Source organism: Brasilonema sp. UFV-L1 (assembly GCF_012912105.1).
Classification (GTDB): domain Bacteria; phylum Cyanobacteriota; class Cyanobacteriia; order Cyanobacteriales; family Nostocaceae; genus Brasilonema.
Genome location: NZ_QMEA01000018.1, coordinates 1 through 57,470, shown reverse-complemented (window position 1 = coordinate 57,470; position 57,470 = coordinate 1). Strand labels below are relative to the sequence as shown.

Sequence of the window (57,470 nt, the reverse complement as noted above, 5' to 3'; positions counted from 1 at the left end):
CGGTATTATTTGGAGAGTCCATTGTTGCGACTTCACCTGTTTCAGGATTAGTCATTTTCACTTCAGCATCATCAGAACAACCACAGGTTACACACATACTTCCTCTATTTCTATTTCCTTAATTTTCAGTTCTTCCCCAGCGATTAAATCCAGATGGACGCTACCACATTGACAGCTTCCAAAAGGTTTTTCTAAAGGAATTTCGGCACCGCATTGACGACACTTTGCTAATCCTGGGGTTTCTAAAATATCTAACTTTGCTCCTTCTAAAACAGTGCCTTGAGTACAAATATCAAAACAAAATTGTACTGCTTCTGGCAAAATAGCTGAAAGCTTACCAATTTCTAACAATACTCTTTTGACTTGTGTACCATTGGCATATTCAGCTACAATAGCCACAATATTTTGAGTAATTCCTAATTCATGCATTGAAGTGCTGAGGGAAAGCTTAATCAATCTTCAATGGTAGAGTCAGTTTTCGGAGTGTAACGTACCAGATTTAACAAAATTTTAAATTATTGAACTTTGGACACAAAAGAGGAAATTCGCATAGATTATTATACGCAAAAATCAATTCATTCATCATAAATAATCTCAATGATTTTTCAAACTGAGTCAAACGACTAGAAGCTAAGAAAATTTACAATTAGGGATTTTCTTTACCTATATTTTGATAATATTCTTCTGTTCTGACCGCAAGCGTTTTTAGTACAAAATCGAAATAGATTCGTAATTCCTCAATTGCTCTTTCCTTGAGAAATTCATACTCTGGACTTGATTTAAAATCTTCTTCCGATGCATACGACGCATCCGCTAGTGATGCCTGTTCTGTAAATTTATCAAAGTACACCTTAACTACAACCTCACACCAACCCCAAAGCGAATCTTTCTTTAAGTTATCCAAAATTTTTTGTACTTGTTCAACGTTTTTAATTAATTTATAGTCAGTCGTTTTTTTGATTGCGTAAATCTCAAACCTAAAGCCAGTTGTCATTCAAAACTCCTAATAATTTTATTGGACGTTATAATGCAAACCCACACTTATAGCAATCCTAAATGATTTGTGAGAAAATACTATAGTATTAATTGTGATTAAATATAAGGTGTAATGATTTGGACGGAATTATTATCTAAGTTCATAGAGAACAATCAAGACACGCGGGAAGTTTAACGGGCGATGCAGAAGTTGCCGCTACGCGATCGCCATCAAGATGCTACTCGAAGGATATAAACACGAAGCCATTCAGCTGTCTTCATGGGTTTTTCGTAAGATTCCTAATATTAAGAAATATTTCGCCAACAAAGCCAAAGCACACGCGAACCATTACTTTTTGTTCCAAGTCCAAAAATTAACAAATTCTTGGTAATTGATCGCCAACAAGCATATCGACAATACGTTCTGTACCAAAAGCAGTTTTTAAAAAGACAACACCAGCAGGTGAAGGAATCACTTCACCGATAATACAAGCATCTTTTCCAGCTGGGTGAGATTTCATTGCGGAGACAACAGTGTCAGCATTTTCTTGTCCTACTACAACTACGAACTTACCTTCATTTGCCAGATACAATGGATCTAAACCTAAAAGTTCACAAACACCTTTGACTTCTTCACGCACTGGGATAGATTGCTCATCTAAGCGAATTCCCACACCAGAACCCAGAGCAAATTCATTTAACACTGTGGCTAAACCACCGCGTGTTGCATCCCGCATAGCATGAATATTAGGACAGACATTTAGGATAGTTTCAACTAAACCATTCAACGGCTGACAGTCGCTTTCAATATCAGTATCTAATGCCAATTCTCCACGGGCAATTAAAATTGCTGTACCATGATTGCCCAACTCACCATTAATAATGACTGCATCTCCTGGTTGAATATTGTGGGCAGAAATATTTACTCCTGTTGGAATAACACCAATACCAGAAGTATTAATAAACAATTTATCTGCCGCACCGCGATGGACAACTTTTGTGTCACCAGTCACAACTTTTACACCAGCTTTTTGAGCAGCAGCTTGCATACTTTGGGCAACACGCCGTAAAGTTTCTACAGCAAGTCCTTCTTCTAAAATGACACCGCAGCTAAGATATAACGGTTTGGCACCACTCATTGCTAAATCATTAACCGTACCATTGATGGCTAATGTTCCAATATCACCACCCGGAAAAAATAACGGATCTACAACATAAGAATCTGTTGTAAAAGCAAGTCTGTCTCCCTGTTTTATAAAACTTGCCAAATCAAAACTGGCTTGGTCTTCTAATTGAGACAGAGTATAATTATCAAAATTCTGGACAAAGATATCATCAATTAAATCACGCATTGCTTTGCCACCGCTACCATGCGCGAGGGTGATATGAGTGTCTCGCACTTTCCCTCGATGACGGCGAACTTTTTCGATTTTTTGAAATAAGGAATGCTGTGCTGAGTGAGAATTGGAAAAGTTCATTCTAAATTCTGTTTGATTATTTTAGCGGATTCATCCGTGGAATTGATAATTTTGAATTTTGAATTTTGCGAAAAGTTGCCAGGAGGGTTTCCCTCCGTAGCAAACTTTTCAAGACGAATTTTGAATTCCCCGGAGGGGGTGACCTAATCTAGAACGATTTCCCAGAGTAATTCCCAAAGCCTTAAGGTAATTCCCCATCGCTAACTGAATTGGTTCCCATTTTTCTAGCGCCCCTATCACATCACCGCCAGATTCCTGTAACTCTTGCGCGAGTTCAATAGCATTTGTCACAGCTTTAGAAGTCCCTGCGGCCGTGTGAGGACGAACGACAAATGCAGCATCGCCAATTAAACATACCCGTCCAAAAACCATACGTGGTACAGATAAGTCGTAGATGGGTTGAATAAAGGGTTTCTCTGTCAGTTCAAATAGATATTGAAAAATTTCTGGTAAATATGTCTTTGCTAATACTCTCATCTGTTGGACAACTTCTTGGCGAACCTCTCCTTGAGGCATGAAAAATTTTCGTAGTTGTCCTTGGTGGTTAGTCATGACTGCATTCAACTGTTCGCCATCTGGGACATTAAAGTACCAAAGCCAGTTGAGGCGGCGTTTTCCTTCGTCTAACTCCCCGTTTGGTCCGGGTACCAGATAGCATAAAGCTTGCATGCTTGGTCCGTTAAAGAAGGTGAATTTATCGGCAAAGAATTTTGCAACGTCTGATGAAAGAACATTTTCATCTATTAGTCCTCGCCATGCAACATAGCCTGCATACTGAGGCATAGCATTTAGTATCAGTTGCTGACGTATCGTTGAATCAATACCGTCAGCCCCAATGAGTAAATCACATTTTTCTTCCCGTTCGTCTTCAAAATGCACCACCACGCAGTCGTCATTCTGCTCAAAACCAATGACATTGTTGCCTTGATGATAACGTTCCTCTGGGAAAACTTTCCGCAGTTGACGATACAGGATATCCCAAGAAGTCATGAGTTGAGGTGTTGATTCTTCCCAAATTATGGTTCCATCTCCAGTTATGTATTGTCTCTTCCACGAAGTCACACCCAGTGCTTGTGCTGTCGTAATATTATGTTCTGCAAGAAACCGATTGATTTCCATCTGCACAATCAAACCAGCACCGCGACTTTGCACACCACCAGGGGTAAGCGTTATCTCTTGGTAGGAGGCGCGTTCAAAAATTTCTACATCACAACCGATACAATGCAGCGCTAACCCTGCACATAAACCACCCATTGAACCACCTACAATAAGGACGCGAGGGCGTCGTGAGTTCTGTTGTGGATGTCCGCTTTGACTTGCATGGAGATGCATCTGTAGAGTTTATGTCACTTGGTCAAAGTCTACAGGTTTGACTCTACCATTGAAAGTGACCAACAAAGAACTCAACAACTCAGAAGAATTCTGTCCTGGATAATCTGTTTTTTTACTAAAACAGTATAATATCAATACCAGTCAACTCACCGATGAAGGATAATTCGTAATCACTTCTGTCTATCCATATGGTATTCTCTGTTCCCGTTTGGCTTCCAATTACTATTGATAACTCAGCACCGATAACAATTAATGCTCAGATTGTTGAACAGATTAAATTACTAATCGCTATTGGAGAACTACAGCCAGGTAATACTTTACCAACTGTGACTCAATTAGCCAAACATTTAGGAGTCAATCACAACACGATTGCTGCAGTTTATAACTTTTTAATTGAATCTGGTTATCTGGTAGCAACTAGAGGGAAAGGAACTTTTGTTGCTCACACCCAAGCTGTACAAGATATTATTATCCACAAGGAATTTTACAATCTGCTAAGTCAAGCCTTTAGTGCTGCAGCAACAGTCGGATTATCTCCATCTGAATTCGGTGTGGCTGCATACGCACAAGCTGTGAGATTGAGTCAGCATCAACCATACCCTTTAAAGTTAGTATTTATAGAATGCTTCCAACATGATATAGATGCATATGAAGCCATTCAATTAGAAATAGGACTTCCTGTATTAAGAATCAGCTTGGAAGATTTCAAAGCTCATGAGCCAACAGTTTTGAAGGAATTGTTGACTGCTCATATTATAATTACGACAGCAGAATATCAATCGGAAGTTATTCAATTATCTTCTCCCGAACAGGAAGTCATTACAGTTAATCTCAAGCCAGATATACAACTTCTGACACAGATTTCGTCAAAACCTCGTCACACAAAGATGCTAGTTGTGAGTCGGTCAAAAGCGGATAGTGAAGAAATCAAACGGATGCTGGAGTTGGCTGGTATTTCTCATATAATTTTTCAAACTCTAGATTTAGATAATCTTCAGAAAAATCCTCAATTTTTGTCAGAATTTGATGTTGTTTGCGTTGACAAACGAGTTGAAAAATATGTACGTCAGTGTAGTCCTCAGTCAGAAAAAATAATGGTTTTTCATTTCAGAATAGATTCCAGCAGTATATCGATTTTGAAAGGGAGAATTGCTGCCATTCAGTTGGCTTTATCAACTGGCGAGAAATGTCAATGAGTGACCGGGATAAAAAGTTAAAACAGTTATCAGTTATCAGTTGTCATGTGGAATGATTTTGTGGTTTGATCATCGTGTCTACCACTATACTTCTCTGAATGCAGTACACCTCCAACTGCCCAATTTTCGCGTTCAAATTCATCTATGTGAACTGTTACCCATTCAGGTTTAGTGTTTAAAGTCGAAACAAGTGCGTTGGTGACTGCTTGCGCCAGTTTTCGCTTAAGTTCAATAGAATGATCTTCAGCAATTTGGATAGTGACAAATGGCATATGAATTCCTCTGTATTTTTTTGTTTTCACTGTTGACTTGTGATTTTTTTACGCTTTTATCTTTTCTTTGTCAAGCATCATTTTTTTAGCTAAGTGAGAAAAGCGACCATACTTGTAGTAAGCTGCACAAGCACCTTCAGAAGAAACCATGCAGGTTCCAATCGGTGTTTCTGGAGTACATGCTGTTCCAAATACTTTACACTGCCAAGGCTTCAAAACTCCTTTGAGGATTTCTCCGCATTGACAAGCTTTATGATCAGCAACTTTTTGATTAGGAAGGGGAAATTTTAATTCTGCATCAAATTCGGCATATTCAGGACGAATTTTTAATCCAGAATAAGGAATTTCTCCTAAACCCCGCCACTCAAAACTTTCTCGGTTTTCAAAAACTTGATTCATAGTGGCGATCGCCACTTGATTTCCGATCTTCTCGACTAATCTGTTATATTGATTCTCAACCTGACAACGATTTTCTACAATCTGTTGCAATAGCATCCAAATGGATTGGATAATATCTAAAGGTTCAAAACCAGAAATGACAATAGGTTTTTGATATTGTTGGGAAATAAACTCATAAGGGTCAGTACCAATCACCATACTGACATGACCAGGACCAATAAATCCATCGAGTTGTAAATCAGGATTATCTAAAAGTGCTTTTAAGGCAGGAATCACGAGGACGTGATTAGAAAACATACTGAAATTCTGAATTTTTTCAGATGCTGCTTGCAGAATAGTAAAAGCAGTGCTGGGGGCAGTTGTTTCAAAACCTAAAGCGAAGAAGACAACTTCTTTCTCAGGGTTCTCTTTAGCAATTCGTAGACTATCTAGAGGAGAGTAAACCATACGAATGTCCGCGCCTTGTGCTTTAGCTTGCAACAAGGTTGTTTGGGAACCAGGAACTCGCATGGCATCTCCAAAAGTGGTAAAGATGACGTTAGAATTTAGAGAGATAGAAATAGCATCATCTAATCTTCCTCTTGGCATCACACATACAGGACAACCTGGACCGTGAATTAATTCAATTGCCTCAGGTAAAATTTCTTCAATACCATATTTAAAAATAGAGTGAGTATGACCGCCACACACTTCCATTATTTTTATTGGCTTTATGAGGTGTTGAGATAACTTTTCAATGGCGCGGAATAAAGCATCAGCTTTTTTCGGTTCTCGAAATTCATCAACGTATTTCATATTAAAATTTGAGATTATTTTTGAATTTTATGGACAGCGCTTATACAATTTTGTGCATTCAGAACCCCGACAACTTTTACGAAGTCGGGGTTCTTGCTTTTTCATCAACCCATTGCTACTGCTTCTGCTAATTCTTCCAAGAGTCGCAATGTTTCTATCGCTTCCTTTTCATGAATTCGATTCATGGCAAAGCCAACATGAACTAGCACCCAATCGCCTACACATGATTCAACTGAATGCTGTTCATTAACGATACAAGCAATATTGACTTGACGCTTCACACCACCAACATTGACAACAGCTAACTTTTGTTGAACGTCGGTTATTTCTATAATTTTACCTGGGATTCCTAAACACATTTTATCTTTTCTTTTTTTTATAAACCGCAGAGGCAAGAGAGGACACAGAGGAAGGAGAGAAAGGTGTGTTAATAAGGCAATGAGGAGATTACTCCCAAACCGCCAGAAGAATACCTAATTTAACGAACCGCCAAGACGCCTTAGACGCGCAGCGGCGTGCCGTAGGCTAGGACGCCAAGAAAATCAAAAAGAAGATAGGAAATCTTACACCACCGAAGGGAGTAGTTTTTAACTTTTGACTTTTGCAGCTGCAATCACAGCTTGTCCTAGCGATAAACCACCATCATTAGCTGGAACTAAACTGTGAGTCAGTACATTTATCCCTAATGCTTGTAAGCCTTCAGTAACTTGTTTTAACAGAATACAATTTTGAAAAACTCCTCCTGTGAGGACAACTTGATGAATGTCATTTCTTTGACGCAGGTTATTAACCATTTCTACAATAGAATGAGCTAAACCTGTATGAAATTTCGCAGCGATAACTGCTGGAGGAGTATGCTGCTGTAAGTCATTCAGCAAGGCTTGCCACATTTGCTGTGAATCTATATGATAAATATTATCTGAAACAAGAAAGTTAAAAGAATAATTTAAATATTCTTTATTGTTTAATATTTTTTTTAATAAACTAGTATTAACCAAAGCTTCCATTTCAATGGCTGCTTGTCCTTCATAGCTACATTGTTCTCTACAGATACCAATTGCAGCAGCGACAGCATCAAATAAACGCCCTACTGATGAAGTCAAGGGAGCGTTTATTCCTTTTTCAACAAGCTGATTGAGAAGTTTTAGAGGCTTTTGTTCTAGAAAATCTAAAATTTCTAAATTTCTGTATTTTTGTTTGAAATCTTTCCAGTCAAAGGCAGATATTAACTGGGCGTAGGTATTACGCCAGGGTTCTCTCATTGCTTGTGTTCCACCAATCATTGGTACTGGCTTAAATGTCGCCAATCTCTTAAACTGGCGATAATCTGCTAACAGAAATTCTCCGCCCCATAACGTTCCATCTTCACCGTAACCCAATCCATCTAATGCAATACCTAAAACAGGTGGTGAATTAATATTTATGTCATTTTCTGCCATGCAGGCAGCAATATGAGCATGATGATGTTGGATGTGGAGTAAGGGCACGGCTGTGCCGTGTCCATACTGATTAGCGTGTGCAAGTTCTTTTCCAAGTTTTGTTGAGAGATATTCAGGATGTAAATCAACGGCGATCGCTTCTGGTTGATGCTCAAATAAATTTAAGTAGATATTGAGCGTATCCTGATAAGATTTGAAAGTCGCTGCAGTTTTTAAATCTCCTATATGTTGAGAGAGAATTGCTTTTCCTTCTCGCAATAAACAAAAAGTATTCTTTAGCTGACTACCCATTGCTAGAATGTGAGGAACGCTTTCAAATCCAGGTGGTAAATTGATCGGAACCGGTGCGTATCCTCTAGCACGACGGATTGTTAGGACTTTATCACCAACAACCCTCACCACCGAATCATCAACTCGGTTCACAATCTCCCGATTGTGCAGAAGAAAATAATCAGCAATCTTTTCTAACTTCTCACGCGCCTCGACATTATCAATACATAGCGGTTCATCAGAAAGATTACCACTCGTGAAAACAATCGGGCGATTCATTCGCCTGAGAATGAGGTGGTGTAATGGAGTATAAGGTAACATGAAACCCAAAGTATTTTGCCCAGGTGCAACCGAAGAGGCTATAGGAGGAATTTTGAATTTTGAATTTTGAATTAGATTCTTCTCCACGGTTCGGACGCTACGCGATTTTGAATTTTGCGAAAAGTTGCCAGGAGGGTTTCCCTCCGTAGCAAACTTTTCAAGACGAATTTTGAATTGTATTCTCCCACTTCCCCTTTCTTCTTCATCGTCTCCCCCTTTCGCCTGAATTAACACAACAGGCGCGGCGGAACTTTCCAGCAATTCTTTTTCTTTCGCGTTAGGGGTGCAGTACTCTTCAATAACTGATATGTCTTTTGCCATTAAAGCAAAAGGTTTTTGATTGCGCTGTTTACGATCGCGCAATTTTTGCACAGCACTTTCCTGAGTTGCGTCGCAAGCGAGATGAAATCCACCATTACCTTTAATAGCAACAATCTCGCCTTTTTGTAATAAGGTACAAACGGCGTCAATATCGTCAAGCATAGAAAACATATGGGATGTAATTGGTTTACTATCAGAACGTTCTAACCAAACTTTAGGACCGCAAATGTGACACGCTACGGGTTGGGCGTGAAAACGACGGTTTTCAACATCTTTGTATTCCGTTTCACACTCTGCACACATAGCAAAAGCAGCCATACTTGTGTTGCGGCGATCATAAGGTATGGCGCGAATGATACTTAAGCGGGGACCGCAATGAGTACAGTTCGTGAAGGGATAACGATACCAGCGGCTGAAGGGGTCAAAAATTTCCGCTTTACATTTTGGACAAGTCGCAGCATCAGCAGGAATTTCTGTTTTCACCGCACTACTGATACTGTGAGAAATGACAAAATCACCAAAGCCAGATTTGCCTTCATAACGCTTGCGCGTTACTTCATCAATTCTCGCTAATGGCGGACACTCTTTCTGTAATTTTTGGACAAATTCTTCTATAGATTCTTCACAGCCAGATACCCAAATGAGGACACCTTGACCGTCATTACAAACTTTGCCTTGCAACCCGTATGCTTTTGCAAGTCTATATACAGTGGGGCGGAATCCCACTCCCTGAACGATACCGCGAACCCTGATGATTTCTTCAGTAGACATGAGATTTTAACGAATTACGTAGATGCAAAGGAAAGACAGAACTCAGAACTTAGAATACAGAATGATTTCCTATTTTTAGATCAAGCTTTTGTACAATCCTTTTGGAGACTGTTTACCTGAGAAAACTTCTTCTGTGTTCTAATTCAGGAGTTGCTGTAGAGTGCAAGGGCACAGCCCGTTCTTTCGTAGTTATCTTCCAAACTAAGACTCGATTATTTCCTGAATCTGCTATAACCGCAGTGTTTCCACACACTTTTATTCCATACGACCAATTCAAACTATCTCGTTTCGGTAGACCAAAATCACGATTTTCACCTTTACTTTTAAAGTCTCTTTGTCCAGCAACTGCATGACTTTCGCTTCCGTGCAAAGACAGAATAGATTCTGGCTTTTTCCAGGCTAAAATTCTTGAATTAGCTGTATCTGTAACGAACAACCACTCGTCAGCAGCAGCAACACCATAAGGCATACTCAAACTATTAGCACTAGGAAAATAAACTCCTTGATTCATTTCAACTGAATCAAAGTTTTTCTGTCCTAATACCACTGCACAAGGAGTATTGTTTTCTGTTGGTATACCCTGCCAAATCATCACGCGGTTATTACCCGCATCAGTGACAACTAAATTTTCTCCCCAAACAGTGATATCATGACACCAACGCATACTCGATACTGAAGGAGTACCGCCGCCATTTTCATCGCGGGACATCATATAAGGTTGTCCCAAAACAACATCAGCCGGCTGACCATTTTCTTCAGGTAATTGATGCCAAATTAAAACCCGACGGTTTCCTGTATCAGCAACAAATAGCTTTCCTTGATGATAGAAAACTCCGTAACACCAGTTCAAAGTATTTGCTGCTGCTTGTTGAGTTCCTCTGTTTGGTTCATTGTCAGTGAAATAGGTTTGACCTAATACAAAATCTGCTGGAACATTGCTATCTTCTGGCAAATTTTTCCAAATCAAAACCCGATGATTCCAAGCATCTGCAACTGCTAAACCTTCACCACAAGCACAGATTCCAGTTGGGACACTTAATGTAGTCCTTCCAGGACTACCTTTGGCATTTTGTCCTTCATGGTTAAAGTCTGGTTGTCCAATCACCCAATCAGCAGGTTGACTATCTTGAGTCGGACAATTTCGCCATCCTAATAAACGATGATGTCCTGTGTCTGATACCCACAATGGTCCACTTTCAGATATTAAACAAGCACCACGAGGACCAAACATTTCTCTACTGCTGGGTACAACAGGTGTTACTAGTTGACTCACCTCAAAAGTCTTTCCTAAAATAACTTCTGCACCTTGAGGCAAAAAAGGTAAAAGTTGGGAAACTTTTGCCGCTTCTGTTGCATCTTTTGGTGTGATAGTCATTTTAGTTGCTGTGTTCATGAGTGAATTTTGAATCAAGAAATACTGCTTTGATAAGCCTCAAATATTTCTGAAGGTAAAAGCTTAAGTTAGTTGAAACTTATTAACCAGTTTCCCCGCCTAGAACTAAAGTTCCAGGCTAATAGATTAAGTCCATTAAAATGGACTGAAAATCTGATGAGCAGATATTTAGTCGTATGCGCGAGAACTTACACTATCAGCCAGGGGTTTTTAACACCAATTTTAAAAATGATTGCGACAAATGGATTGACAGAACTCAGACACACAAAGCAATTCCCAATTCCATTATCTAAAATCCAAAATGGTATCATCCTTGGCGGACTCAGTTCAAACAAGTTTTAGCTTTGAGTCTTAAATTTATTTTAAGACTAATAAAGCTCATAACTTATTTTAATTTGAGGTCTTTATGTAGAAATGGCATAACTAGACCAGTCAGAAAGCTAGAGACGACAACTGGTATCCAAAGACTCACTTGAACTTGTGCAAGTAAGAACAATATAAGTACAGTTATGCTAATACCAATTGCAGTTTGCTTGACAAACTGCATCGGATCGCGCAGTAGCTTTCCTTGAAAAAATAGTCTAGCAGTGAACCATCCTATCTCTAACATGATTCCTCCTAGAAATTTCTCAACACATTCAAGATGATTAGCCCTAAGACAACTCCAGGAATGACGCCAGCCGGACCAAAAAATCCACCAAGAAGTGCAGCTAACTGATAGCCTAAATCTTCTTTAGCTAAAATGATTCCGCCAATTGCACCGCCAATCATAGATAAGGCTGTTGCTAGTAAAAACCACACAAATCCTGTCATCAGATTCAAGTCACCAGCCATGAAGCTTGTGAAGAAATCTCTTAAAATAGGATTTGTCAAAAGGTCTGTCATTATCATCTCAAGAATAAAAATTGTTATTTGTTGCTTGTCAGCACTTAACGGGGGGCGTTGCAACCCGTTACGAATGAAATAAACATGTTTTCCCTTACACCCCTACACCCCTGTGTTTCTTGAGAGTGGTTGTTTGTATTTAAAAACCACTAAGCATTACCGATTTCTGTCTCAACTTCTTGCAAAACCTGTGCCACAACTTGCGCTTGTTCTATTTGTCCATGCTGAGTGAAAATTTCCCAAGCTTCTTGATAATAAGCACGCGCTTGCAAGAGATTTTTGAGATTCCCGGCTTCCGGTTTTTCCGGTTCATCCGGTAAGTTCAATAAGGCGTTGGCTTTGTTAGAAATTGTGTTGGCGTATTCCAGAGGCGTATCTTTGGAGTTACGCACTTTTAACGCTTCGTTGTAAGCGGCGATCGCCCGCACAATATTCTCCAAAGGATGAGAACTCGGTAGATATTGCAAAGCATTACCCAGATTATTCTGCAACATCGCATATTCCCTGGGATGGCTGATCAATTCAATATGCTTCAGCGCTTCCTCAAATGTCTGCACTGCTAACCCTTGACGCAAATCTTCTCTTTGTGATGTCAAGGGCGTCGAGAGGTAAGCAATTGCAATATTGTTGTGTAAAATCGCATATTCCTGCGGGTACTTCTGCCAGGTAAAGACTTGCAAAGCTTTCTGATAAGCTTGGATACTATCCGTCATTCGCGCCAAATGAAATGGAACAAGCGACTGCAAGACTAACCCAAAATTCATTTGGGCTTCTGCGATTTCTTCTGGTGAAACAAGTGTCTGTTGCAAAATCGGTAGCGCTTCTTCTAATCGTTCTTTTGCTTCTAACAACAGTTGTTCCCCAATATCAGGAATAGCCTTTAAAGCAACTGCGATTCCTACCTTTGCCCTAGCTTGCCACAACAAGTTATCCTCATCACACAAATCATATGCTTGGTGACATAGCGAAACTGCATTCCATAAATCTTGGGCAGTTTTTGGCTTTTTCTGAAAGCCCTGCGCCATTTCAAGCAGCATCTCGATTTTTTCTTGCGTTGTTGCTGGAGATGAAGCAATAATATCCATTGCCACCTTCACAGCTGAATCTGTCATGCTGGGGGTCATTACCATCTTCCTATCGCAGGTTGGAGAATTGAGTCTTTCAAGTCCGCACACCCTCAAAACGCATATTCCTTGTGTCTTTGGGCTGTACCAACCAAGCTTATTTACGCAGATGATGAGTTGTGTCCCGGTAAATCCCCTCTTGGCAAAATTAGGCGCTTGAGTTCCCTTGAAATCAGAGGCTTGAAGAGAAAAGCGGGTAAGGGCGATGTTAAGCGTTCAGTACTTTTGCTGGAAAACTGATAAATACTCCTTTAATTTACTATGTCTCTTCTCTTTTAATATAGAACACATGACTTGAAAAAAATAGACTTTTTTGTTATTTATTTATATAAGTTTTTTTGAAATTACATTGAGAATTCTCTCAGATTTCAATGACGAAACGATTGTCAAAATCTTGATTTTATGTCATGGATAGTTGATTGACAAAATGAAACCTGATCAGAAATATAATTAAGATTTTAGAACATACAGCAGGAGTCAGAATATGCCCAGAGGGCACGCACAAGGGACAGAAGTAATACCAATTCAAAATTCAAAATTCAAAATTCAAAATGAAGAAAGCCGAGACGAAACTTGGGTTTGGGAATGTGTATGTGTCGCATTCTTTTTTCAAATTGGTGTAAAAAGGGCTTAGAGTCTGGCTTTTTGGTCTAGGCACTGTATTTTACTTCAGTGCAACGCGCTGTAGATATTGGCATCATCTTATCTCTAATTATCAAATAAAAATGTTATTGGTTAACCATTTGCTCAAAAAATGACTAAATTTATATTCAAACAAGTAAAACTTTATGTAAACAATAAACAGTTGAATAAAAAAATACATGATATGACAAATATAGTTGAGGCGCTACAAATCACGTTTCCTGAATCATGCAGAGTCACTGAACTAGGGGGGTCACGGGTGTAAGGGTATAAGGGATGTGATTAGTGGGGGCTTGGGGTCACCACTAGATCAAAGATTTAGTGGGGGCGGGGTCCCCCTCTGTTCCAGGGTAAGGTGTACTAAAAAGAAAATCCCCTCTTCCTCCCTACACCCCTACACCCCTACACCCCTACACCCTTAGTTTTGGTCAACAATAGAAAAAAAGATAGGTGATGACTAACTTACTATGGCTGCAAGGTGGTGCTTGTTCGGGCAACACCATGTCATTTCTTAACGCTGAAGAACCCACGGCTTGCGATTTGGTGACTGACTTTGGTATAAACATCCTTTGGCATCCATCTTTAGGACTGGAAATAGGTACAAACTTGCAGACAAAACTTTGGGAATGTCTTTTGGGCAAGATTTCCTTGGATATTTTGGTCTTTGAAGGCACAGTTGTCAACGCACCCAACGGGACTGGAGAATGGAACCGTTTTGCCTCACGCCCTATGAAAGACTGGTTAAGCGATCTATCCCAAGTTGCTAACTATATAGTCGCAGTGGGAGACTGTGCAAGTTGGGGAGGAATTCCCGCCATGTCACCTAACCCCAGTGAATCTCAAGGATTACAATTTCTCAAACGGAAAGAAGGAGGCTTTTTAGGAAAAGATTTTCGGACAAAATCGGGATTACCCGTGATTAATATTCCTGGATGTCCCGCCCATCCGGATTGGATGACACAGATATTAGTGGCGATCGCCACCAATAGAATTGGCGATATTGTCCTTGACGAGTTGCATCGTCCACAAACCTTCTTCAACACCTATACCCAAACAGGTTGTACCCGCAACATCCACTTTGCTTACAAAGCATCAACAAGCGAATTTGGTCAACGTAAAGGATGCTTGTTCTACGACTTAGGTTGTCGCGGACCAATGACTCGTTCCTCCTGCAACCGCATTTTGTGGAACCGCGTCTCCTCGAAAACCCGCGCTGGAATGCCTTGTTTAGGTTGTACTGAACCTGAATTTCCCTTCTACGACCTCAAGCCAGGAACCGTATTTAAGACGCAAACCATCATGGGGGTTCCCAAAGACTTGCCCACAGGAGTGAACAAGAAAGATTATGCCTTACTTTCAATCGTGGCGAAAGACACAATGCCTCATTGGGCAGAAGATGACTTTTTCACAGTTTAGTCATTAGTCATTACTCCCTTGAGTGGTCTAAGATTACTTATCTTCTTTTTTTCTTCCTTTGTGTCCTATGCGCCAAGGGCGCACGCTACGCTAAAGCGTCTTTGCGGTTCGTTTAAGTATTCTTCTGGCGAGAAGGGAGTAGTCATTAATCATTAGCATTCATTCAAAGCACAAAGCACAAATGACACAGGATAAAAAACAAATGGGAATTCAAACATTAGACATATCCCCAGTCGGGAGAGTAGAAGGCGATTTAGATGTCCGAGTGGAAATAGAAGATGGACACGTCGTCAATGCTTGGACACATGCTGAACTCTTTCGAGGATTTGAAGTTATCCTACGCGGGAAAGACCCCCAAGCAGGATTAATCGTCACACCTCGCGTTTGCGGTATTTGTGGTGCTTCTCACCTGACAAGTGCAGCTTGGGCATTAGATACCGCCTGGGGAACAGAAGTCCCGCGTAATGCAATTTTGGCAAGAAACTTAGGTCAAATTGTCGAATCAATCCAAAGCATACCCCGCTACTTTTATGGTCTATTTGCAATAGATTTGACTAATAAAAAGTATCGGTATAGCCCTTATTATCTAGAAGCTTGCAGACGCTTTGCTGCTTTTACTGGTAAATCTTACGAACTTGGCATCACAATTTCTGCCAAACCTGTAGAAATTTACGCCTTATTTGGTGGTCAATGGCCCCATTCTAGCTACATGGTTCCTGGTGGCGTGATGTGTGCCCCAACTTTAACAGATGTCACCCGCGCGTGGTCAATTCTGGAATATTTCCGCACCAATTGGTTAGAACCTGTGTGGTTAGGTTGTTCTTTAGAACGCTATGAAGAAATCAAGACCTATAATGACTTCATGGTGTGGCTAGATGAAAGCCCAAGTCATGCCAATTCTGACTTAGGTTTTTACTGGCGCATGGGTTTAGATATTGGTTTGGATAAATATGGTGCTGGTGTAGGTCGATATGTCAGTTGGGGATATTTACCTCATGAAGCAAAATACCAGAAGCCAACAATAGAAGGACGAAATTCTGCCTTGATTATGAAGAGTGGAGTTTACGACAGTTTCACCGACACCCACACTCTTATGGATCAGACTTTCGTCCGGGAAAATACAACTCACTCCTGGTATGAGGAACTAACATCAGATATTCACCCTTACGATCGCACAACAAAACCCAGCCAAAATAATGCCAAAGACTTCAAAGGACGGTACTCTTGGTCATCAGCTGTCCGTCACAAAGACTTAGGACGTTTGGAAGCAGGACCACTCGCACGTCAGTTAGTCGCGGGTGGTAAACATGGAGAGTCTTGGCAGCATTTCGACGGGTTTATCCTAGATGCATTCAGGCAAATGGGTGGTGCCAGTATTCATCTACGACAGATTGCACGAGTTCACGAAATTGTCAAGTTATATAGACAAGCAGAACGCTGCTTACGCGAGTTTCGTCTTAATGACCCTTGGTATATCAAACCCAAAGAAAAAGATGGACGCGGTTGGGGTGCAACAGAAGCAGCGCGAGGTTCGTTGTGTCACTGGTTAGAGATTGAGGGCGGTAAGATTAAGAATTACCAAATTATGGCACCTAGTACTTGGAATATTGGACCGCGTGACGCAGAAGGAATACGTGGACCAATTGAAGAGGCTTTAGTCGGGACACCGATTTACGACTCGACTGATCCAGTGGAAGTGGGTCATGTGGCGCGATCGTTTGACTCGTGTCTGGTTTGTACTGTTCACGCCCATGATGCCAAGACAGGTAAAGAGTTGGCACGTTTTCGTACTGCGTAGGTTGTGTACTGTTAATTCATTTGACACTGGCTAAGCCCTATGTTTTTCAGACATAGGGCTTAAGGTTGACAGCTGTTCATGCAACCGTCGTCAATGTAGCGCAACCACATTCACAATTTCCGGACAATACGACTTAATTGCTTGCTCAATTCCTTGAGATAAAGTCAAAGTTGAAGCTGGACAATTACCACAAGCTCCAATTAATTTGACTTCAACTGTATCCGGTGGTTTAATATTCACTAATTCTACATCGCCATTGTGGCTTTTCAAACCTGGACGCACTTCATCAAGCGCTTGCTGAATACGTTGCGCTAGTGGTGGTTTAGGAGGCTTTACGAGTTCGTGATAAAGCAAAACTCCATACACAACTTCGTCTTTAACAGCACTACGTAGAGCTGGCATGGATTCTTGCTTCACAGTTTTAATTAAACGTGTTAATGCTTCTTTATGCAACGTTTCAATAGCTCGTTTTAGACCTACAACGACACCCCTGTGGGTTTCATCCCATTCAGAAATAATTGCCTCATAACGGCTGATTTCTTTGACTAATTCTTCAAGTGTGTCATCGGTCATTGTTCAATTCGCAGGATAGATTCCTTAAAGTTTTACTCAGGACTCAGCACTTGTGACCAATCAATTGTCAATTATCAATTATCAGTTATCAGTTATCAGTTATCAATTATCGATTTGATAATTGTTCATTGCTCATTGCTCGTTGTTCATTGATAACTGTTCATTGTTCATTGTTCATTGATTTTGGCTAAGCTACTTCATTTTGAAGTCTTTTAGGAGAAATGGCATCATTGTACCTGTGACTAAGCTAGAAATTGCAACTGATAATAACAAGGGTAGTTTCACAAATGCCAATAACACTAATAATAGTGAGCCTATGCTAGTACCAATTGCAGTTTGTTGTACAAAATGCACAGGGTCACGTATTAACTTACCTTTGAAAAATAACTGAGCAGAAAACCACCCAAGCTGAAACATAATTCCTCCTAGTTAATTTGTGAGAACCTTCAGTATAACGAGTCCTAAAATCACGACTGGAATGACACCAGCAGGAGCTAATAACCCACCAAGCATGGCGGAAAACTGATAACCAAATTCCTTACCAGCTAACATCATGCCACCAATAGCACCACCAACAACAGATAAAAGAGTTGCTATTACTAGCAATATCAATCCGGTGATGAGATTAATATCACCTACTATTAAGCTTGTCAGTAAATCTGTCATTTTGTGTTCTCCTCAATAGCAAAAACCTAAAAATTTTTCTATAAAAAATTATTGCCTCATTCTCTTGTTCCCAGTCTCTGACTGGGAATACCCATTACGAGGGCTGCTGCCTCCGTTACTCGTAGCAGAGCCGCTTGGATGACATTTCCAGGTAGAATCTGGAAACCAGATTTTAACATGATTTGAAAAGGGTTTTGGCTTCAATTAACACCAGTCAACAATACTCTGTGCCTCTACAGTCAATCTGTTTCTATCTAACTTCAAACTACTGTAAAAGCACTTTTCTTCTATTTTTGTTGCAATACCCTAATAGTAAAGCCAAAATACTCTATGAATTGCTAGTTTATATTTTTTTAAAATACTCTATCTCAGGTGAAAGTTAATGAATGTACGATTTGTCTGTCATTGATGATACTTTGTCATTTATTCAAATAATTGAATAAATGACTTACTGATACAGTTTAAAAACTCTACTCTTAGTAAAGAGAAAATACGAGTTGACTCATGTTAAGTGCTGCTCAGAATATTTTCATCTTGTCAACGTTACTTTTTTGTCATTCTTGTCCATGTCAGTTTCATAACATTTTCCTGACTGAGAGAGCTTGATTTTAGTGTCATATTTTCATCAAGATAGATGATTTCGTAGAGATGAATATCCAAAAATAGATCATAATTAAAGGAAATATGAATAAACAGGAATAGGTAAAACCTCTACACGGTTTTGCCAGGTTTTACCCTTCCTAAGTGACTTGTAAATACAGGGCGATTTCATTTCAACAGAATTAGGGGTTAGAGTTTGTACTTAGAATATGTACAAAGCCTATTTTGTTGGAAAGCATTCTTACCAAACTGTATCTGTTTATACTTTCCCAAACTCATCATCAGAGTTACGCATTACTGACAATAAAAAGACATAGCAGATGACTAACGTACTATGGTTACAAGGTGGTGCTTGTTCAGGTAACACCATATCTTTTCTGAATGCCGAAGAACCTACCGTCTGTGATTTAATTGCTGATTTTGGAATTAAAATTCTTTGGCATCCATCTTTAGGGTTAGAACTAGGTGAAAACTTACAAGCACTTTTGTGGGATTGTATTTCAGGCAAAATTCCTTTAGATATCTTAGTATTTGAAGGTACAGTAGTTAACGCCCCCAATGGGACTGGTCACTGGAATCGGTTTGCTGAACGTCCCATGAAAGATTGGTTACTTGACCTTTCAAAAGTTGCCAACTTTGTTGTCGCAGTGGGAGATTGTGCGACATGGGGAGGAATCCCCGCCACTGCACCTAATCCAAGTGAGTCAGAGGGATTGCAATTTCTCAAACGGCAAAAAGGTGGTTTTTTAGGAACAGAGTACGTATCAAAAGCAGGGCTTCCAGTTATCAATATTCCTGGATGTCCTGCACATCCTGATTGGATTAGTCAAATATTAGTGGCGATCGCCACAGGACGTCTTACTGATATAACTCTTGATGAATTCCATCGCCCACAAACATTTTTCAAAAGTTTTACACAAACAGGCTGTACCCGTAACATCCACTTTGCCTACAAAGCATCCGTTGCTGAATTTGGTCAGCGCAAAGGATGTTTATTCTACGACTTAGGTTGTCGCGGTCCAATGACCCATTCTTCCTGCAACCGTATCTTGTGGAATCGCGTTTCCTCAAAAACCCGTGCTGGAATGCCTTGCATAGGCTGTACTGAACCTGAATTCCCCTTCTATGACCTCGCACCTGGAACAGTCTTTAAAACGCAAACCCTCATGGGAGTTCCCAAAGATATACCACCAGGAATGAACAGACAAGATTATGCCTTTCTTACCGTTGTCGCAAAGAACATGGTACCCACTTGGGCTGAAGAAGACATGTTTACTGTTTAGTCATAAGATCATGTGCGGTAAATTACCCCTAATTCTTGCAATACCCCTCCCCAACCCTCCCCTTGGTAAGGGGAGGGTGCCCGTAGAGCGGGTGGGGTATTTTTATGGTTCAATAGGAAATCGGCGAACTTTTAAAATTTCCTCTTCAATTAAGATAATATGCAGGATAAAACCCTCAATTTCTGAATTGGGAAATTGCACGAGAATTTTATCTTTGACGCTAGATTCCCAAGTCCCCAAAATTTCTTGATCTCCATCAGTGGCTGCAGGAACAGTCAGAATGAATTCTCCATTCTCTTTGAAGTTTAATTTTTCCCGAAACCTAGCAGGAGGAAATTGAAATTCTGCAGTTCTATAAACTCTGACATCTTCTTCATCTTCTTCGTAAGAAGAAATCCAAGATTGAAAGATTTGTGGTGGTAAGTAGGTTGTTGTCTCAGACATATTTTTCTTTCCCTGTTTGGTACTGCTGTTGAGTTTAGAAATGACTTCATTTGCCAGAAGTTAAGCAACAAATAGCTTTCCTTGCTGTATTTTTCATAGATGTTACCAAAATCAACTTATGCAGTTTAAAGGTCTTTTGCATCTTTTGTGAATCAGAACAACTACATTCAAGAGCCTTCCCATAGCTTCTAATGTCAAACTATCAACCCACCCAAATCCTTGACTTTTCTCCAAGACTCCATCAAAAACTTTTTGGGGTTGGTGTATGTTCCCCAACAATAAAAAAGTTTTTAAATACAATATATCAAATGTCGTGCTATAATAATTAGGGCTATCGAATGATATCCAATTCGATACTATACAGCTAAAAAATAAATAGGGAGAGGTGGCAGAGTGGTTGAATGCGGCGCACTCGAAATGCGTTTTAGGGCAACCTAACGGGGGTTCGAATCCCCCCTTCTCCGTTTAACCGAAATAAAGATGAACATAACTCATTAAAATAGGTGTAGCAAAAACGAGTTCAAAAAACACGCCTAGTACCTAACCTCTATGCTTACACCTGCTGACTTTCTCAAATATACCCAGTGGTCGGGTATTGCGACGTTAGTATTTGCTGTCTTGACGATTTTGGGTTTTGTTTTTAAATGGGGCATTCGCTTTCGACTTGTTGGTTCGGCTGGCTTTATGCTAGTGGTAACCGGTGGTCTATTTGCTTTATCATTAGCCCCTTTGTCTCGCACTGTCATTCCAGGTGCAGTACGGTATAGTCTGGTTTATGACAACGGAGCAACTCAAGCAGTCATCACCATTCCAGTCGAAATTACTCCATCAGAATTAGAAGCTACCCTGCGTCAAGCAGCTAGTAATTTGTATTCCTATGGTCGCTTGGGTGCAATGACGCAAAATCAGTTGAATATTAGAGCACGCACTATTATACACCCAGAACCAGGAGTTTCTGTACCACTTTACCTAGGTCAGGTGAAGCGATCGCTCTCCAGTCGTGAAGATTCTCAAATGAGTGTCGAGATTTACCAAGACAAATTTGCTCAATTACCACAAACGACCTCTTAAAAATCAGAACTCAAAACTCAGTAGTCGTAACTATAACAAACGGCAAAAAAATACAATCCTCCTTCGCGACTCAAACATTCAAAATTCACGCATCATTAATTCAACACTAAAAATAAGAATTTTTTTTTGAATTTCTCCGGATTGCGAATGCGTGAATTCCCCAAAGGGGTATGAGGATGCTTAAGCTGAGTTCTGAGTCCTGAAACTGAGTTATTTTTTGCTACACCTTACTTAAAGCGTACCAAGTGTCCTCATCCACCACACCTGTCACTGGAAGTTCACAGCGCCGTTGAAAACTAGTGACAGCTGCCTCTGTCAAGTCTCCAAAATCACCATCGACCCATCCTATGTAATCATGAGCTGATTTTAAAGCCCGTTGTACTGTCTTGACATGTTGACCACTACAGCCTTTACTGAGTTCTGGCATATCTACTGGCGCACCGACATAAAGCGCACGCCAAGTCAGTTCTGCTACAATCCCATCTTCTTGCAAAAAGACTCGGCGCTGAAAATCTTTCACTCCTTGTTCAGTCTGTTCTGCAAAGTCACCATTGACTGGTCCTGTGTAAACACCCCAATATGATAAGAGGTTTTGCAGTTCTTCGACTGCTCTACCTTGGGAACCTTCCCGTAGGACTGGCTTGCTTATTTGTATTTGTACGATCTCTTCTGTTGTATCTCTGGTATCACTGGTAGATGTCATATCCCCTCCAACGGAGATGAAAGTTTTTTACACTAGTTGATAAAACTACTGATATTGCCTGAAGCATAGAGATATTATGACAGGTTCAAAAAATATTCTCATATTGAAAAAGTCGTGATTTTTTGTGTTCAACAATACAAATATTTGGGAATTTTTGTTAAGATGGAAACCTTGGCAAAAATACTGACTCAGGTCAAAACAATCAAAACTTACTAAAACGGCAGAATGATAAACTAATTAGCCATCACCCATTCGCGCTTTTGAAGAAGGTTCTCCAACACATTATCTAAAAGTGGTAGTGTTAGTTTATTAATAAGTTGTATGTTTAATCAATCGACTGAAACTTTGTCTACTCAAACCTCTAGTCCGTTACTGACTCTTTCGGTGGCTCCAGCAAAGGTTCTCCGTGGGTTGGAGATATTGGCACAGGCAACTGATGCGATCGCCTCGTTGGGAAGTCGTCCTCTGCTGATCACAGGTGAACACACTCAATCTGTCACTCAAGAAAGTCTGCAACCACTTCTCAAGCATCAACGGTTACAGATTGCCCAAGCCTTCTACACTCCTGATTGTAGTGAAGCGAGTTTGAAAGCTTTACACAAAGCCACGAAAGAGCATAAAGCTGATGTCATTATTGGTATTGGTGGCGGTAAAGCACTGGATACGGCTAAACTCGTTGCTCATCAATTGCAGTTACCAGTCGTCACAATTCCTACCTCAGCAGCAACATGTGCAGCTTGGACTGCCCTGTCGAATGTGTATTCTGATGAAGGAGCATTTCTTTATGATGTTCCATTGGCAAAATGTCCTGATTTACTCATACTCGATTATGAGTTAATGAAAACAGCACCACAACGAACACTTGTGGCAGGAATTGGAGATGCGATCGCCAAGTGGTACGAAGCTTCAGTCAGCAGCGGACACTCGGAACAAACCCTAATTATAGCAGCAGTCCAACAGGCACGAGTTTTGCGGGATATCCTTTTCCAAAAATCTGTTGCTGCTCTTAAAGAACCCGGAAGCGTTGTTTGGCAACAAGTCGTAGATGCAACAGTTCTTTTAGCAGGAGTCATTGGGGGATTAGGAGGCGCACAGTGTCGTACCGTAGCAGCTCATGCCGTGCATAATGGTTTAACTCACATTTGTAAAGGTGGTAGTATTCACGGCGAAAAAGTCGCCTATGGTATTCTAGTGCAACTGCGTTTAGAAGAAATCGTACAAGGCAATCAGCTAGCAGCAGCAGCACGGCAACAATTATTAAAATTTTATGCAGAGATCGGATTACCCCAAAAATTGAGTGATTTGGATTTGGGCGACATAACCTTAAACGAATTACAAAAAGCTGCGGAAATTGCCTTAGCTCCTCATTCTGACATTCACCGACTTCCATTTCAAGTTGCACTCGAACAGTTAATGGCAGCTATGGTTTCCACGACTGCGCCAGTAGAAGGACGCAATCATATAAGTTTGACACCTGTTGTGAATGAGGGTGAATGATTGTTAAATCGTATCAAATGCACAAGACAACAACAGAAATGATGAGTTGTGAGTAGATGACGATTGATGACTCTTCATTTGGTGGTTTTTTATAGTTTGTAATAGTTTGTCATTTATAATTCATAATTCCTTCAATGATATCAGATTGGATGGCTCCAGCGGAACGCGTACAGAAATTACCGCCCTACGTATTTGCCCGTCTAGATGAACTCAAAGCTAAAGCACGAGAGCAAGGGCTGGATTTGATTGATTTGGGCATGGGAAACCCAGATGGTGCAACACCGCAACCAGTGATAGAAGCGGCGATCAAAGCTTTACAAAATCCAGCAAATCATGGCTATCCTCCTTTTGAAGGCACAGCTAGTTTCCGCCGTGCGATTACCAACTGGTATCATCGTCGTTACGGAGTCGATTTAGATCCAGATAGTGAAGCATTACCTCTGCTTGGTTCTAAAGAAGGATTGGCACATCTTGCGATCGCCTACATTAATCCAGGTGACTTAATTTTAGTACCAACTCCAGCCTACCCCGCCCATTTTCGTGGTCCAGTGATCGCTGGAGGCAAAGTTCACAGCTTAATTCTCAAAGCTGAGAATGACTGGCTGATTGATTTAGCTGCCATTCCTGATAGTGTTGCCCAAAGCGCAAAGATTCTTTATTTTAATTATCCCAGTAATCCGACAGCAGCGACTGCACCCCGCGAATTTTTTGAAGAAATTGTTGCCTTTGCTCGTAAATATGAGATCATGCTCGTACATGACTTGTGTTATGCCGAGTTAGCTTTTGATGGCTATCAGCCAACCAGTTTATTAGAAATTCCTGGTGCCAAAGACATTGGCGTTGAGTTTCATACTCTTTCCAAAACTTATAATATGGCAGGTTGGCGCGTCGGTTTTGTCGTTGGTAACCGCCATATCATTCAAGGTTTACGGACACTGAAAACGAATTTGGATTATGGGATTTTTGCCGCATTGCAAACCGCAGCAGAAACCGCATTGCAACTGAGCGATGATTATTTACACGAGGTACAAGAACGTTACCGTACTCGCCGCGATTTTCTCATTCAAGGCTTAGCAGAACTAGGTTGGAATTTGAGTAAAACGAAAGCAACAATGTATTTGTGGGTTCCTTGTCCTGTTGGTGTGAGTTCCACAGATTTTGCTCTCAAGGTGTTACAGCAAACTGGAGTCGTAGTTACCCCAGGTAATGCTTTTGGAGTTGCAGGTGAAGGGTATGTACGAATTAGCTTGATTGCTGATTGCGATCGCTTGGGCGAAGCTTTGCACCGTTTTAAGCAAGCTAATATCCGTTTCCTTTGACACTCCCCGCTATAAGCAAAAACGATTCTTTGAACGTATCGACTGTGTTGGCGAATTGGCAGACAGTTTGCCCTCTCATGTCTCGTTCCCAGGCTTCAGCCTGGGAACGAAAGTCTTGCGAATCAAATCCGAAATCTAAGCAATAATGCTTATTGACAAAAATGTCGTTATCTCGAATATTCCAATGAAATCGAATGAACTGAAATTGATGGTATGATTCCACAAGGAATGGCAGCTGATTTGCGCTATCCTATCAATTGATATAGATGGTAAATCTTTCAAGTCAAAGATTGCCACAAAGCAAGCTCAAGTAGTGCTGATGTTTGCCAGTCACGACACCAACATTGTTGAATAAACTTGTTGAGGCTGCTGTTAAGAAAGCACAATAATATGGCTAAGTCTTATGTATCAGACAGTAACAGAAGTGATGGCTCAGACCGTCACACCTTAGAAGCCGATACTCATAAAGGGAGCCGCGCAAGAAGCGATCGCCCAGGAAATCTGGTCTTTTATCTTGTGACTTCCATCCTGCTGCACTCTGTTCTATTTCTTGGAAGTGATTATTGGCTTCGGGCTTTTGCACCTAAACAAGAGCTTTCCGAACCAATACCAATTGAGTACGTTGAAGTTCCTCCAAATAAGACAAACACGCCCCCGAAAACTTCACGACGGGCGGCTATTGATTCTGTCGCAGGTGGCAAAGCAAAACCTGAAAGATCTATTTCTAATGCTAAGCCAGCATTAACAACTGTACCCAAAACCTCTAATACTTCTACACCTTCTGAAGTATCTCAGCCAGAACAGACGCAGCAAGCAATAATATCATCAAATCCACCTCCTCAAAACCTACAACCCAAACCCCAAAAAATTGCGATAGTTCCTGTTACCAAACCACTTGCAGAAGCTTCGCCAACAGCCAGTAAACCAAAACTCCAACCACCAGTACCAGAAGCTTCGCCAACAGCCACCAAACCACTCACACTCAAACTGCGACAACCAACGGTGACACCTGAGGCGATACCACCAGAACCACAAGCTTCGCCAACAGCCACTAAACCCACCACTAAACCACTCGCATTCAAACTGCGACAACCAACGGTGACACCTGAGGCGACACCACCAGAACCACAAGTTTCGCCAACAGCCACTAAACCCACCACTAAACCACTCGCATTCAAACTGCGACAACCAACGGTGACACCTGAGGCGACACCACCAGAACCACAAGTTTCGCCAACAGCCACTAAACCCACCACTAAACCACTCGCATTCAAACTGCGACAACCAACGGTGACACCTGAGGCTACAGCATCAGTACCACAAGCGTCACCAACAGCCAGTAAACCCACCACTAAACCACTCGCATTCAAACTGCGACAACCAACGGTGACACCTGAGGCTACAGCATCAGTACCACAAGCGTCACCAACAGCCAGTAAACCCACCACTAAACCACTCGCATTCAAACTGCGACAACCAACGGTGACACCTGAGGCTACAGCATCAGAAGCCGAACCCTCCCCAACAATCAGTAAACCTACACCCAAACTACCAAAACAGCAACCTTCACCAACAGCAGTTGTACCCACCAAACCACTCGCACTCAAACCTCAGCAAACGGTTGTTACCTCTGCTACTACACCGCCAGTACCTTTGACTCGTCGGGAAAATAGGGAGCGGCTTGCTGCAAAATCTTCTTCAGAACAGTTAGAGAATCGGATGAACTCATCAGTATCCGAACAGACGCGGAGTGCAGTACAATCACCTGCTCAAAAGCAGCCAACTACATCGCGAAAGCTGTCTGGAGTTCAACCATCTTCAAAAGTAGGTAGAGCGAGCAGTTTAGGCGGTCCGATTCGTGTATCTAATCGTGATTTAGGAAGCAATAATCTGGCAGCTTTACCTAATTCTAACCGTCTTAATCCAGCAACACAAGGCATTGATGCGCGTCAAGATGCAGATATTGGCGCTTATGTGCAGCAACTACAGGAGCTAGTGAAGCTGCAATGGATACCCGGACTAACTCAATCTTCCCAGCGGACAGTGCTTGTGTTCACTGTCAGCCGAGCAGGTTTGGTAAGTAATCTCCGAGTTGCACAAAGTTCTGGATTTAGCACGACTGATGAGGCAGCACTGAGTGCTGTGAAACGAGCAGCACCATTTGCTCCTTTTCCCACAGCATATACAGAAAACTATATCAATATTCAATTTACATTTAATATCAACGTCTATGGGCAACTAGAACTAGGGAGTGATGATCGTTAGTAAACGATCGATTACTAATACCGATTCTCTATAAACTTGCACTAAATAATTAAATCTCTCTTCTTGCTCTTTTCTTGGCGTTCTAGCCTACGGCACGCCGCTGCGCGTCTAAGGCGTTCTTGGCGGTACCCTGCGGGAAGCCCTATGCCCTGCGGGCACGCTAGCCCCTCTTAGGGGCGCTGCGCAAACGCTAACGGATTCGCAGTCGCCTCTGCCCTTGAAACCAACGCCAGATACCTCTGTCGGGAGACACTCCTGGGCGTACTGGCTCCTCCTGCAGCGCTGTCTCACCGCTGCCTTGTCTACGTTTTAAAAATAAAGTGCATCTATGGCACTTTACGGGCAAGCTATCATGGAGAATTGGTATAACGCCTTCGGCGTATAGTGGGGCTTTGTCTCAGAAAGTACCGCCTGTCGGAAAAAACGCGTGTTGTCCTTCCAACAAGCAAGCGATCCCCAAAACTTTGGGTTGTTTACGCAAACCCCCAAAGCTGAAATATTCAGTGCTGCGTTAATGTCGGGCGTCATGCTCAAAACCACAATGTCCACACTTAAATATTGGGTGGGAGACAATAATAAAGGTAGCCTTTGAATCCCTACCTAATTAGATTCTGTGTTCTGTGTTCTGTGTTCTTCTTAAATATCATGAAACGCTTACTGACAGCCTTCTTCGTAATAATGAGCACTAGCACTGTAGCTCATCCTGCCTTCGCCAACCAAGAAAATATTTCTTCTCCCATAACTAACCACCGTCGGGCGGCTGCTCTTGTTACTCAACCAGCTACAATTCATAACGGAATAGTTAATAGCACAGACCAAACCAACAATCTCAGAAAAATTTCTGAATCAATAGTGGTGGTACGTGAGTCAAAATGCAAAAATCTTAACCCACTTGAGGTGATAAAATCTCCTGGGAATACCCTCCAACAATGTTTAGAGGAAACAAAGAACCAAGCCTCTCAAATCAACCAGACTTCTCAACCTACAGAGGCATTTGAGTATTTCAAAGTTCCAAAACTTGATTCTGGTATTAACGTCACAGTCACCAAGTTCTAAAATATCCTCAAAAAGAGCAGTAGGGGAGTGAGGCAGTGAAGGACAATTCCTTAGCTCTCTCCCCTTTGTCCACTCCGTCGGGCTTAATGCTCGATAGTCACAACACGATGGATTCTTCTTTTAGTAACGCCACCAAGTCTTTTGCACGTGACTGAGAACAGCCATAGCGATCGCCCCAAAAACCAACAGCCAAATCACTCCTCCTGGAAGAAAAACGAGAATACCAAAACCTCGCAGCACCCAAACAGCGATCGCCATACCGAGAAAAACCCCAAAAGCCTGGTTTAATATCCGATTTAATTTAGAGGAACTCATCTGATTTCCCAAAAAACTCAACAATCACTGCATTTTATCTGTAGTCACCATCGTATTCACTACATGTGGGAATGGTAAAGAAAGATTATCCCGGAAGATTGCTATTATAAGCTGCTAGAGAACATAATACTTTAATTTTAGTGATAAACATGACAGATAGTTGAGTAAAGTTTTGGTAATGATGACAAATTGATCACAATTTCCGGAAACTTCTCATATCATACTGGAACTAGTAATTAATGAGTTGAACTCAATATCAAGCAAGTATTCACCAGTTTCAACTTTTTTAGGTGATATGTTGAGGAGTGACTGAAAAAATTATGTCTGCGTCTTTTATCTCAGACTCGTTTCCTACAGATTCAAATATGCCTTGGACTCAAGATAAACAAAGATTACTGATGCAGGGCGAAGTTCTGGTACAAACGCGATCGCACACAGCTTGGGGTGGTGCTGTTACCGCCTGGATGTATTTACCCCTAGTGCGATCATATGTCTGGCAACAGATCACAGATTACCCACGTTGGGTACAATATTTCCCAGATATCACCAAAAGTGAAGCAGTACAACGCGGTGATGTCAAACGTCTGTATCAAGCGGCACAAAAATCTTTTTTCTTTCTAACTGCCCAAGTAGAAATTTACCTTGATGTTATTGAAGAGCTTGGGCAGCACATACAATTTAGGCTGCAAAAAGGAAGTTTTCATGATTTTACAGCCAACTTAGAGTTCAAAGACTATGGTAAAGGAACTTTACTGAGCTATGCTGTGCAAGCAACCCCGACTATTCCAATACCATCAATTTTCATTCAACAAGCAATGAACTTTGAATTGCCTGCAAATATGTGTAAAATGCGACAAGTTCTTTGTAATGCTCAGTAAAACTCATGTCACAGGTGGCAGAAATATTAGACTTTTGGTTTGGTAGTCCTAATGAACCAGACTACGGTAAACCAAAGTCTTTCTGGTTCATTAAAAAACCAGAATTTGACGAAGAGCTGCGAATTCGGTTTCTGACAGATTACCAAAAAGCAGCAGCAGGATATCTAGACGACTGGATGGATTCTCCTGAAAGTTGTCTAGCATTGATTTTACTATTGGACCAGTTTCCCAGAAATATGTTTCGTGACACTCCCGAAGCTTTTGCGACTGACTGGGAAGCACTCTCAGCGGCTCAGCACGCTGTTGCACGAGGATATGACCAAAAGTTGCTACCCGTACAACGCTGGTTTGTTTACTTGCCTTTTGAACATAGCGAAAACTTGGAGCATCAGCATCAAGCAGTACAACTGTTTGAGCAACTGAACAACGATCCTGACAGTGCAAGTTCCATTGATTATGCGATGCGCCATATGCAAGTGATACAGCATTTTGGGCGCTTTCCTCATCGCAATGAAATTTTGGGAAGAGTCTCAACTCCAGAAGAAACGGAGTTTTTGAAGAACAAAGGCTCATCATTTTAAGTTGCTAGGAACAGCTGGCTAAAAACTCCGCGCGCTTACACGCCGGAGACTCAAGGAAAGCGCTTTAAAGCCAACAGACTGGTGTGATACTACACTCCGTTGAGCTGAGCACGACAAATAAGGTTGTGAATTTATAAAAAGTTTTACTTAGACGGCGTACGACGATTCATCCCGTCCTCAGAAGGAACGGGCTTTCTCGCCGTCTTTGTGTAACCCAATCTATAATTCTAAGCGGTCAATACTGAGCGCTGATGATAGGATAGCTTTTCTGTATACAAAAAAAAAATTGGATAAAGTCTCTATATTAGACTGACACAAAAGTGAAATTCTGTATTAGATTGATCTTGACGCATCTAAAAGCTGGATAAAACCAAACAAAAAAATTCAGCAGATAGAGGCTAATTTTGTAAATGTAATTCCCAGGTTATCCCAACATGAAGAAAGGATTGTTTCTATTAAAGGCTGCTGTAGCCTTCTTGTTCGCTCTTGTTGTGTCGTTTAATTTAGTAACCGACAACGCTTGGGCACTCGGCAAATTTAGCCGCACCTGCGAAAACATATCAATCAGTGGTTCAAAGCTATCAGCTTCTTGCGAAAAAGCGAATGGCGGATTTAATCAAACCTCGATCAACTTAAATCCATATATTGAAAATGTGGATGGAAAGCTAACCTGGCAGCCAAGTAATTTCATTGAAACTTGCAGGGGTACAGGACTGTCTGGTAGTAACGTACTCAAAGCTGAGTGTAAAACAAGAAACCAAAACTTTGTTTCTACAAGCATTAATCTCGATGATCATATCGCCAACATTGATGGCAAACTGCAGTTTGAGTAACTGTAGTAGTCACTATCAGTGATTTGTAAGTGATATGAGACGTTGACTTCTCCCCGGTGTGTCAGCCGAGGGAGAGGTCAATAGAATAACGCTGGTATTTTGATAAATTTGAGGAACTCTCAGAAATGCTAGGCTCTTGACCAAACCATACTTCATCTAGGTCGCTTTCCGTAAATATATAGCCAAGATGAGCAGCAAAATTAACTATCTTGGTTTTATCCCAATCCCAAATACCAAATACGCCTCTAACACAGCACTTGTTATGGTACTGCTCATAAATGAGTTGATCCGACATCAAAACCTCGTAAAAAGCATTTACCTGGTCTAGTGACATAGATTCCCCTCTGCAAATAATATAAAGTTACATTGACTAACAAAATAATTCCAGTTTAAAAACTCTTTTCAACAGTTGTTAGTCGTCATAAGGATAAATCTAGAAGACGTTTATTACATTTTATAGTTTCTTCACATCTGTGTAGTCACATCTATCAAATGGTTATTTAAAGTATGAACTGAAGGCAAAAAGATGAAAAATGAAGTATAAAATTTTTCATTGCTTTGAATATTTCTGTGTTTTATCCTTTATCTTTCATCTTTGATTGGTCACTTTTGATGCAGTACAAGGGTATACTTCATCTCTAAAAAGCCAGCCTTGAGTTCCATCAGGCAGTTTAACTTCTACAAAGTCACCGCGCACCTGAACAAATAAGACTTTTTCGCCTAAATTCAACTGTTTGAGCGCGCCAACTTCTGTTTGAGGTTCAGGACGTAATCCAGCCAAAAATCTACCACCAGGTGGAGAAACAATACGACATAGTTGTGGCTGCTGTGAGATGAAATTTTGTTGTGCCTGACTCCCACCTATGTTATTAGGATTTAAAAAGGTAAAGCCACCAACAGCACTGATACAAGCTGCCACACTCATCCCAAGTAATCTTGGCACTTTGATTGATGAAGGTGAGAGTACTTCACCAGGAGTCAACAAAACTTCTGGTGAAGTTTCCTCAGTCTTTCTAACTTTTGGTATCCGTATCGTTTGAGCAACAGGTTGTTGCAGTGCGATTGGAACAATAGAGTACTCTATAGGTACGTATCCATTAGGATACTCTTTGCAAACAATAGCCCTCACCTTAAAATTTTGTTGCCCCAAACGTATATTGCTACCAACAGAAAGAGGCATTTCACCAGCTAAAAGTAATTGTCTATCAACAATCGGAGGATTCATCTGGCGCAGATTCCGCAAGTAAAATCTTTGCTTTTCCTGATGAAAGAAAATTTCAATATGTAAAGCAGAGACTGTTGCATCACAGACAAGAATGTCGCATACTTGGGGATCACGACCGATGCGGACTCCTCGACTGGGGTTTTTACTTTGTTGCTTTTCGAGAACTTTGCGATTTTTGACTTGTCCGTTTTCCTCCCACTCTAAACAGAGTTCATGAAGGATATTTGTCGTAGGAGAAGCTTCCTCTATCAGTGATTTGTCTGGGTTTGCCGCTAATTCTTGAAGTGCTAACAATACCTCAGTCGCCGTCTGGTAACGGTCTTTAAAATGATAGCGCGTCATTTTAGTCAAGACAGCAGCTAACCCAGAACTAACAGTTGCTAGATGTTGCCACAGTGTTTCTCCTGTATGCGGATCATCTTCAAGTTCTTGCGGATGTACCCCTGTCAATCCCTGAATACCCATCATCCCCAAAGCATAAATATCACTACTAGGACGTGGTAAACGTCTAATTTGCTCAGAGGGCATATATCCGCGAGTTCCCGTGATGAGAGTGATGTTGTTCGCCCCCATCCCAACTGCCGTTTGACTTCGCAGTTGCTTAATAGCTCCAAAGTCTATCAAAACTAATTTATTATCTGAAGCACGTCTGATAATGTTCTCTGGTTTGATATCACGATGAATGACCTCTCGCTCATGAACAAATTCTAAAATACTCAGTAGCGAAATCAGCATTTCCAGAATATGGCGTTCCGTCCATCTTTTTCCTGGAGAAAGTTCCATACTCAGGGGATGTCCACTGATAAATTCTTGTACCAAGTAAAATTCCTGGTCTTCTTCAAAATAAGCTAAAAGCCTCGGTATTTGGTCGTGGTTGCCCAACTGTTGCAAAGTTTCAGCTTCTTTTTGAAAAAGCCTTCTGATAGTATCTAAAATGTCAGGGTCGGTACTAGAAGTTTTGAGATGTTTGAGGACGCATTTAGGGTTTCCAGGGAGGTGAACGTCCTCAGCAATATAAGTTTGCCCGAAGCCCCCCTCACCCAAGACTTTAAGGACTTTGTAACGTCCTGCTAGTAACTGACCAATCATGTTGTCACGGTAATTTTAAAAAATAACTGCAATACTTCCCCATTTATCTACCCAAAGAAAAGATGAAGTCAAAAAGATATGGAATCAGATATGGGATAAAGTTTTTATACTTTACCCTTCACTCTTTTACCTCTAGTTCATACTTCATACTCTTCTATCCCTTTAGGAAAATCGTCTGCGAACAAAAAGTTTCCTAAAGGACATCTAAACATTGTCTTTTTCTGTTCATACTTCACACTTTACCTAACATTTTTTGCTAATAAATGAGATAGTTCAAGGGTGGTTAATTCTATTATATTTCTCACATAACCTTGAATGAAAAGCTTTATCCTGTTCATTAGGTAGAGATAAATAAAATGGTCCGGGTACATCAATGAATAACAAATCTAATAAGGTAATGTTGCCAGTTTGGCACACTTAACAAAAAATCATGAAGATAGTTTAACTTTCATGATTAACTTCTTTCGTCAAGTTTATAACACCTTAAAAGCAACACATAGATGATACTTTTTTAGTAAAAATAAGTATCCATGAAATGATATGTAAAAATCTCAACACTTAAGTAGTCTATCGGTAGCTTTGTTTAAAATAAAGACTAATACTTGTAAGAATTCAGGACTCAGGAGTCAGAAGCGGAGCAAGGAAAGCTCCGCCTCCGGTCAGAATTTATAAGGAGTCTATGATGATTAGTATTCATTCCATCAAATTTCTTCTTGATTCTTCAGGTATTCTGAATCAAGAATTGCTGGCTCCTGAATTCTTACTAATACTTTCCAATGAATATACGGTTTATGACTATTTGAGTAAACGCAATATTAACTTTTATGAAATTGTAGAACAATAAGCTTGTAATATATGCAAAACGAGTCAGAAAATCATTGATGTCTGAATGAGAGCATTTCTACTATGCACAACTCTTTTCGACTCAATTTTTGTACAATTGGTGTCGTGACTTTCTTGACAATACACGCATGCACTTTACAGCAAAATTTAGATAATGCTAATCTTGAGTTAAAGACAACCACAAAACATCTTCAAGAAGTACAGAGTCAGCTAAACAATAATGAGCAAGAACTCCAAAAGCTCCGCCACCGGCTCAACACAAAAAATTCAGAGATTGTGATCATGAGCGTTTGTCTAGAAGGTGTCGGACGGGCGTTGTCAAATATGGGAAATGACAATCGTTCTGGGGCATTCCTTGAGTTATCATCTGTCATACGGCAATGTCGCCAAGCTGACAACATTGCAGAAAAAACACGTATTGAACAGAGCCAATCAGCATCTGTGGAAGCTCACACTTCAGTCAAAAATGTCAATCAGTGGACTTCTGATAAATTAAAGTAGACTGTTTGTCCATCATAACTTTGAGCTAGCTCAAAGACAGCACAATCAGTTCCTGGCAAAGTAGGGATAGCATAAATTCGGAGGTTACAAAAATGAACAATGCTACCCTCAATCACCAAACCGCATTGGAAACTTTCACTCAATATTTAGATTTCTCCCATTCTCAGTCAGAAGCGTTACTCTCAAAATCACTCACCGAGTCTTAACTCTGCTGAACTGAAAGAACAGCTAGATAGCTTAGATATTGATTTGCTCAAGAAAAGTTTGCCTACTGCAAAAGTCGTTTTGACTAAGAAAGTACCAGCTTTTTACAATTGGTTGAAAAATGACTTAGTCATCCTCTAGACTTGCCAGTAGCTTGAGTAGCAGCAAATAAAGTTGCTCTTGTTCCTGCTCATTTAAACCAGAAAGCAACTGGCGCTCATTCTCCACGTGTTGCGGAATCAGTTCATCGATGAGGTCATATCCCTTCTGAGTCAGACGCACTAACCAACACCGTCGATCATTCGTAGCATCATACCGCTCGACTAAACCCCGTGCTTCCAAACGATCAACGCGATTGGTGATCGAAGCTGGTGTGACCAGGACAAATTGAGCTAATTGAGAAAGGGTCATCCCCTCAGGTGGCGAAGAACGGCGCAGTGTTGCGAGGACTCCAAACGTTGCCGTATTCAAGTCATACCGGGCAAAGAGCTTTTCAGTCGCCTTTTCGAGTTCTAGGGCTGAACGAAGCACTGCCAGCACTCGCACCATCGGGCGTGGGTCGATTTCCGGTCGCGTCACTTTCCAGTCGAGCGCTACTTGTCTAATCGTATCTGCTTTGTTCATCTTTAACTTTGTGAGTTGCCTACGACTGAGTGACCAGGAACTGTTCAACCGCTCAAAAACAACACTCTAGCAACTTAAAAGCGTGAATAGAGCGGCGAGTTCAACCATTAATATTTTAGCGCTAAATATTACTTTATATGTATTTTAGATACTAAATAGTTTAACGTTAAAATATCTAATACTATAATTTAAGAGTCGTAGCTATTCTTGAAGAGGCTATATTCCATGACCCAGAAGCAAACTGTCAATGGGATTGTTGAATCCGTGTTATATGTTGAGGACTTGGCACACTCAGTTGAGTTCTATAAAGACCTATTCGGATTTGAGAAAGAGATCATGGATGAAATGATCTGTGTGCTCCGGGTGCCCAACCGACAAGCTCTCATCTTGTTTCCAAAGAGCATCGCTCAGGAGCCAGGGAGGACAACGTCTCCTGTTGGTACGGTAGAAGGAGTGATTCCTCCTCATGGTGGAAGTGGTCGCTTGCACGTGGCGTTCTCAATTGCAACGTCCGAGCTAGAGTTTTGGGAAAAACGACTGGCTTCTCGAAGTATCCCCATCGACAGCAAGGTTCATTGGAAACAGGGCGGCTGGAGTTTGTATTTCCGAGATCCGGATGAACACCTCCTTGAATTGATCACTCCAGGTCTGTGGACATTCTATTGATGCCGAGACTGGGTAAGTCTACCGGGTCACCAGCGGCAAGAAGCGTGTAACGATGCTTGCGATTCCTGGCGGCAAGCTAAGCTAGAGCGCGGTTTTGCTAAGTTCAAATCTTGCAAAGCCAAGAGCCAAGCTATCAAGTTCAAAGCCGGCAACTACAAAAATGGGACTTGGTATCCAAAAACAACCAAAGGTTTAAAATACCAAGCTTCTCAACCAGTGCCATATCAGTGCGAATACGGCACTCAGCTTGTTTACCAGCGTGGGAAATGGTTCGCATGTTTTCCTCAAGTGATTGAGGTAGTGGGAACCGGAAGCGACAGAGTAATAGCTCTTGACCCTGGTAACCGCACTTTTCTGACTGGCTACGATGGAGAGAATGTTTTAGAGATTGGCAAGGGAGATATTGGGCGGATACAGCGTCTTAGCCTGCACCTTGATGATTTGATAAGCCGTTCCACCAAAGTTAAAAGCCGTCAGCGCAGAAAAATGCGGATTGCAGCAGATCGCATCAGAGAAAAGATTCAGAACTTGGTCAAAGATTTGCACAGCAAAGCCGTTTCGTTGCTTGTCAATTCCTACAAGTTGATTTACTTGCCAACCTTTGATAGTTCTCAGATGGTGGTCAAAATCAACGGGAAAGGTAAAAAGCGCAGGATTAACAGTAAGTCGGCACGGCAAATGTTAACGCTTTCCCATTACCGTTTTGAGCAACACCTCAAGCAGGCGGCACAAAGAAAAGGCGTCATTGTAGCGCAGGTCAATGAGTCCTACACCAGTAAAACATGCCCCAGATGTGGTCATGTCCACCACAAGCTTGGTGGAAACAAAAAATTCCAATGCCCAAAGTGCCAATACGCTGCACCAAGGGATTGGAATGGCGCTCTAAACATTATGATTAGAGCTTTGCAGGCAACTGCCTTCACCTTTAACGGTGATGCCATAACTATCGATTCAAGTAGAAATATTGGAATTGTTTAGTTTAAATGTTGCACAACAACTACAATCTCGTTTATAAAGATTTTCCTTGAAAAAATTGAATGTATGTATGGATGAGCTAACTGGAAAATCAAAACTTGCCTTCGACGACATAGGAACAGGCGAACCGGCCTTACTCTTGTTTCCAGGATGGTGCGCTGATCGGGGGATTTTGGCAGCACTTGCACAAGTCGAAAGTAAAAAGCGAAGAGTTATCAACGTCGATTTACTGGGACATAACGAATCACGGCGTCCAGAGGGAGACTTTGGCAGTGAAGATATGATTCGTGAAACTATTAAGCTTATAGATTCACTTAACATAAATGAATTCGTTACAGTCTCAGTAGCACACGCTGGATGGATAGCGATTGAACTAAGGCGTAGGTTGGTTCATCGCGTTCCAAAGATGGTCTTTCTGGAGTGGATCATTATTGAGCCGCCTCAGATCTTCTTTGAGACTTTGGATAAGCTACAAAAGCCCGATCAATGGCAAAGTGCGCGTGATGCACTGTTCACCGGTTGGTCGGTAGGTGATCCTAACCTCGCTAAACCTTTCCATGAGTTTATGACAAATTACGATTTCGACATGTGGTCGCGCGCGGGTCGAGAAATAGGCAGGTCATACAGAGATTTTGGCAGTGCTTTGCGCTTTCTTGAGACGCTTGCTCCGGCTCCAACAGTGCTCAATATTTACTCACCAACGCAAATAAAGAACTTTTATTCCCTACCGGATGATACTAAGTATCTTGAAGCACAACAAGTTTTTGCAAATAAATACCACTGGTATCACATTTATAGATCGAGTTCGAGGAGCCATCTGCCTTCTGTCGAAGTTACGCAGGAAGTCGCAGACGCAATTGAAAGCTTCCTTTCTGGTTCTGCATCATAAATGCTTGCTTGCATCATGATTAAAAAAAACCGTTCATCCTAAAGCTGGACGATGTTGAATCCAAGGTTTTGCAGCTTCCAGTTGCGCTGCTAAGCGAATGAGAGTGGCTTCCGCTGCAGGGCGTCCCACCAATTGTACGCTCATTGGTAAACCTTGCTCATCAAAACCTACTGGAAGAGCGATCGCCGGTTGTCCAGTTGCATTTGCGGGTGGACAAGGTGCAACCCAACTAATAATCTTTTGGAATGTTTCTTCTGGACTCAAGTTTGCCCACTCTCCCACGCGGATGGGTGAATGTAGGTAAACTGGCAACACAAGCACATCTATCGTGTCAAAAAATGCAACGATTTGTCGTGCGACTGCTTGCATTTGGGAAACTGCTTGCAAATACTCACCTGCAGAACCCGTTCTAGCTAACAACCAATTATTCATTGGTTGCAAAGCCTCAGCAGGTATTCCCGACGCAGCAACGCTTGTTTGCCAAACAAATTGAAATGGTTCAACTAATCCACCAAGGTCTATACTTGTCGCATCAACTGTGTGACCAAGTTCTTGTAATAACTGAACTGTTTGCAGAACGCCTTGCTCACAGTTTGCGTCAGCTTTCCCTAAAGGAGGAGTACTTGTCGCATAAGCAATTCGCAAACTGCTGGGTTGTTCTTTTGTGACAGCAAGAAACGATGGTTCTGGATTGGGTAACCAATATGGATCGCCCGTGACGTACCCAGACATGACATCCAAAAGAGCAGCCGCATCAGCAACAGTACGTGCTATGGGACCATTTGTTGCAAGACCACTGAGGCGATCGCCCACCGGTGCATGAGTTACCCGTCCTCTTGATGGCTTAATTCCCACTAAACCACAACAAGCTGCAGGTCCACGAATCGAACCACCACCATCAGAACCTTGAGCGATCGCGCATAATCCTGCTGCTACTGCTGCGGCTGCACCACCACTAGAACCGCCTGGGGTGTAGTCCAAATTCCACGGATTTATAGCTGGAGGAAATCCCGTAGGTTCTGTGTAAGGAAACGAACCAATTTCTGATGTTGCTGTTTTACCCAAAAGAATAAATCCAGCTTGTTTAATCTTGACTACGACTCCATCATCATAGTCAGCAATATTATTCAGTAATGCGGGACTTCCATAGGTACAAGTGATACCTGCAACAGGGTTGAGGTCTTTGATAGAAATCGGCACTCCAAAAAACGGTGGTAGTTCTGAAGTATTGGAAAGTATTTCTGTTTTGGCTTTGGCATCTGCGATCGCTTGTTCTGCCATCACCGTAAAATAACTTCCCAGTTGGGGATTCAACCTAGAAATGCGTTCTAAATAAACTTCCACCAACTCCAACGGCGATACCTCTCGGCGTCGGATTAACTGTGCTTGTTCTAATGCTGGAGTAAAAGCTAAATCAGTTTTATTCATTAAAATAATGACCTCTTAAACAAAAATCCCCTATTTTTGGAGATTGGATTTTGTTTTACACTTTCAAAAAGGTTACGATTTTTACGTTTTATAACCAAAAGAGAATTTTGTATATCCAGAGTTATATTACACTAGTACCGCTCCCTTGGAATTCAAAATTCAAAATTCAAAATTCAAAATGCTTAAAAGACAAGGCTTTTGGGTGTTTGAAATGGTATGTTTATTTGCGCCGTCGTGTACTAGTTTGATTCTGTTAATATTTTGTAGTCATTTTAGCTTTTTTAAATCTCTTCCACCCACACCAGAGAGCTTGCAAAAGTGCTATTATTGAGTGCGTTGTAAAATTTTTTGTCGGCTGTGACCATTTGGCATCCCTGTGTGACAGCTAGAGCTAGATAAAGGCTGTCATAAACTGTTCGCTGCGTCTGTAATGCGATATCGATACCAAGGAGCATCAACGGTTGGGAGGGATACACCTGTAAAGGCAACGCATTTAACACTGCCATTATTACCGTTATATAACACCTACCCAAAGCTACCCATAATTGGAAATATCTACCTTGGGCTAGTTCCTAAGAGGAACCGCTACGCTACGTTTACTTCCTGCTTCATCCTGGCAACGTCGGCGTTAACCAGTCCACAGGCTAAGACCGTCTAACTGACGGCTTTGTAGTAATGTTCAAGATTGATCGCTGCATTCAAGTCACGGTTAATGATGACCTTGCAGTGATCACACTCAAATACTCTTTCTTTCAGGCTGAGTTTCTCTTTTTTGGCTCCACATCGAAAACAAGTCTTTGAACTAGGAAACCATCTGTCAGCTATTACAAGTTTTGAACCATACAACTCGCACTTGTAAGTTAGTTGACGACGAAACTCATAAAATCCCATGTCAGCGATTGATTTAGACAAGCGTTGATTAGCCATCATGCCTGATACATTTAAGTCCTCAATGACTACTACACCGTGGTTCTTGGCGAGCATTGTTGTTAACTTATGGAGTGTATCTTTTCGGATGTTGGCTATTTTTCTGTGTAATCGGGCAATCTTAATTTGTGCCTTCTTCCAGCTAGCTGAACCGATAACTTTATGGCGATTTAACCATTGCATTCTGGACAGCTTGGACTCGTGCTTCCTGTAAGGTGCAGGACTTTTCACGAACCGAGCTTTACCATTAGAACTAATAACTGCTAAACAACTAATTCCTAAATCAACACCTGCAACAGTCCTGTGCTTTGACTCCTGAGTCTCGACCTCAAATCGGAAGCTAATAAACCATCTATCGGCTTGACGGCTAATTGTCACTGATTTTGGATTGACTTGTGGGAGTCGTTCATAAGTTTTGAGGGCACCAATTACTGGTACTTGAATTTTGTTGTTGCCAAGTATCTTGACTGTACCTTCTAAGGTGAAAGAATCTCGTTTACCTTTTTTCTTGAATTTGGGAACGCCAGCAGTTTTGTTGAAGCAACGCTTCCAGGATTCGCGTAACGCCATTAACGCTTGTTGCGGTGTAGACTTACTGACTTCGTAATACCATTCATGTTCTGATTTCACTAACGCCACTAACCATTTATGTAGGTCAATAGCGCTAGGAAACTTAATCTTAGACTCGGGATTAGCTTTGTTGTGATCCAAAATCTGTTTAGTCAGCGCCAATCCCCAATTCCAAGCGTGACGCGCTACTCCACAATGTTGAGCAAATGCTTTCCGCTGTTGGTTATTCAGTTTCAACTCAGTCTTGAAACCTAACAACATTTACTTCACCTCGTTAACCACTTGAGTCATGCCATCAATCAATTTCTTATTTTTCTTGCTTCTAGAGCCATAAAGACGAGCACTGAATACAGTGATGAGTTCAATCATGTCTTGCACTAATTCTTGCTCAAAAGGTACCTCCTCGTTGGATTTGTTGATAATGACAACTTCAGTCTCAAACTCTTCACACATTGCAAAAACAAGCTCTGCACCAAATCTTAGTAATCTATCCTTGTGAGTCAAAACCAGTCTGGCAACATCACCTTGCATAATGCGCTTGAGAAGCTTTTGGAGTCCTTTCTTCTGGTAGTTCAAGCCACTTCCTAAATCTTGGATGGTTTCAAACTGCCAGCCATTAGCAGAACTAAAAGCTTCTAGAACTTGTGCTTGACGTACTAAATCTGCCTTCTGGTCATGACTCGAAACACGAGCATAGTTGATAGTTATGCGGTCATCCAGTTGTTTCAATTCTCGTGGCGTGATGCGTTTAATATCTACCAAGTAAAAGCGTCTATGCCCAGATGGGGAACGCTCAGAACGTATCTTACCTTCGTCAGCCCATCGTCTTAAAGTCTTGATGGAGATGCCTAACTCTTTGGCAGCATCTCCAATACTTATGATCATCTCTGAAGTGTTTTCCATCTCAAGTGCTACGTGTCAAGACTACACTTCATTATGTACTCATTCCGGAAGCTATGTCCAGATATTTACAGATTTTTAGTGACAGCTTCTCGCCCTTGCTTCCTTGGCAGTGCCTAAGCCAAAACGCACCTCTTTCCAAAGGATATTTCCCACCTCTGGAAACAGCAAATCCGGAACCAACAAACTGTGGTTACCTGTAAGCAAACGTCGTGCATCATCAGCGTACACCTGAGGCAGAAACCATTTGATAGCTACGTTGGCATCTACAACGTAACGGCTCATCGTTCCCTATCCTCACGGATGAGTTCAGCACTGTCTCTGAAGGTGCGTCCTACAAACATTTCCTGAACTCGTGCTACTGCTTCTGTTGCCTTCGCCATATCACCGCCCGTATGATATGCCTCATGTTCCGCAGCTTGCTGTAGTATGTGTTTTAATTCTTCTTGCAAAGAGCGACCATGCTGTTTCGCAAGGATTTCAATCTTTTCAAGAATGATAGGGTCTATGTCTTCTACTAAAACTTGAGCCATAGTAGAGTTCTAATTATTTGAACAGCTTGCCCTCGATTATAGCAAGGCTTGAGCGATCTGCCTTACTTTGCGTAGCGTGCGCTTTGCGCTCGTAAGGCAAGCGGAGCGCTCCGGCCCCCTAAGGGGCTAGCTATCGCCGAGAGTGGTGCATTCCTCACCCGTCCTCTCTCTAAATTTTTTGGTAAATTCTGGTAAGATTTACACTTTCTAAGTGCCTTATTATAACATCTGGAAAGATATCCTACTCCCCAAGTTGCTATGGTGGGAGTCTTTTATCGGAAATAAGTAAAAAGTATGACTGCCCATATTCTCTTAGTAGAAGATGAAGTTAAATTAGCGCGGTTTGTTGAATTGGAACTGAGTAGTGAAGGTTACAAAGTCAGTGTGGCACATGATGGGATGACTGGGTTGACGCTGGCGCGAGAGTCATCGCCAGATTTGGCAATTCTAGATTGGATGCTACCTGGGCTGTCGGGTTTGGAACTTTGTCGTCGCTTGCGTGCAACGGGGAACAAAGTTCCAGTGATTTTGTTGACAGCAAAAGATGAAGTGAGCGATCGCGTAGCAGGTTTGGACGCAGGAGCTGATGATTATGTCGTCAAACCATTTAGTATTGAAGAGCTGCTAGCAAGAATCCGCGCTCATCTGCGTCGCACTCAAGAAACAGATGAGGAAAAATTGCAATTTGAAGACTTGAGCTTAAATCGGCGAACTCGTGAAGTCTTTCGGGGTAAACGTGCGATTGAGTTAACAGCAAAAGAGTTTGATTTATTGGAATATCTCCTCAGTCATCCCCGTCAGGTGTTTACAAGAGATCAAATTCTAGAGAAAGTTTGGGGTTACAACTTCATGGGTGATTCTAATATTATTGAGGTTTACATTCGCTATTTACGTCTGAAGTTGGAAGAAAATAACGAAAAACGCTTGATTCATACAGTGCGTGGTGTCGGGTATGCATTGCGGGAGTAGAAAATATTTTAACTTTTATCATCATCTTTGAGTCTTATTCATCCTTAATTGTGACCTTTGATTTGTTAAGATCGCGTTCCTCATCGAGTAACGATGAGATGAAATGAAAGTCACTATTGTAGTGAAGATGAAGTGAAACAGAATCTATTTTGGTTGAAGCAAATGCGAATCATCTTATATAGCAAGCCAGGTTGTCATTTGTGTGAAGGTTTGCAACAAAAGCTAGAACAGATACAAAACCTCAAGTTTGAGCTAGAAATCCGGGATATTACAACTCGTGAAGATTGGTTTCAAGTTTACCAATACGAAGTGCCAGTGCTTTATTTAGCAAAGAGCAGAGGTACACAAGCCACAGAAGAGGAGAAGGAGTTACTTCTGCCTCGTCCCTCTCCTAGGGCAACAGTACAACAGTTGGAGAGAATGCTTGAGAAGTATTTTTAACTAAGTATCAATAATTATACTACACTTCTATGCACTCTGTGTCGTTTCAATTTATTCTTACCCACAGAGTCATATGGTGTTATTTGTACACAAAAAAGCGCTTGAAAATTGTCTCATTCAAGCGCCTATTCTGTAGAATTTAATACCAAATCACTTACTTGATGCAACATTTGAAAATCGCAACATTCGCATAGTGAGGCGAATTACGAATATAACTTGTGGCAAACATATGGTGAAGTGGTATCACTCCTTGCACTAATTAAAGAGTATCTCTCATACAATAAAACGCGGAATTAACTGAGTGACAGTTTGTCAACTGACCCTAGTTGGTAAGTTACGAATTTAGCAGTCATTACGGGAATGACTGCTGATACTTTTTTTGACTAAAAAGTCAAGATAACTGTGAAACCTTATAAGTAGAATTATATCTAAAAAAAGTCAAACTGTTTTCAATTTTTAATTTGAATTTTAACTCTTTTTTTTACGTATTCATGTGTTAGTGTTAACCTATTCATTTCAATTTCATCAAGTCATAGACATTTATAACTGGAGAGTGGAGAGATTTCGAGGTAGACTGAATGCACATTTTTGTTCCTGGACGTCTTTGTCTGTTTGGCGAACACAGCGATTGGGCAGGAGGATATCGTCGTCTGAATCCTGATTTGGAGATAGGCTGCACGCTACTTGTGGGTACCAATCAAGGACTTGCTGCTTATGTAAAACCTCATCCAACCCGGTTTATGCTTCACGCATGCTTGAATGATGGAACTCGTAGAAGTTTAACGGTGTTGATGGAAAAGGAGGCTTTACTAACTTCAGCTCAAAAAGGTGGTTTTTTTAGTTATGCTTCTGGTGTTGCTTATCAATTCCTGACTCACTTTGCTGTAGGTGGACTGGAGATTGACAATTACCTGACAGATTTACCACTCAAGAAAGGGCTATCGTCCAGTGCTGCGATTTGCGTGTTGGTAGCCCGTTCATTTAATCAAGTGTATGACTTAAAAATGACTCTTCAACAGGAAATGGAGTTTGCATACCTGGGGGAAATTACCACACCTTCTCAATGCGGACGAATGGATCAAGCTTGTGCTTACGGTAATCGTCCTATTGCCATGATATTTGATGGCAGTGACACTCATTTGATACAGTTAAAAGTACCGAAGAAATTGTTCTTTGTAATTGTGGATCTTGGTGCTAGCAAAAATACTCAAAAAATTCTTAGTCAACTCAATGAGTGCTATCCTTTTGCGACGAATGAAGTACAAGCGAATGTGCAGAAATACCTCGGTTTTATCAGTTATCAAATAACTCAAGCAGCTATTGATGCTTTGCAAAGAGGTGATGCTGAGCAAATTGGTATTCTGATGAAACAAGCACAAGCAGAATTTGACAAGTATTTAATGCCTGTTTGTCCAGAAGAGTTAACTGCTCCTGTGTTACATCAACTTCTGAAGTATGAACAGATTCAACCTTATATTTTTGGTGGCAAAGGTGTGGGTTCTCAAGGAGATGGCACTGCACAGTTTATTGTCAAAAACGAAGAAAGTCAACAAAAAGTCATCGAAATTATTGAGTCTTCTTTCCCACAAATGCAATGTTTTAAATTGACGATTTATGCAACAAAATAAGGTAACAAAAGCTGTGATTCCAGCGGCTGGTTTCGGAACTCGATTGTTTCCAGCTACTAAAGTCGTTAAAAAAGAACTTTTTCCGATTATCGATAAAGATGGCAGAGCAAAACCTGTGATTATGGCGATTGTTGAAGAAGCTATGAGTGCAGGAATCGAAGAAGTTGGGATTGTGGTGCAACCACAAGACAAAGAAATATTTGCAGAGTTTTTTAAAAACCCACCGAAAAAAGAACTGTTCAATAAACTTTCGCCTCAAAATCAAGAATACAGCAAATACCTTCAAGAATTAGGTAGCAGAATCACAATTTTGACGCAAGATGAACAAGAAGGCTATGGTCATGCCGTTTTTTGTGCTAAGAATTGGGTAAAAGATGAACCATTTTTGCTGATGTTAGGCGACCATGTTTACTCATCAGATGTTGAGAAATCCTGTGCTAGTCAAGTAATAGATATCTACAAACAAGTCAATCAAAGTGTTCTTGGGTTGACAGTTATGCCAGCAGAAATTATCCATAAAGCTGGTTGTGTGACAGGAATTTGGCAATCATTTAACTCGCTTCTTTCACTCACCCAAGTTTACGAAAAACCTTCTATTGATTATGCTCGTCAACATTTGTATGTAGAGGGGATAGCTGATGATGAGTTTCTCTGTATCTTTGGGTTGTATGTGCTGACGCCAAAAATCTTTGACTTTTTGGAAGAACATATTAATCAAAATTTTCGGGAACGAGGGGAATTTCAGCTCACATCCTGTCTGGATAGAGTGCGTCAAGAAGAAGGAATGATAGGATATATTGTCAAAGGAAAATGCTTTGATACGGGATTGCCAGATGCGTATCGGCAGACAATGATTGACTTTAGAATTTAGAAATCTGCATATTCAAATTTAGCACCGCGAAGCAGCAAATCTTGACGCTGAATTTTTGTCAATCCAATCCCTTGTCCAAAGTCACACTCTTCTACAACAGCATCTAACCATGTCGTTTCATTCAGAGTCGCGCCATTCAAATTTGCATTTCTCAAGTTTGCATTAGTAAAATTAGCAAAAATAAGATCTGCATTCACTAAACGGCTTCCTTGTAGATTTGCACCTGATAAGTTACCACGAATGAAATTAACTTCGTCTAAGATTAAACCAGATAAGTCTGCTTGCATTAAATTGGGAAATTTTAACTGACTAGGATTTTGGAAAAATCGCATGACGCAGACTATATTTGCCTCATTCAGGTGCATCTTAGTTAAGAAATCATAGCGGGCTATGCCAAATTGTCTGAGAATTTTTGTACGTTGTTGGGGATTTTGTTCTAAAAACTGAATAGCGCGACTACGAAGATTATGAGTAGGTGTATTGAGCATAGTTTTCAGATGATCGTAGTACTATTGATATTTAAACTCTTTCTATAGCAATCTTAAATAAGTCCTACGGGCACACTTTGCGCTTACATAATATTCTCTCTTCTCTCTTTTCTTGGCGTTCTATGCCCTGCGGGCACGCTGCGCTAAGGCGGTTGAGTGATATCTTGCACCATTCTCAACAAGACCCAAACAAGCGGGTTTCTGAACCAGAAATTAAGGTTTCTAAGAGCAGGCATTCTCAAGAAACCCGGTTTTTAACTCAGGTGCAAGATCTGAGTTGATCATTTTTATAACTCAAAGCGGACTGCTATAGCTATTTATTTTGGACAAATGCTAAAAAGCTTGCTATCATCAGTAGCATCCGAGTTATATATACTACATAATACTGAGATGATAATTTCTGTAAATCTTTCATCCGGGTCATCGTAAGTACTATTAGTAAAGTTAGATTGTTATAACTTTTGTCGTTGAAACAATTATGAAAAGAGCAATGATACCGTATAAAATGAAAGGTTATATACTAATAATAACAATGTTATTGGGGATTATTTCACTATTATTGACCAGCTTTTTTGCTAATATTGTTAGAGTAAAGTTTGTCGAAATTGATTTTGTACTTGAGAGATTAGAAATTGAAAGCGAAGCACAAGCAGAAAATCCTAATGCTATTCCTAAAGTTGATGTACAAAGGCGGTTAGGTTCTGATATAAGACCTGATCCTAGATGTTTATTGTGGGCGACAACTGAGGTAGGTAGAGGCTGGACAAATGATGCTGAAGACCGTGATTTTTTTATAGATTACTATATACCTCCAGATAAACCAGCAATAATTTGCACAACACCAGTTCTCGCCGCAGCACTCATTGCTAAACGTGATAACAAACCACTTTTATATAAGGTTTCTCCAACAGAATATGGTTTTCGCGTTCGCATTGTCGAAGGTTTTTCAAAAGTGAGAAAACCATGTAAACATTTGACAGGAAATGTTGATTGTGTCAATTCTATATTATCGCGACAGGGAGTTGTTAAGTATGAACCGTAGTAGAAAATAGTTTAATTTTATATTTCTACTGTGCCGCATGAAAAGCCATCTGCCAAAAATATTTTTCAAATTTTGCCACCCTTAAAAAAGCTTCTTCTGCTTGATGGTGAATAGATTCTGAAGCGGTTTGCAACACCTCATCAGCTTGATGTTCTAAAAGTTTTACATATTCAGTAAAACCTGCATTTCCCCATCTATCTGCAAATTCAGTGTATGGTTTAGGCATGACTCCAGGTAATTGCCAACCTTGATTGTATGCTAATTCAATTGCCCAAAATGCAGTTGCTTGCACTGGATAAGGCATTGCTGCAAGGGTATGCATATACTCACAGTATGAGATACAGGTTTGTTGTTTTGCTGTGTCGAGATTCAGCTGTCGTTGGGCTGCTTTTTCTTTAAACCAATTGAGCTCATCTTTAAGTGCTGCTAGTCCTGTGAGTATAACATCAAAATGATGCGGGGGTGCAATTGCCAACACTCGTCCTACCATCCGTGTGAAATCGATAACGAACAAATAATCTTGTACCAGCCATGTGTTAAATTGCTGGGGACGAATTGTTCCCAATTTGCACCCCTCAAGGAAGGGATGCACAGTCGCTTCGTGCCAAGCTTGAGTATAATTTTGCAGGAGTTGTTTGCAAGTTAAAGTCATCAACACAAAATTTAAGACAACTTGTACAACAGTCATTATGCACTTTTCTATCTGAAAAAGTTGCAGCAGTGTTCGGAAATATAACTGTGTTTTTAGACACTTTTATGAACAAAAATATACTTAATTTTCTTGACCTTTAGCGACCAAGAAGTTTGAGCGTCTACTGAGGCTGGTGGACGATGATGGCGAAGATATGTAAACTAAGTATTTTCTATAATTAAACTTTTTGTAATGTATTTATATCTATAAGCGAGAGTAACTCTAAAGGTTCATGAATGTATAATAGCTCTTCTCTCGTCGAAGTTTACTGCACTCGCCCAAACTGCCAAGATCCTATAAATAGGATTCCTGAGAAACGTCTTTCTACCAGACCTGTTAGACAACTATATTGTACTAACTGTGGAATGCCGTTAATTTTAGAGGGACGGTTCTTGCCATTAAGACTATTAATCCCAGATGAAGAAAGAGGAGGATTTGGTAGGACATTTACAGGATGGGATCTTAACTTTGATGAGCGACACCTGCGCGTCATCAAGCAGTTGCACCCTAGAAGTACTCCTTCACAGTCACACCTTGAAGCGATAGAAAAGATGTTTAAGCGCGAGGGAAACGTTTTAGAAAGACTCAGACACCCACAAATCCCTCGAGCCTTAGCATTTTTTGCGGTAGAGACTGCTGTGGATTTACAAAACCAATTTGCTAAGGGAGCAAACCACTGGCAGAAGTTGTTTTACTTAGTGCAAGACTATATTCAAGGACAGAATTTGGCTCAAGAGTTAAGGCAAAGAGGGCCATTTTTAGAGGATGAAGTTTCAAAGATTCTGCAACAACTCTTAGAAGTACTAAAGTATGTTCACAATGAAGGAGTCATACACAGAGATATCAAACCTTCCAACATCATGCGTTGTGAGACGGATGGGAGATTATATCTGATAGATTTTGGTGCAGTTAAGCAAGTCGTAGTCACAGGAATTTCCACCGAACAATCAACCGTATTTCCTGCAACTCCGCATTATGCACCACCAGAACAGGTAGCTGGTAAAGCGGTATCTTTTTCATCAGATTTGTATTCTCTAGCTGCAACCTGCGTTTGTTTACTGACAGATAAAAATCCGAAAGATCTTCGTCACGAGGATAGGTGGAATTGGAGAAAATATGCGAATGTAAGCAATAATTTTGCAGGTATTTTAGACCGAATGCTGTTACCTGAGCCACAACAACGGTTTCAGTCTGCTGAACAGGTAATGGCTGCTCTTTCTCAGCAACTATTGTCAGAACAGCCCACTGTAATTGATCTTAAGCAAGATTCTACAGTACCGCCTACCCCATCCTTTCTCAATCCGCTGATAAGGAGGCCGCAAAGACTTGTTAATAAGTATAAGTGGATTTTTGTTGTAGGGGCTGTTTTGCTGGGGTTGGCGATCGCCCTTGCAAGTCCAAAAATCTGGTCAATAATCTTTGCGCCCTCTCCACCAGAAGAACCGCAACTTTCTGCCAACGACTTCACCAGAGGAGAAGAATCTCTGCTTCATGAAAATATTGAATCAAGTAGTACAGTTTGTAAACAAGCTTTTGATAAAAAGAGAGATGGAATGCAAGCCTTTGGTGCTCAAAATTTCCCAGTTGCCAAGGAAAAATTCCAAGCTGCCATAGATCTATTTAAACAAGCTAATCTGACTTGCTCTGTTGATCCCGAAACCCTAATTTTCCTAAACAATACCAAAGCTAATATTAAAGACAACCCCCCGATCACAATTGCAGTTGTTGTTCCAATCAACGGGAGCGATGAATTTAGTAAGCTTGCTGAAGATGTGCTGCGTGGGGTTGCCCATATTCAGGAAAACTTAAATAATAAAAGTAATGGCATTCAAGGACGATTGTTGCAGGTGATGATTGTCAGAGACGACAATGATCCCGACAAAGCCAAACGAGCGGCTATGCATCTGGCAAGTCATAATATTCCTGGTGACAGAAACTTTAATGGTAATGTCTTTGCAGTTATTGGTCATTTCACCAGTGATGTCACTCTGATAGTAGGAGACGTTTATGAAAGCAAAAAAATTGTTGCAGTTTCTTCTACAAGTACCGCTGTCAGACAATCTAATTCCAACTCTTCAGACTATAAATTTAATTTAAGTAAATACGTTTTCCGTACGGCTACCAATGACTCTGTTGCAGCTGATGATTTATTTTGGTATGTGCAAAAAATTCCTGGCTCTGGGAAAGGAGCTATTTTTTTCAACTCTAGACAAATATATAGCAAATCTCTTAAAGAGGCATTTGAGAAAAAGTTTGCCTCAGGGAAAATTGTTTCGTGTGATTTATTCAAGCGTAGTGTAGATTATTGTGTCAAGCAGACAAACAGCGCAAAGTTTCGGATGCTAGACTTTGGTGTTGGAAAAGCGGCAGATGTGTTATTAGCTATTGAGAGAAATCAGAGTCAACTACCTTTGCTAGGTGGAGATGCTTTATATAGTGACGATAAGCTATCTACCGACTTTGGTAAGAAAACAGAAAATATGGTACTCGCTGTACCTACTCATGTAGAACTCACCACTCAATCGTTCAAGGAAGAATCTATAAAACTTTGGGGAACTAAATTTGTAGGCTGGCGAACTATTACAGCTTATGACGCAGTTCAGGTAATAGTTGAAGGACTGAAAAAGCAGGGGAATAATCCCAGTCCCCAAGGTTTATACGATGTCCTAGATGATCCTAACTTTTCAACACAAGGTGCTACAGGAAAAGTGCAATTTGATTCACAGCATGACCGCAAAGTCAATCCCGAAGATAAAAATAAATTAGGTGTCTTAGTCAGAGTTCAACGAAAGTGTAAACCCGATGATAAGAATGATAATTACAAGTTTTGTCTGCTAGAACAGCAGTGAAAACAGCCATAAGCACGCTACTAATGTGGAGATTAAGACTCAATCTCCGCTAATTCCATCCAACGTTCAGTCGCTGCATCAATTTCTTCCTTGAGCGTTTCTACTTGTTCATACAATTTTTGCACTTGAGTGTAATTCCCTGGAGAAACTTTCGTCATTGCTTTTTCTGCTTCTGCTTTTTCGGCTTCCATTTTGGCAATTTTACCTTCCAATTGTTCAAACTCTCGCTTTTCCCAAGTAGATAAACTACGCCGCTTTTTAGTTTTTGTTTCTTTGGGAGATGTTGTCTGTAACGTTTCTGTATTTTTTGGTTTTTCCTTAGTGTTGTTTGTTTGTTGCTGTTGTGCTTCTTCTGCTTGCTTATAATCTAGATACACTGAATAATTGCCTGGATATTGTCGAATATTTCCACCCTCTTCAAAGGCAAAAATTGTCTCTACAGTACGATCTAGAAAATAGCGATCGTGAGAAACAACAATCACACAACCTGAAAAATCTTCTAAATATTCCTCTAGAACTGCCAATGTCTGTACATCTAAATCATTAGTAGGTTCATCCAATATTAAAACATTCGGCGCACTCATCAGAACACGCAACAGAAATAACCGCCGTTTTTCACCACCAGAAAGTTTATGAATTGGTGCATACTGTTGGTTACCAGGAAAGAGAAAACGTTCCAACATTTGAGAGGCGGTAATTCTCGTTCCATCAGCAATTTGGACAAATTCTCCTTCTTCTTTAATGTAGTCAATCACGCGCTGATTTTCGTTCAATGCTGATTGTAATTCTTCAGAATGCTGGTTAAAATAACCAATGTGAATAGTAGTACCAATTTCTACACTTCCAGAATCTGGCTGAACACGCTCGGTGATCATATCTAATAAAGTGGATTTTCCTGCACCATTACCGCCAATAATACCAATGCGATCTTCTGGACCAAACTCGTAGGTAAAATCTTTAATTAAAGTGCGTCCCTCATAAGCCTTAGATATATTATTCAGTTCTATAACTTTTTTGCCAATGCGACGAGTTGGTGTAGAAATATCAACTTTCCCCTGAGCTTGTTTAAACTCAGTTTCTTGCATACCCTGAATACGTTCAATTCTCGCTTTTTGTTTCGTACTGCGGGCTTTTGGTCCTCTTTTTAACCATTCTAACTCACGCCGCAATACACCTTGATGTTTGCGTTGACTGCTAACAGCAGATTCTTCAGCCAGAGCCTTCTTTTCCAAGTAATATGAATAGTTACCCGCGTAAGTGTAAATGTCTCCTCGGTCAATTTCTATGATACGATTGGTGACCTTATCCAAAAAATAGCGGTCGTGAGTGATGAGCAAAAGTGCGCCGCGATAGCGATTCAAATAACTTTGTAACCACTCAACAGAATTAGCATCTAAATGGTTTGTCGGTTCATCCATTAACAACAACTCTGGTTCTGACAGCAATGCTGTAGCTAAAGCAATGCGCTTACGATAACCACCAGATAAAGTTCCAACCAGAGCATGAAAATCTGTAATTCCTAACTGTGAAAGAATGATTTTAGCATTCGTTTCCACCTCCCATGCTCCAACTGAGTCCATGCGCTGCATCACCGAAGAAAGACGCGCCATCAGTTGTTTATCTTCCGGCGTATGAGCTAACTTATCAGAAATTTCCTCATACTCACGTACCAATGTCATTTGCTCACCACTGTCGGCGAAAACTTGCTCCAAGACTGTATGATTTTCGTCTAAATCTGGCTGTTGAGGCAAGTATACAATTTTAGCTCCTGAATTTGCTAAAATTTGACCACTGTCAATCGGTTCTAGTCCTGCAATCATTTTTAATAATGTTGATTTGCCAGAACCATTAGTACCAATTAAGCCAACTTTATCAGTTGCATCTAAGCTGAAGCTTGCTTCTTTTAATATTTCCTTAATACCAAAATCTTTTTTCAGAGATTGTAGGGTAATAAGACTCATAGCAATGACTCGTATCAATTTGGATTTTAGATTCTCACCTCAGAGCAACACAGATAAAAGACATCATTATCTGTGCCCATCTGCAGTTGCAATTTTGGAGTACACTATCAGCATAAACATAGCCTACGCTACTCAACAAACAAATCTAGAGGTAAATGCCCGTACATTTCGTTAATTCCCCCTTGAGAGTAAGACTGACAAGAAACTAATACACCTCGATGATGTCCTGAGTAAGAATCGAGATAACACACACCGTTTTTACCATTTAATTTGATGTAAACTGGACCTTCTATTTTAGGTAAATTGCTTGGTGGTTCATAACCAAAGGCATGAGAATATGTTTTCATCGCTAGTATTCCTTCCTCTGGTGTATCTGCACAAATACCTAAGATTTGGTAGTCAGAAATATTAGCAAGCACAATTAAAGCTTGGCGAGTTAAAGTTTTTTCTGAGGGTTTGAGTTTGGGAGGAATGTCTACACAGTTGAATTTATTCAGAATCTTTTTGGCTTCTTGAATGGTGATATTACTCTGATGATTGCTTGACATAAATTGATTTATTATTCCTTCCTGTTGACAATTTACTTATTAAGTCGGGTATACACTCGAAATCAGTTTTTAAATCATGATTAATTTTGCATATTACTTAAATTAAACAGAAATGGTACACTACTTTTTGTATCGCCACTCATAACGAGGACTTTTGGCATTTGAGCACCGCCAGTCTTCCAGGCTTCAATCGCTTCCTTTTGCAAAACCAACTCTCCACCTTGAGCTTTTAAAGTTTCAGCTAAAAGTCTTTGAGCTTCTGCTTTCCCCTTGGCACGATTTATCTCTGCTTGAGCCTCTTGTTCAGCTTCCCGCGCTATATATACAGCTCTTTGTGCTCTTTGCTCAGCGATTTGTTTTTCCTCAACTGCTCTGGCAAATTCCGGAGAAAATGTTAAGTCAACGACACTGGTGTCTAAGACAATTATTCCATATTTATCCAAGCGTTGCCCCAGTGCCATATCAAAGTCTTCCTTCAATTGACTTCTTTGAGTAATCGCTTCCTCAACTGTTCTTCTTGCAGCTGCGATTTTAAAGGATTCTTGAGTTTGAGGTGCAATAATTTTGTTGACAATATTTTCTAAAGTTCCTTGTTTCCTTCTTATATCAACAATTTGTGTGGGATCAATACGAAAGTTAATCGCAAATCTAGCAGATAAGGTTTGCAAATCCTTTGTCGAACTTTCTGCTGGTACTTCAAATTTTTGCACGGTCAAATCATACACATCTACTACTGAGATGAAAGGCGGTATCAGGTGAATCCCTTCTATCAATGCTCCATCTCTAGCTTTACCCAAAATGCTCAGTACTCCTGCTTGCCCTGGATTTACAATAATAAAGGAATTAAGGCTTAAAATGACAACGATTGCCGCAAGAATTCCTGCTACTAAGGTTTGCCAATTTCCCAATTGCTGATTTTTCAAGTCTCTATCTCCTTTGCGTTTTGCGTTTTCAGACAACTCTTGGTGAATGGTGATATTTTACTGCTAGCGACTTCCAAAGAGCAGCCTTTGAAACTAATCGTGGTAAAATTTTAACTCCACGCATCTACAAACAACTGTGGTAATGGTATTTAAATCTCATCGGGCGTTGAGAAGACAGACACGCGTAGCAGGTGATGGTCAGATATCGTCCCCAACTCATCCACTCATGCGGCTGTTAGAATACGGACACCAGTATCGTAAGCAAATTTGGCAGGCGACGACCTGTTCTATCCTCAATAAACTTTTCGACTTGGCCCCACCATGGCTGATTGGTGTCGCGGTGGATGTGGTAGTCAAGCAGCAAGACTCTATCATTGCTCAGTGGGGAGTCAAAGATGTTTTTGGGCAATTTTTCCTTCTTTGTTTTTTGACTGTCATCATCTGGATACTAGAATCGGTTTTTGAATACGCTTATGGAAGACTTTGGCGTCATTTAGCACAGGATATTCAGCATGATTTGCGTCTGGATGCTTATGAACATTTGCAGGAGTTAGAACTCGCATATTTTGAAGAACGCAGTACAGGTGGTTTGATGTCTGTTCTCAGTGATGATATCAACCAATTGGAACGTTTTTTAGATGTCGGGGCAAATGATCTTCTCCAAGTTGTCACAACAGTTGTCATTATAGGTGGTGCTTTCTTTATTTTGGCTCCTAGTGTTGCTTGGATGGCAATGTTGCCGATACCATTTATTCTTTGGGGTTCATTTGCTTTTCAAAATTTACTGGCACCTCGTTATGCTGATGTCAGAGAAAAGGTTGGTCTTCTCAACTCGCGTCTTGCTAATAATTTAGGCGGTATTACTACTATTAAAAGTTTTACCTCCGAAGATTATGAAATTTCACGTTTAGCACAAGAAAGTGAAGCATATCGCCGTAGTAACGCTAGAGCAATTAAACTTTCAGCTGCATTTGTTCCTCTCATCAGGATGTTGATTTTGGTGAGTTTTACAGCATTATTGCTGTTTGCTGGAATTGCAGCAGTGAATGGCAAAATATCTGTGGGTACCTACAGTGTACTATTGTTTCTCGTTCAGCGGTTACTCTGGCCCTTAACTAGATTAGGTGAAACTTTTGATCAGTATCAAAGAGCAATGGCTTCCACAAATCGAGTCATGAATTTGTTGGATACTCCTATCGCTATTCATACCGGAGAAATACATTTACCAGTTCATGCAGTTCGTGGTGAATTGGAATTAACAAATGTCACTTTTGCTTATCAAGATAGGTTACCAGTCGTTACAAATCTGTCTTTGCAGGTTCCAGCAGGTAAAACAATTGCTATTGTTGGTTCTACTGGTTCTGGAAAAAGCACTTTGGTGAAACTTCTGTTGCGATTGTATGAAGTACAATCAGGAACCATAAGCCTTGATGGCATTAATATACAACAGTTGAATCTACGGGATTTACGCCGTTGCGTTGGTCTTGTTAGTCAGGATGTTTTCCTATTTCATGGTAGTGTAGCAGAAAATATTGCTTATGGCAGTTTTGATGCTTCAGATGATGAAATCATCAACGCTGCTAAAGTCGCTGAGGCACACGAATTTATTGTACGACTGCCTCAAGGATATGAGACGATTGTGGGTGAGCGCGGACAAAAATTATCTGGTGGACAACGACAACGGATTGCCATTGCTCGCGCCATCTTAAAAAATCCACCGATTTTGATCTTAGATGAAGCAACATCAGCAGTGGATAATGAGACAGAAGCAGCAATTGCGCGATCGCTTGAACATATTACTGTGAACCGGACAACAATCGCGATCGCACACCGTCTTTCCACCATCTGCAATGCTAATTGCATTTATGTCATGGAATACGGACAATTTGTTGAATCGGGAACACATCAAGAATTATTGGAAAAAAACGGGGTTTATACAAATCTGTGGCGCGTGCAGTCAGGTGTGAGGTAAACTTTTCAAAAATTCCAAATCGAAAACAAAATCTAAAATTTGTATGATATTTACTCCTACCCAACCTGAATCACCAAACAACGAGTGGCGTCGCCAGTTAGATAAATTCGTCAAAGAAAATCAACAAGAATTAGCAGCACTGTCTTGGGGTTTGTGGTTAGAAAATGGTGACGCTAAAGGGACAATTGGTATTGATTTGCAGCCAACACCACATTTTGTTTATTGTCCGAAGGAAGCTATAGAAAAACTCAATAATGGACTTGAGAACAGACTTCAGGAAATTTTAGGGATTGTGGAACACTACAACAGCGAAGTCGAAGTTCTCATGATCGCAATTGGAAAAGACGAAGTTAAGTTAGTTTACTTTGAACCAGAACTTGCACCACCAACTTGTTATGAACGAGTTGGTAAAGATGTAGATGCTTTATTAGAACATCTTGAACAGCTTTTGAGCAAGCGGTTCAACGCTGAACTATCAAACTCTTAACAGCAACTCTCACCAATTTGCGTTCTGTTGTAGTGTTCAGGTTTATGAGATTGCTTCCTTCCACTTTGTTCCAGTCGCAATGACAGGATACCATGTTTGACTGCAACTTGGTATGAATTCTGGCGACTAACGCCTCTATTCTTTCTTGTCACAAACACAAAAACCCCGCCATGAGGCGGGGAAAATTTAGCTATGAACGCTTGTTACAGGATGACTATTACAAAGCGTTACCACGAGGAAGAACTTCCTCAGGGAAGACAAATTTTTCGTGAGGTTGATCAGCTGGGGCCATCCAAGCGCGGATACCCTCGTTGA

56 protein-coding genes, 1 tRNA gene and 2 pseudogenes (1 of these 59 running past the window's edge) are annotated in these 57,470 nt (G+C 40.8%); 25 read left to right on the top strand and 34 right to left on the bottom strand.

Annotated elements, in window-relative coordinates; genetic code table 11:
• From hypB to DP117_RS08295, 5 genes are all read right to left on the bottom strand, one after another.
• A protein-coding gene (gene hypB, locus DP117_RS08315; protein WP_169217846.1) for a hydrogenase nickel incorporation protein HypB crosses the window boundary here: on the bottom strand, positions 1–97 show its 5' end (the start). It extends 770 nt beyond the left edge of the window; only the first 97 of its 867 coding nucleotides appear in the window; its start codon is at positions 95–97; its stop codon lies off the left edge, out of view.
• Positions 88–429, bottom strand: coding sequence for a hydrogenase maturation nickel metallochaperone HypA (gene hypA / locus DP117_RS08310; protein WP_169217845.1), 342 nt, complete (start codon positions 427–429; stop codon positions 88–90). The genes hypB and hypA overlap by 10 nt, the downstream gene beginning before the upstream one ends.
• Before the next feature lie 217 nt (positions 430–646).
• Positions 647–994, bottom strand: a complete 348-nt coding sequence (locus tag DP117_RS08305) for a hypothetical protein (RefSeq protein WP_169217844.1) — start codon at positions 992–994, stop codon at positions 647–649.
• A gap of 355 nt (positions 995–1,349) precedes the next feature.
• Positions 1,350–2,453 (bottom strand): hydrogenase expression/formation protein HypE, encoded by a 1,104-nt coding sequence (gene hypE / locus DP117_RS08300; protein ID WP_169217843.1) that lies wholly within the window; start codon positions 2,451–2,453, stop codon positions 1,350–1,352.
• Positions 2,454–2,561: 108 nt separating this feature from the next.
• The gene (locus DP117_RS08295) at positions 2,562–3,785 is read right to left on the bottom strand and encodes an FAD binding domain-containing protein (RefSeq protein ID WP_169217842.1); all 1,224 of its coding nucleotides are present in this window, start codon (positions 3,783–3,785) and stop codon (positions 2,562–2,564) included.
• A 188-nt stretch (positions 3,786–3,973) separates the two neighbouring features.
• Here DP117_RS08295 and DP117_RS08290 point away from each other — a divergent pair, with 188 nt between their 5' ends.
• On the top strand, positions 3,974–4,981 hold the full coding sequence (locus DP117_RS08290; RefSeq protein ID WP_169217841.1) for a GntR family transcriptional regulator: 1,008 nt from the start codon (positions 3,974–3,976) through the stop codon (positions 4,979–4,981).
• A 29-nt stretch (positions 4,982–5,010) separates the two neighbouring features.
• Here the strand turns inward: DP117_RS08290 and DP117_RS08285 are convergent, their stop codons facing one another.
• The 8 genes from DP117_RS08285 to DP117_RS08250 all read right to left on the bottom strand — a co-directional run bounded on the left by DP117_RS08285 (position 5,011) and on the right by DP117_RS08250 (position 12,971).
• The gene (locus DP117_RS08285) at positions 5,011–5,253 is read right to left on the bottom strand and encodes a 4-oxalocrotonate tautomerase family protein (protein WP_169217840.1); all 243 of its coding nucleotides are present in this window, start codon (positions 5,251–5,253) and stop codon (positions 5,011–5,013) included.
• Positions 5,254–5,301: 48 nt separating this feature from the next.
• Positions 5,302–6,447, bottom strand: coding sequence for a hydrogenase formation protein HypD (hypD, locus tag DP117_RS08280; RefSeq protein ID WP_169217839.1), 1,146 nt, complete (start codon positions 6,445–6,447; stop codon positions 5,302–5,304).
• 104 nt (positions 6,448–6,551) lie between these two features.
• The gene (locus tag DP117_RS08275; RefSeq protein ID WP_169217838.1) at positions 6,552–6,806 is read right to left on the bottom strand and encodes a HypC/HybG/HupF family hydrogenase formation chaperone; all 255 of its coding nucleotides are present in this window, start codon (positions 6,804–6,806) and stop codon (positions 6,552–6,554) included.
• 228 nt (positions 6,807–7,034) lie between these two features.
• A complete protein-coding gene (hypF, locus tag DP117_RS08270) occupies positions 7,035–9,569 on the bottom strand; it encodes a carbamoyltransferase HypF (protein WP_169217837.1) in 2,535 nt (844 codons plus the stop codon).
• A gap of 112 nt (positions 9,570–9,681) precedes the next feature.
• A complete protein-coding gene (locus DP117_RS08265) occupies positions 9,682–10,962 on the bottom strand; it encodes a hypothetical protein (protein ID WP_248277585.1) in 1,281 nt (426 codons plus the stop codon).
• Positions 10,963–11,347: 385 nt separating this feature from the next.
• Entirely contained in the window at positions 11,348–11,572 is a 225-nt protein-coding gene (locus DP117_RS08260; protein ID WP_169217836.1) for a hypothetical protein, read from the bottom strand.
• 8 nt (positions 11,573–11,580) lie between these two features.
• Complete coding sequence (locus tag DP117_RS08255; RefSeq protein ID WP_169217835.1) at positions 11,581–11,847, bottom strand: hypothetical protein; 267 nt, start codon at positions 11,845–11,847, stop codon at positions 11,581–11,583.
• Positions 11,848–11,996: 149 nt separating this feature from the next.
• The gene (locus tag DP117_RS08250) at positions 11,997–12,971 is read right to left on the bottom strand and encodes a hypothetical protein (protein ID WP_169217834.1); all 975 of its coding nucleotides are present in this window, start codon (positions 12,969–12,971) and stop codon (positions 11,997–11,999) included.
• 1,095 nt (positions 12,972–14,066) lie between these two features.
• On the opposite strand from DP117_RS08250, the gene DP117_RS08245 reads away from it, so the two are divergent.
• Positions 14,067–15,029 carry a hydrogenase small subunit gene (locus DP117_RS08245; RefSeq protein WP_169217833.1) on the top strand — a complete coding sequence of 321 codons (963 nt, stop codon included), beginning with the start codon at positions 14,067–14,069 and terminating at the stop codon, positions 15,027–15,029.
• 202 nt (positions 15,030–15,231) lie between these two features.
• The gene (locus tag DP117_RS08240) at positions 15,232–16,827 is read left to right on the top strand and encodes a nickel-dependent hydrogenase large subunit (protein WP_169217856.1); all 1,596 of its coding nucleotides are present in this window, start codon (positions 15,232–15,234) and stop codon (positions 16,825–16,827) included.
• Between the two features lie 90 nt (positions 16,828–16,917).
• Here DP117_RS08240 and DP117_RS08235 read toward each other — a convergent pair whose 3' ends face one another.
• From DP117_RS08235 to DP117_RS08225, 3 genes are all read right to left on the bottom strand, one after another.
• Positions 16,918–17,400 carry a NifU family protein gene (locus DP117_RS08235; RefSeq protein WP_169217832.1) on the bottom strand — a complete coding sequence of 161 codons (483 nt, stop codon included), beginning with the start codon at positions 17,398–17,400 and terminating at the stop codon, positions 16,918–16,920.
• Positions 17,401–17,592: 192 nt separating this feature from the next.
• Positions 17,593–17,817, bottom strand: a complete 225-nt coding sequence (locus DP117_RS08230) for a hypothetical protein (protein WP_169217831.1) — start codon at positions 17,815–17,817, stop codon at positions 17,593–17,595.
• 12 nt (positions 17,818–17,829) lie between these two features.
• Positions 17,830–18,066, bottom strand: a complete 237-nt coding sequence (locus DP117_RS08225) for a hypothetical protein (RefSeq protein ID WP_169217830.1) — start codon at positions 18,064–18,066, stop codon at positions 17,830–17,832.
• Between the two features lie 920 nt (positions 18,067–18,986).
• On the opposite strand from DP117_RS08225, the gene DP117_RS08220 reads away from it, so the two are divergent.
• Positions 18,987–19,949: a hydrogenase small subunit gene (locus tag DP117_RS08220; protein ID WP_169217829.1), complete on the top strand. Its 963-nt coding sequence runs from the start codon at positions 18,987–18,989 to the stop codon at positions 19,947–19,949.
• 102 nt (positions 19,950–20,051) lie between these two features.
• On the opposite strand, the gene DP117_RS08215 is transcribed toward DP117_RS08220, so the two are convergent.
• Positions 20,052–20,393 (bottom strand): hypothetical protein, encoded by a 342-nt coding sequence (locus DP117_RS08215; protein ID WP_169217828.1) that lies wholly within the window; start codon positions 20,391–20,393, stop codon positions 20,052–20,054.
• A gap of 379 nt (positions 20,394–20,772) precedes the next feature.
• On the opposite strand from DP117_RS08215, the gene DP117_RS08210 reads away from it, so the two are divergent.
• Positions 20,773–20,857, top strand: a tRNA-Ser gene (locus DP117_RS08210).
• Between the two features lie 85 nt (positions 20,858–20,942).
• The gene (locus DP117_RS08205; protein WP_169217827.1) at positions 20,943–21,464 is read left to right on the top strand and encodes a Ycf51 family protein; all 522 of its coding nucleotides are present in this window, start codon (positions 20,943–20,945) and stop codon (positions 21,462–21,464) included.
• A 220-nt stretch (positions 21,465–21,684) separates the two neighbouring features.
• Here DP117_RS08205 and DP117_RS08200 read toward each other — a convergent pair whose 3' ends face one another.
• The gene (locus DP117_RS08200) at positions 21,685–22,167 is read right to left on the bottom strand and encodes a peptidoglycan-binding protein (protein WP_169217826.1); all 483 of its coding nucleotides are present in this window, start codon (positions 22,165–22,167) and stop codon (positions 21,685–21,687) included.
• Between the two features lie 321 nt (positions 22,168–22,488).
• On the opposite strand from DP117_RS08200, the gene DP117_RS08195 reads away from it, so the two are divergent.
• The 4 genes from DP117_RS08195 (at position 22,489) to DP117_RS08180 (ending at position 28,304) form a co-directional block, all read left to right on the top strand.
• Complete coding sequence (locus DP117_RS08195; RefSeq protein WP_169217825.1) at positions 22,489–23,664, top strand: iron-containing alcohol dehydrogenase family protein; 1,176 nt, start codon at positions 22,489–22,491, stop codon at positions 23,662–23,664.
• 134 nt (positions 23,665–23,798) lie between these two features.
• Positions 23,799–24,983 carry an aspartate aminotransferase gene (locus DP117_RS08190; RefSeq protein ID WP_169217824.1) on the top strand — a complete coding sequence of 395 codons (1,185 nt, stop codon included), beginning with the start codon at positions 23,799–23,801 and terminating at the stop codon, positions 24,981–24,983.
• A 390-nt stretch (positions 24,984–25,373) separates the two neighbouring features.
• Positions 25,374–27,248 (top strand): TonB family protein, encoded by a 1,875-nt coding sequence (locus DP117_RS08185; protein ID WP_169217823.1) that lies wholly within the window; start codon positions 25,374–25,376, stop codon positions 27,246–27,248.
• A gap of 678 nt (positions 27,249–27,926) precedes the next feature.
• Complete coding sequence (locus DP117_RS08180) at positions 27,927–28,304, top strand: hypothetical protein (RefSeq protein ID WP_169217822.1); 378 nt, start codon at positions 27,927–27,929, stop codon at positions 28,302–28,304.
• Positions 28,305–28,424: 120 nt separating this feature from the next.
• Here the strand turns inward: DP117_RS08180 and DP117_RS08175 are convergent, their stop codons facing one another.
• Complete coding sequence (locus tag DP117_RS08175; RefSeq protein ID WP_169217821.1) at positions 28,425–28,619, bottom strand: hypothetical protein; 195 nt, start codon at positions 28,617–28,619, stop codon at positions 28,425–28,427.
• 320 nt (positions 28,620–28,939) lie between these two features.
• On the opposite strand from DP117_RS08175, the gene DP117_RS08170 reads away from it, so the two are divergent.
• The 3 genes from DP117_RS08170 (at position 28,940) to DP117_RS08160 (ending at position 30,911) form a co-directional block, all read left to right on the top strand.
• Positions 28,940–29,497 carry an SRPBCC family protein gene (locus tag DP117_RS08170; protein WP_169217820.1) on the top strand — a complete coding sequence of 186 codons (558 nt, stop codon included), beginning with the start codon at positions 28,940–28,942 and terminating at the stop codon, positions 29,495–29,497.
• A 5-nt stretch (positions 29,498–29,502) separates the two neighbouring features.
• Positions 29,503–30,078, top strand: coding sequence for a DUF924 family protein (locus DP117_RS08165; protein ID WP_169217819.1), 576 nt, complete (start codon positions 29,503–29,505; stop codon positions 30,076–30,078).
• Positions 30,079–30,512: 434 nt separating this feature from the next.
• On the top strand, positions 30,513–30,911 hold the full coding sequence (locus DP117_RS08160) for a CVNH domain-containing protein (RefSeq protein ID WP_169217818.1): 399 nt from the start codon (positions 30,513–30,515) through the stop codon (positions 30,909–30,911).
• A 61-nt stretch (positions 30,912–30,972) separates the two neighbouring features.
• On the opposite strand, the gene DP117_RS08155 is transcribed toward DP117_RS08160, so the two are convergent.
• Both DP117_RS08155 and DP117_RS08150 read right to left on the bottom strand, forming a co-directional pair.
• Positions 30,973–31,245, bottom strand: a complete 273-nt coding sequence (locus DP117_RS08155; protein ID WP_169217817.1) for a hypothetical protein — start codon at positions 31,243–31,245, stop codon at positions 30,973–30,975.
• 255 nt (positions 31,246–31,500) lie between these two features.
• Positions 31,501–33,225 (bottom strand): FHA domain-containing serine/threonine-protein kinase, encoded by a 1,725-nt coding sequence (locus DP117_RS08150; protein ID WP_169217816.1) that lies wholly within the window; start codon positions 33,223–33,225, stop codon positions 31,501–31,503.
• Between the two features lie 906 nt (positions 33,226–34,131).
• Between DP117_RS08150 and DP117_RS08145 the strand changes: the two genes are divergently transcribed.
• Entirely contained in the window at positions 34,132–34,569 is a 438-nt protein-coding gene (locus tag DP117_RS08145) for a hypothetical protein (RefSeq protein WP_169217815.1), read from the top strand.
• Positions 34,570–34,899: 330 nt separating this feature from the next.
• Here DP117_RS08145 and DP117_RS08140 read toward each other — a convergent pair whose 3' ends face one another.
• On the bottom strand, positions 34,900–35,397 hold the full coding sequence (locus tag DP117_RS08140) for a MarR family transcriptional regulator (protein ID WP_169217814.1): 498 nt from the start codon (positions 35,395–35,397) through the stop codon (positions 34,900–34,902).
• Between the two features lie 225 nt (positions 35,398–35,622).
• Between DP117_RS08140 and DP117_RS08135 the strand changes: the two genes are divergently transcribed.
• The 3 genes and pseudogenes from DP117_RS08135 to DP117_RS08125 all read left to right on the top strand — a co-directional run bounded on the left by DP117_RS08135 (position 35,623) and on the right by DP117_RS08125 (position 37,927).
• Entirely contained in the window at positions 35,623–36,063 is a 441-nt protein-coding gene (locus DP117_RS08135) for a VOC family protein (protein WP_169217813.1), read from the top strand.
• A 39-nt stretch (positions 36,064–36,102) separates the two neighbouring features.
• Positions 36,103–37,041: pseudogene (locus tag DP117_RS08130) on the top strand (transposase); the annotation flags it as partial.
• 67 nt (positions 37,042–37,108) lie between these two features.
• Positions 37,109–37,927: an alpha/beta hydrolase gene (locus tag DP117_RS08125; RefSeq protein ID WP_169217812.1), complete on the top strand. Its 819-nt coding sequence runs from the start codon at positions 37,109–37,111 to the stop codon at positions 37,925–37,927.
• Between the two features lie 33 nt (positions 37,928–37,960).
• Here DP117_RS08125 and DP117_RS08120 read toward each other — a convergent pair whose 3' ends face one another.
• The 6 genes from DP117_RS08120 to DP117_RS08095 all read right to left on the bottom strand — a co-directional run bounded on the left by DP117_RS08120 (position 37,961) and on the right by DP117_RS08095 (position 42,285).
• Positions 37,961–39,355 (bottom strand): amidase, encoded by a 1,395-nt coding sequence (locus DP117_RS08120; protein WP_169217811.1) that lies wholly within the window; start codon positions 39,353–39,355, stop codon positions 37,961–37,963.
• Between the two features lie 281 nt (positions 39,356–39,636).
• Positions 39,637–39,861, bottom strand: a complete 225-nt coding sequence (locus DP117_RS08115; protein WP_211175980.1) for a type II toxin-antitoxin system VapC family toxin — start codon at positions 39,859–39,861, stop codon at positions 39,637–39,639.
• 148 nt (positions 39,862–40,009) lie between these two features.
• Positions 40,010–41,113, bottom strand: coding sequence for an RNA-guided endonuclease TnpB family protein (locus DP117_RS08110; protein WP_169217810.1), 1,104 nt, complete (start codon positions 41,111–41,113; stop codon positions 40,010–40,012).
• Positions 41,114–41,755 carry an IS607 family transposase gene (locus DP117_RS08105; RefSeq protein WP_169217809.1) on the bottom strand — a complete coding sequence of 214 codons (642 nt, stop codon included), beginning with the start codon at positions 41,753–41,755 and terminating at the stop codon, positions 41,114–41,116.
• Positions 41,756–41,830: 75 nt separating this feature from the next.
• On the bottom strand, positions 41,831–42,037 hold the full coding sequence (locus DP117_RS08100; protein WP_211175979.1) for a type II toxin-antitoxin system VapC family toxin: 207 nt from the start codon (positions 42,035–42,037) through the stop codon (positions 41,831–41,833).
• Positions 42,034–42,285: a hypothetical protein gene (locus DP117_RS08095; protein WP_169217808.1), complete on the bottom strand. Its 252-nt coding sequence runs from the start codon at positions 42,283–42,285 to the stop codon at positions 42,034–42,036. The genes DP117_RS08100 and DP117_RS08095 overlap by 4 nt, the downstream gene beginning before the upstream one ends.
• A gap of 294 nt (positions 42,286–42,579) precedes the next feature.
• On the opposite strand from DP117_RS08095, the gene DP117_RS08090 reads away from it, so the two are divergent.
• From DP117_RS08090 to DP117_RS08075, 4 genes are all read left to right on the top strand, one after another.
• Positions 42,580–43,254 carry a response regulator transcription factor gene (locus tag DP117_RS08090; RefSeq protein ID WP_169217807.1) on the top strand — a complete coding sequence of 225 codons (675 nt, stop codon included), beginning with the start codon at positions 42,580–42,582 and terminating at the stop codon, positions 43,252–43,254.
• A 162-nt stretch (positions 43,255–43,416) separates the two neighbouring features.
• On the top strand, positions 43,417–43,695 hold the full coding sequence (locus DP117_RS08085) for a glutaredoxin family protein (RefSeq protein WP_169217806.1): 279 nt from the start codon (positions 43,417–43,419) through the stop codon (positions 43,693–43,695).
• Positions 43,696–44,273: 578 nt separating this feature from the next.
• Entirely contained in the window at positions 44,274–45,323 is a 1,050-nt protein-coding gene (locus tag DP117_RS08080; protein ID WP_169217805.1) for a GHMP kinase, read from the top strand.
• Positions 45,310–46,194 (top strand): UTP--glucose-1-phosphate uridylyltransferase, encoded by an 885-nt coding sequence (locus DP117_RS08075; RefSeq protein WP_169217804.1) that lies wholly within the window; start codon positions 45,310–45,312, stop codon positions 46,192–46,194. The genes DP117_RS08080 and DP117_RS08075 overlap by 14 nt, the downstream gene beginning before the upstream one ends.
• On the opposite strand, the gene DP117_RS08070 is transcribed toward DP117_RS08075, so the two are convergent.
• Entirely contained in the window at positions 46,191–46,682 is a 492-nt protein-coding gene (locus DP117_RS08070; RefSeq protein WP_169217803.1) for a pentapeptide repeat-containing protein, read from the bottom strand. The two genes, DP117_RS08075 and DP117_RS08070, sit on opposite strands and share 4 nt — an antisense overlap.
• A gap of 478 nt (positions 46,683–47,160) precedes the next feature.
• Between DP117_RS08070 and DP117_RS08065 the strand changes: the two genes are divergently transcribed.
• Positions 47,161–47,724, top strand: coding sequence for a hypothetical protein (locus DP117_RS08065; RefSeq protein WP_169217802.1), 564 nt, complete (start codon positions 47,161–47,163; stop codon positions 47,722–47,724).
• A 25-nt stretch (positions 47,725–47,749) separates the two neighbouring features.
• Here the strand turns inward: DP117_RS08065 and DP117_RS08060 are convergent, their stop codons facing one another.
• Entirely contained in the window at positions 47,750–48,412 is a 663-nt protein-coding gene (locus DP117_RS08060; RefSeq protein ID WP_248277584.1) for a TenA family transcriptional regulator, read from the bottom strand.
• A gap of 239 nt (positions 48,413–48,651) precedes the next feature.
• Between DP117_RS08060 and DP117_RS08055 the strand changes: the two genes are divergently transcribed.
• Complete coding sequence (locus DP117_RS08055; protein WP_169217801.1) at positions 48,652–51,264, top strand: bifunctional serine/threonine-protein kinase/ABC transporter substrate-binding protein; 2,613 nt, start codon at positions 48,652–48,654, stop codon at positions 51,262–51,264.
• A gap of 32 nt (positions 51,265–51,296) precedes the next feature.
• On the opposite strand, the gene DP117_RS08050 is transcribed toward DP117_RS08055, so the two are convergent.
• The 3 genes from DP117_RS08050 to DP117_RS08040 form a co-directional block, all read right to left on the bottom strand.
• Positions 51,297–53,225: an ABC-F family ATP-binding cassette domain-containing protein gene (locus tag DP117_RS08050; protein WP_169217800.1), complete on the bottom strand. Its 1,929-nt coding sequence runs from the start codon at positions 53,223–53,225 to the stop codon at positions 51,297–51,299.
• 128 nt (positions 53,226–53,353) lie between these two features.
• A complete protein-coding gene (locus DP117_RS08045; protein WP_169217799.1) occupies positions 53,354–53,773 on the bottom strand; it encodes a DUF1824 family protein in 420 nt (139 codons plus the stop codon).
• Positions 53,774–53,853: 80 nt separating this feature from the next.
• A complete protein-coding gene (locus DP117_RS08040; RefSeq protein ID WP_169217798.1) occupies positions 53,854–54,696 on the bottom strand; it encodes a prohibitin family protein in 843 nt (280 codons plus the stop codon).
• A 226-nt stretch (positions 54,697–54,922) separates the two neighbouring features.
• Between DP117_RS08040 and DP117_RS08035 the strand changes: the two genes are divergently transcribed.
• Both DP117_RS08035 and DP117_RS08030 read left to right on the top strand, forming a co-directional pair.
• On the top strand, positions 54,923–56,668 hold the full coding sequence (locus tag DP117_RS08035; RefSeq protein WP_248277586.1) for an ABC transporter ATP-binding protein: 1,746 nt from the start codon (positions 54,923–54,925) through the stop codon (positions 56,666–56,668).
• A 43-nt stretch (positions 56,669–56,711) separates the two neighbouring features.
• Positions 56,712–57,155 (top strand): hypothetical protein, encoded by a 444-nt coding sequence (locus DP117_RS08030; RefSeq protein WP_169217796.1) that lies wholly within the window; start codon positions 56,712–56,714, stop codon positions 57,153–57,155.
• A 217-nt stretch (positions 57,156–57,372) separates the two neighbouring features.
• Here the strand turns inward: DP117_RS08030 and DP117_RS37200 are convergent.
• Positions 57,373–57,470: pseudogene (locus DP117_RS37200) on the bottom strand (photosystem II protein D2); the annotation flags it as partial.

Bases quoted from the DNA above. Each gene is read 5' to 3' on its own strand.
- hypA (WP_169217845.1), bottom strand. From the start codon at position 429: ATGCATGAATTAGGAATTACTCAAAATATTGTGGCTATTGTAGCTGAA.
- DP117_RS08305 (WP_169217844.1), bottom strand. From the start codon at position 994: ATGACAACTGGCTTTAGGTTTGAGATTTACGCAATCAAAAAAACGACT.
- hypE (WP_169217843.1), bottom strand. From the start codon at position 2,453: ATGAACTTTTCCAATTCTCACTCAGCACAGCATTCCTTATTTCAAAAA.
- DP117_RS08295 (WP_169217842.1), bottom strand. From the start codon at position 3,785: ATGCATCTCCATGCAAGTCAAAGCGGACATCCACAACAGAACTCACGA.
- DP117_RS08290 (WP_169217841.1), top strand. From the start codon at position 3,974: ATGGTATTCTCTGTTCCCGTTTGGCTTCCAATTACTATTGATAACTCA.
- DP117_RS08285 (WP_169217840.1), bottom strand. From the start codon at position 5,253: ATGCCATTTGTCACTATCCAAATTGCTGAAGATCATTCTATTGAACTT.
- hypD (WP_169217839.1), bottom strand. From the start codon at position 6,447: ATGAAATACGTTGATGAATTTCGAGAACCGAAAAAAGCTGATGCTTTA.
- DP117_RS08275 (WP_169217838.1), bottom strand. From the start codon at position 6,806: ATGTGTTTAGGAATCCCAGGTAAAATTATAGAAATAACCGACGTTCAA.
- hypF (WP_169217837.1), bottom strand. From the start codon at position 9,569: ATGTCTACTGAAGAAATCATCAGGGTTCGCGGTATCGTTCAGGGAGTG.
- DP117_RS08265 (WP_248277585.1), bottom strand. From the start codon at position 10,962: ATGAACACAGCAACTAAAATGACTATCACACCAAAAGATGCAACAGAA.
- DP117_RS08260 (WP_169217836.1), bottom strand. From the start codon at position 11,572: ATGTTAGAGATAGGATGGTTCACTGCTAGACTATTTTTTCAAGGAAAG.
- DP117_RS08255 (WP_169217835.1), bottom strand. From the start codon at position 11,847: ATGACAGACCTTTTGACAAATCCTATTTTAAGAGATTTCTTCACAAGC.
- DP117_RS08250 (WP_169217834.1), bottom strand. From the start codon at position 12,971: ATGACCCCCAGCATGACAGATTCAGCTGTGAAGGTGGCAATGGATATT.
- DP117_RS08245 (WP_169217833.1), top strand. From the start codon at position 14,067: ATGACTAACTTACTATGGCTGCAAGGTGGTGCTTGTTCGGGCAACACC.
- DP117_RS08240 (WP_169217856.1), top strand. From the start codon at position 15,232: ATGGGAATTCAAACATTAGACATATCCCCAGTCGGGAGAGTAGAAGGC.
- DP117_RS08235 (WP_169217832.1), bottom strand. From the start codon at position 17,400: ATGACCGATGACACACTTGAAGAATTAGTCAAAGAAATCAGCCGTTAT.
- DP117_RS08230 (WP_169217831.1), bottom strand. From the start codon at position 17,817: ATGTTTCAGCTTGGGTGGTTTTCTGCTCAGTTATTTTTCAAAGGTAAG.
- DP117_RS08225 (WP_169217830.1), bottom strand. From the start codon at position 18,066: ATGACAGATTTACTGACAAGCTTAATAGTAGGTGATATTAATCTCATC.
- DP117_RS08220 (WP_169217829.1), top strand. From the start codon at position 18,987: ATGACTAACGTACTATGGTTACAAGGTGGTGCTTGTTCAGGTAACACC.
- DP117_RS08215 (WP_169217828.1), bottom strand. From the start codon at position 20,393: ATGTCTGAGACAACAACCTACTTACCACCACAAATCTTTCAATCTTGG.
- DP117_RS08205 (WP_169217827.1), top strand. From the start codon at position 20,943: ATGCTTACACCTGCTGACTTTCTCAAATATACCCAGTGGTCGGGTATT.
- DP117_RS08200 (WP_169217826.1), bottom strand. From the start codon at position 22,167: ATGACATCTACCAGTGATACCAGAGATACAACAGAAGAGATCGTACAA.
- DP117_RS08195 (WP_169217825.1), top strand. From the start codon at position 22,489: ATGTTTAATCAATCGACTGAAACTTTGTCTACTCAAACCTCTAGTCCG.
- DP117_RS08190 (WP_169217824.1), top strand. From the start codon at position 23,799: ATGATATCAGATTGGATGGCTCCAGCGGAACGCGTACAGAAATTACCG.
- DP117_RS08185 (WP_169217823.1), top strand. From the start codon at position 25,374: ATGGCTAAGTCTTATGTATCAGACAGTAACAGAAGTGATGGCTCAGAC.
- DP117_RS08180 (WP_169217822.1), top strand. From the start codon at position 27,927: ATGAGCACTAGCACTGTAGCTCATCCTGCCTTCGCCAACCAAGAAAAT.
- DP117_RS08175 (WP_169217821.1), bottom strand. From the start codon at position 28,619: ATGAGTTCCTCTAAATTAAATCGGATATTAAACCAGGCTTTTGGGGTT.
- DP117_RS08170 (WP_169217820.1), top strand. From the start codon at position 28,940: ATGTCTGCGTCTTTTATCTCAGACTCGTTTCCTACAGATTCAAATATG.
- DP117_RS08165 (WP_169217819.1), top strand. From the start codon at position 29,503: ATGTCACAGGTGGCAGAAATATTAGACTTTTGGTTTGGTAGTCCTAAT.
- DP117_RS08160 (WP_169217818.1), top strand. From the start codon at position 30,513: ATGAAGAAAGGATTGTTTCTATTAAAGGCTGCTGTAGCCTTCTTGTTC.
- DP117_RS08155 (WP_169217817.1), bottom strand. From the start codon at position 31,245: ATGTCACTAGACCAGGTAAATGCTTTTTACGAGGTTTTGATGTCGGAT.
- DP117_RS08150 (WP_169217816.1), bottom strand. From the start codon at position 33,225: ATGATTGGTCAGTTACTAGCAGGACGTTACAAAGTCCTTAAAGTCTTG.
- DP117_RS08145 (WP_169217815.1), top strand. From the start codon at position 34,132: ATGCACAACTCTTTTCGACTCAATTTTTGTACAATTGGTGTCGTGACT.
- DP117_RS08140 (WP_169217814.1), bottom strand. From the start codon at position 35,397: ATGAACAAAGCAGATACGATTAGACAAGTAGCGCTCGACTGGAAAGTG.
- DP117_RS08135 (WP_169217813.1), top strand. From the start codon at position 35,623: ATGACCCAGAAGCAAACTGTCAATGGGATTGTTGAATCCGTGTTATAT.
- DP117_RS08125 (WP_169217812.1), top strand. From the start codon at position 37,109: ATGGATGAGCTAACTGGAAAATCAAAACTTGCCTTCGACGACATAGGA.
- DP117_RS08120 (WP_169217811.1), bottom strand. From the start codon at position 39,355: ATGAATAAAACTGATTTAGCTTTTACTCCAGCATTAGAACAAGCACAG.
- DP117_RS08115 (WP_211175980.1), bottom strand. From the start codon at position 39,861: ATGGCAGTGTTAAATGCGTTGCCTTTACAGGTGTATCCCTCCCAACCG.
- DP117_RS08110 (WP_169217810.1), bottom strand. From the start codon at position 41,113: ATGTTGTTAGGTTTCAAGACTGAGTTGAAACTGAATAACCAACAGCGG.
- DP117_RS08105 (WP_169217809.1), bottom strand. From the start codon at position 41,755: ATGGAAAACACTTCAGAGATGATCATAAGTATTGGAGATGCTGCCAAA.
- DP117_RS08100 (WP_211175979.1), bottom strand. From the start codon at position 42,037: ATGAGCCGTTACGTTGTAGATGCCAACGTAGCTATCAAATGGTTTCTG.
- DP117_RS08095 (WP_169217808.1), bottom strand. From the start codon at position 42,285: ATGGCTCAAGTTTTAGTAGAAGACATAGACCCTATCATTCTTGAAAAG.
- DP117_RS08090 (WP_169217807.1), top strand. From the start codon at position 42,580: ATGACTGCCCATATTCTCTTAGTAGAAGATGAAGTTAAATTAGCGCGG.
- DP117_RS08085 (WP_169217806.1), top strand. From the start codon at position 43,417: ATGCGAATCATCTTATATAGCAAGCCAGGTTGTCATTTGTGTGAAGGT.
- DP117_RS08080 (WP_169217805.1), top strand. From the start codon at position 44,274: ATGCACATTTTTGTTCCTGGACGTCTTTGTCTGTTTGGCGAACACAGC.
- DP117_RS08075 (WP_169217804.1), top strand. From the start codon at position 45,310: ATGCAACAAAATAAGGTAACAAAAGCTGTGATTCCAGCGGCTGGTTTC.
- DP117_RS08070 (WP_169217803.1), bottom strand. From the start codon at position 46,682: ATGCTCAATACACCTACTCATAATCTTCGTAGTCGCGCTATTCAGTTT.
- DP117_RS08065 (WP_169217802.1), top strand. From the start codon at position 47,161: ATGAAAAGAGCAATGATACCGTATAAAATGAAAGGTTATATACTAATA.
- DP117_RS08060 (WP_248277584.1), bottom strand. From the start codon at position 48,412: ATGACTGTTGTACAAGTTGTCTTAAATTTTGTGTTGATGACTTTAACT.
- DP117_RS08055 (WP_169217801.1), top strand. From the start codon at position 48,652: ATGTATAATAGCTCTTCTCTCGTCGAAGTTTACTGCACTCGCCCAAAC.
- DP117_RS08050 (WP_169217800.1), bottom strand. From the start codon at position 53,225: ATGAGTCTTATTACCCTACAATCTCTGAAAAAAGATTTTGGTATTAAG.
- DP117_RS08045 (WP_169217799.1), bottom strand. From the start codon at position 53,773: ATGTCAAGCAATCATCAGAGTAATATCACCATTCAAGAAGCCAAAAAG.
- DP117_RS08035 (WP_248277586.1), top strand. From the start codon at position 54,923: ATGCGGCTGTTAGAATACGGACACCAGTATCGTAAGCAAATTTGGCAG.
- DP117_RS08030 (WP_169217796.1), top strand. From the start codon at position 56,712: ATGATATTTACTCCTACCCAACCTGAATCACCAAACAACGAGTGGCGT.